We start from the raw sequence: 56,038 nt of genomic DNA, 5'->3' as shown, positions 1-56,038 counted from the left end.
GCGCCCGTCGCGCCCTGCCGTTTCTATAGGGGCGTACTCGACCGTACTCGTTCAATCGTGGATCTTCCGTCCGGAAAGAGGATTTTTGTCCAGCCGTGAAGACCTCGATCGTGAATGAGAGCATCGACGGCGAAGGAAGAACTGCTTGATAGGGGGTTACAGATCGACCACGAGCAGTTTGAACAGCTCTGTAAGATGGTGATCGAGCGTGCAGAGCCAACTCGTGAACTCGAGCTAACACCGTTCCGTGGCGACGGTGGGATCGGTATTCACGCGGTCATCGATCGAGAACTGTTCCACACGCGGCTCGGCGTACAATCAAAACAATATGCTGCTGGTAAGTCTCTCATAACCCTAGTCCGTGGATACAGAATGAAAATATTCTGAATAATCATATTCTAGAATATCATACTCAGGAATACTATATTATCCCCGCGCGTTGAAGCGCGAGGCCTTCTCCGTGAATCTCCGTAAGGAGGTGCGAAGCGAGACATCCCCGAGTGGATCGAGCCATCACAGCACGGTGAAGAGCAAATACTCATGAAACGAAATAAACGGCTACCGCGCAAACGAGTGGGTGGATGCGAGAGCGCGGTCGTGAGTGGCTCCTCGAAACGCTCCCTGGTGTACTCAGAGAGTCCCGTGACTTCGTTTCCGGACTCGTTTTGAACCTCGCTCTCATCGTCGGAGTGATCGTGTTCGAGTGGAGTCTCGTTGAGATCGCTCTCATATATCTCATCGAGATAGCGATCATCGATCTCTTGTTCTTCTCCGTCGCGTTGTTCACGCCACAGCCGGTAGATGACCTCGACGGGGACTCTTGGGTCGGGGAGCCCACTCCACTTCAGCCGGTTGCTCCGATCCCGCCGGTATACTGGCGGAATCTCAGATTCGTCGGGGCCAAGGCTCTCGGTGCTGGTGTCCTTATCTGGGCAGTTACGAGACCCGTGGTTTCCAGTTACGGTTTAGACTCGGGGATTCCCCTCTCGGTCGGACTCGCGATCGCCGGCATCGTTTCGTTTCAACTGACGCGTGTCTGGCGGTACTTCATCGCCAACCGGTCGTATCGAGACAGGTCGCCGGCGGACGCGATGGAGTTCGCGTTCGTTCCAGTCGTCGAGTTGTATCTGCTGTTGTTCTACGTGATCGCTCCCGTCACCGTCGTGCTCGCGGGCATCACGTTCACGATGGATACCGATCTAAATTCACGGGCCGTGTGGTTAGTGTATCTAGTTCCGATAGGGGTACTCAGGGCGTGGATAGGAAGTCTAGACCCTCTGACGGACGATATTGAGATCAGCTTCCATTGATGAGATCGGTTTGTCGAATCTGATGACTGCGTGGGGATCACCCTCCCGCCGAAGGCCGGCCCCGGCTCACTCCGCGTCCGCGACGATCCACGGCTTCGCGTCGGGGTCGTATTCGGCGATCGCGCCGTTGTGGCTGCGCGTCTCGGGTGCGAGGACGTCGACGTGTTTCAGCTGCTGGACGAAGTTGAACAGGACGTTGGTTCGGATCACGTCCGTCCAGACGTCGCGATCGCGATACAGGCGAGCGGTCTCGCCGCGCTCGATCAGCTCCCGAGCGCGGGCCGCGCCGCGGGTCGTACAGAACGCGCCCAAGAAGACGTTCGGGTACTCGCGGACCAGCCGCTCCACGAGATCGAGGAAGTGAACGCGCGGCCCCGCCTTCCGGAGGGCATCGAGCAGCAGCCCGAACTCGGGGTGTCTCACGAACGAGTTCCGAAGCAGGACCGCGAGCGTCGGGTGGACCTCGGTGACCGTGCGTCGACCCACGTCCTCCTTCGTCAGACGCAGGTCGTCGAGGTCCTCGATCCCGTAGCCGCGCAGCACCGTCGCGGCCAGCTCCCCCTGGTCGGTGAGTTCGTGGGGCGATCCCGCCGAGACCAGCCCGAGCGTGCGCGCGCTCGAGACGGCATCGTCGCCGGCGCCGAAGCCGTATTCGTCGGCGATCGCGTCGACGACCTCGTCGCGGGCGAGGGGACCGTACCGGTCGAGCGCGACGACGGGCGCGAAGTAATTGAGCGGCTGCGCGAGGCTCAGCGTCGTGATGTCGCCGCCGAACTCGTTCCCGCGGAGGCGGAGCGACAGCTGCCCCTCGATGTCCGCGACCTCCGCGGTCGACTCCGCGCTCGGCGGCGACTGCCACGCGGTCGCCCCGTCCTCCCTTACTCCGATGACGCCGACGCCCTTCGTGTGGAGCATGTCGGCGTGCGGCCTCACGGCGTCGTCGTCGCCGGCGAGGTACGACACGTGCGCGCCCTGCTGGTAGGTCAGCGCCTGTCCGACTCCCTGCAGGAGGTTCGTCGAGCCCTTCACCTCGATCGCGAACACGCGGTCCGCGTCGGTGAACCCCAGCACGTCGGGATATCTCCCGCGGATCGTGATCCGGTGGCGACGACAACGATCGAGCACGTCCGCGTACGCGTCGCTATGGGCCTCGGGAACGTGGACCAGCGGATCGTAGTTCCGCTCGTCGAGCGCGGTCACCACGCGATCGAACACCGCCGGCTCGTTCATACGGGTCCCAACCTTCCCGCGGATAATAAGCGGTTCTCACGGGGCGCGACCAGGGATCTCCTTCGAGAGCCATCGGACGCTCCTTCACGTCTTCGACACTGCTTGGAACGTCTCCACGTCGACGGAACGGATCACAGTCTCGACGGGGTGGAGTTCGTCGACGACGCGTCCGACCACTTCACGGACGGTTCACTCGAACACTCGGCGGCTACGTCGACCGGAGTTCCTCGGCGTGAGACTCCCAGCGAGCATGCTGACCGTTAGAGAATCGACCAGTTCGGTAGACAGTCCAGAATTGGAAGTGGTGTATCATCTAATCGTTCCGAAAACCATCAACGTGGCTCATCAATGCATAAATTAAAAGGATAGTGTATTGATATGTGACTATGTCACACTCAACCGAAGCTGTCCCTGATACAGGAACGGAGCCGAAATCGTTGCATCCTTTCAGCGGGTTTCTTCTCCCAGGAATTTGCTTTACGAGCGGTTATTGTGTGTGGCTCTTGGATATGGAATCGACACCGAACCCGATTGAATCGTATAAAGAGGTGTGGGTGATTTCCCCCGATGAAGAGGTGACTCTGTATATAGATCCGGTAGAAGCCGCCCCGTACGTCGAACTGTATCACAATTTTGACCGGGTAGTTGGAGCCGACATTACATGGAAGCAGGCTGACGTGAGTGGAATCAAGGCAGAAATGAACGCCGAAGATGGTTCGACACTATCCATTCAAGCAACGCTCGGCTCTTCAACCGGAACGAACCTGTTGAACGCAATAACTACGCTGACGCCACAGCCAGTCCTTCGCACGCCGATCGGGGAATCAATTAGTAATCTCAGCTTTGGGTTACTGATGGATGCGAACGAGTTGAAGGTTGCTGGCTTCACTGATGGGCAAGAACCGTATCGCGTGGAAGCTGAAACGCTGCGAGTGATCACTGAAGCGACTGCCACGTTGAACGAGGAAGACCTCGGGGAAGTTTCACCACCCGACCGTCGTATTGAATTTGGCGACGCGATTGTTCCAAACGAGCCATTCGTTTCGTTCGGGGAGTTGTTTCTACCATTCGCTGCTGAGTAGTGAGCGATTTTTCAAACTGCCCCCCCACGTTAAATACTGCCAAACTGGTATCGAGGCGCACCGCTGGTGTGAGCGGCTGTCTCGTGGTTGCTGCTTGCCCTGTACCGAGCGATTTCCGAGGAGCAACACATGTATGCTAACCGTTCTTCGACACTGTGAAACGTCCACTGCCCTTCTCCACCCCCTCACCAGATCTCTCGGCCATAGCGTTTTGTGCGCTCGGAGAGAAAACCCTCACGTATGCCCGAAGAGACGGTCCACGAGTCCGAACGGTCCCGCAGTCGACAGGCGCTCGCCACCTACTTCCGGCGGATCGCGAAGGCGTTGGGGCGCGGTGAACCCGTCCCCGTCGACGACGCCGGGACGGTCACCGTCGACCCGCCGGCCGAACCGGAGCTGGAGGTGGAGATCGAACGCGAGGGCGACACGGTCAGTCTCGACCTCGAGATGGAGTGGACGGAGGAAGAGGGCGACGTCGACCTCGACGCCGCCACGAGCAAGGCGACGTTCGAGGTGTACGCCGACGCCGCCGACGAGTGGCGCTGGCGGCTCGTCCACGACAACGGCAACGTGATCGCCGACGGGAGCCAGGGGTACGCGGACCGACGGGACGCGGAGAACGGCATCGAGTCGGTGAAGCGAAACGCGCCCGGCGGCCACGTCGTCGACCTGAAAAACGACGAGGAACCGCCCGAGGAGGGCGGCAGCAACGCCACATTTGAGCTGTTCGAGGGGAAGGACGGGAAACGTCGCTGGCGGCTCGTCCACGACAACGGCAACATCATCGCCGACGGCGGCCAGGGGTACGCCTCCAAGCGGAACGCGGTCGGCGGCCTCCGGAGCGTGAAGTCGAACGCGCCGGGCGCGGCGGTCGAGGAAGTCGACGAGTAGCGACGGGTCGGTGCGGAAGGCGGCCGGTCACGGAGCCGAACGGTGTCGTTTAACCCCACGGCCGGCCACCCTCCGCCCATGACGAACGCACTGGAGGTCGAGGACCTTCAGAAGAGCTACGGCGACCTCGACGCGCTGAAGGGGGTGTCGCTGACCGTCCCCGAGGGATCCTTCTTCGGTCTGCTCGGCCCCAACGGCGCCGGAAAGACGACGTTCATCAACATCCTCGTCGGGCTCGTACGCGCCTCCGGCGGCGACGCCCGCGTCTTCGGCCACGACGTGGAGGACGACTACCGCCAGGCGCGCGACCGTATCGGGCTCGCCCCCCAGGAGTTCAACGTCGATCGCTTCTTCCCGATCCACGAGGTGTTGGAACACAAGGCGGGGTACCACGGCGTCCCACACGATGAGGCGGCCGAACGCGCCGAGCGCGCGCTCAAGCAGGTCGGGATCTACGACAAGCGGAACACCCGCTTCGACTGGCTCTCCGGCGGGATGAAACGACGGTTCATGCTGGCGCGGGCGCTCGTCACCGATCCGGACCTCCTGATCCTCGACGAGCCCTCCGCTGGCGTCGACGTCCAGTTGCGCCGCGACCTCTGGGACCTCGTCACGGAGCTCAACGAGCGGGGGACGACCGTGCTCCTCACCACCCACTACATCGAGGAGGCCGAGCGGCTCTGTGACGAGGTCGCCATCCTCGACCGGGGGCGGGTCGTCACCGTCGCCTCCCCGGAGGAGCTGATGGACCGCGGGACGGACCGGGTCGTCGTCACGCTTCGAGACCCGCCGACGTCGACCGCGCCGCTCTCGGCGGTCCTCCCCGGCGACGATCGGATCGAGGACGTGAGCCTCGAGGAGGGACGGCTCGTCGTTACCGCCCGACAGGGCGGGCTGGTCGCGCCCGACCTGGTCCGCGAACTCGACCGTGCCGGCCACGAGATCCTCGACATGGAGATCAAACGCACCTCCCTCGAGGAGGTGTTCGTGGACATGACTCGCCACGACGAGGGGGACGAGGACGGCCGCGACGACGCGGACGGAGGTGCCTCCGATGACGCGCCGCTCGAGACCGCGACGGTCGGCGGCGGGGAGGGGTCACGATGAGCGGCGACGCCGGAGCCGTCGATCTCACCGGCTTCCTCACGCTGACCAAACGGGAGGTCCTGCGGTTCCTGCGGCGGCCGAGCAACACCTTCGCGCCGCCGTTCATCACGAACGTGTTGTACTTCTCCGTGTTCGGCGTCATCCTCGGCGAGCGGGTCGGGACGATCACGGGGGTCCCGTACATCCTCTTCATCCTGCCCGGACTCGTGGTGCTCGGTGCGGTGTCGAACAGCTTCGAGAACGCGTCCTTCTCCATCTTTCACGGTCGGTGGAACGAATACATTCACGAGGTGCTCACCTCGCCGCTGTCGTACGCGGGGATGGTGGGCGCGTACGTCCTCGCGGCGGCGACCCGCGGACTGCTCGTCGGCGGGCTCATCGCCGCGATCGGCTGGGCCATCGTCTCGGCGCTGTTCCGCCCCGTCCCGGTCGAGGAGCCGCTATACCTGGTCGCGTTCATGCTCGTCATCACGCTGCTCTTCGCCAGCCTCGGCGTGATCGGCGGGCTCGCCGCCAGCGACTTCGACGACCTCACCGTGATGAACCAGTTCATCCTCCGACCGCTGGTCTTCTTCGGCGCGGTCTTCTACTCGCTCGAGGACCTCACGCCGCTCCTGCGTGACGTCTCGCTTCTCAACCCGATGGTGTACATGGTCAACGGCGTCCGATACGGCTTCCTCGGCGTCGCCGAGGTCGACCCCCGGATCTCGCTCGTCGTGCTCGCCGGGATGACCGCGGCCGCCGTCGCGATCGACGTGCTGCTGTTCAAGCGCGGCTACGGGCTGACGGACTGACCGCGGGCGGGAGAGCCGGTCGGCATCCCGGACCGCACCGCTTATTCGCCGCGGCTCTCTACCTCGGGCCGGACATGGACGCGCTCCACGCCAAGTACCCGTTCTTCGAGGGGGCCCGCGGCGCCGTCGCCGGGGCGTCGGCGTCGCTGCCGGAGCTCGTCGCCGCCGACGCCCCGGCGGTCGATCGGGCTCGAGAGCGCGTCGAGCGGGCGTTACTCGAGGGCACCGTCGAGCCCGAGGCGGGCGCGTTCGACGGGTCGGCCGTCGACGTCGACGCCCGGAGCGAACTGCTCTCGTATCCGATCGCGCGCATCCTCGTCTCGCTTCTCGACTCCGAGCCCGCCGTCGAGAAGTACGCGGCCGCGGAGGCGTCGACCGCGCTCGACCGGCTCCGAGCGGACCTCGAACGCGACGACGGGCTCAGGTCGACGCCGACCCCGACCGTCGACCTCGACGACGTGCTCGCGGAGTTCGACCTCGACGATGCGGTCCGCGCCGAGCCCGTCCGCGGGAGCCGTGATCCGACCCACTACCGGATCGAAGTCGGCCCGTACCTCCGATTGAGTTCGCCGGCGTGGGGCGACTCGTGGCGGCTCGTCAACCGGGCGCTCGCGGACGGCGCGGTGCGAGTCTCCCGCGAGGAACTGTTGGAGGCGATCGGGGCCGCGATAGAGGCGCGGGTCCGCGAGGGGCTTCCGTTCGAGTTGGAGGCCGGCGAGGGGATCGCGGCGGAGCTGGAATCGCGCGTTTCGGAGCTGAAACGGCTCCTCTCCGAGCGCACCTACGCCGGCCCGATCGACGTCGTCGCGCCCGAACTGTTCCCGCCGTGTATGGAGAACCTGATCGGAAAGGCCGAACGCGGCGTCGAGCTGTCGGGGCCGGAGAGCTTCGCGCTGATGGCGTTTCTCGTCGGGATCGGGATGTCGCCCGACGAGGTGGTCGCGTTCTGTGCGGACACGAGCCTCGACGCCGAGGGGATCCGCTATCAGACGGAGTATCTCGCAGACGACCGCGGGACGCAGTATCCGCCGCCGACCTGCGAGACGCTCTCGAACTACGGGATCTGTCACAACGAGGAGGACCACATGCGCGTCGCCGCCGACCCGCTCTCGTACTACGAGACGCGGGTGGAAGCGGCCGACGACGGAGAGATCGTCGACTGGCGGGAGGAAAACAGGGACGAGAGCGACGACGGGGAAGCCGCCACCGAGGGCGAACCCGTCGAGAAGTGAGTCGGCCCGTCCTCAGGCGTCGGAGTCCTTCGATCGAATGAGGTACGCGCCGACCAGCGCCATCAGCAACACGAATCCGGTGAGGAGCCCGACCAGCGCGATCGCGCCGGACTCGGGAAGCGAGGAGCCGTCGAACGTGACGCCGATGGCGACCAGTCCGGCGACGAACACCGCCGCGGCCAGAAGCGAGACGGTGATCTGTCGACGCAGCTCCGCATCGATTTCCATGCCCCCGGTTCCCGTCGGCACTAAAAAAGGACTTCGATGAGAGGGTCGTGGACGCGACCACGGGGCGGACCGACCCCGGATCGTCGCCGTCAGCCGATCCGGTCAACCGATACGTTAAGCCCCGAGGCGTCGTACGTCCGGCCGAACCGAGACCGTCTCGGCCGCACCATGACTCACAGACGGATCCCACCCACCTCGTTCGGGCCCGACGGAACGTCGACCGGGAGCCGGCACGACGACGAGAGCGAGCACGGGAGCGACGCCGTCGAGGGGGGCGAACGTGACGACGTCGTCGTGGACGACGAGGTCGCCGACGGCCGCTCCGAGCGGGCGAAACGCGAGCCGATGACGGTCCGTCCGCTCCGGGACCGCCGATACGTCGTCGAGACGGAGGGAGGAACCTACGTGGTCGCGCTCGACGCCGGAACGTGTAGCTGTCCCGACCACGAGATCCGCGGCGAGCGGTGTAAACACCTCCGACGGGTCGCCATCGAGGTGACGGAGGGACGGCTCCCCGCACCCGACGAACGGGTCGGCGTCTGTGCGGTCTGCGGCGTCGAGACGTTCGTCCCGCTCACGGCGTCCGGTCCGCGACTGTGTCCCCGCCACGACTTCGAGCGTGGCGACGCCGTCCACGACCGCGAGACCGGGAAGCTCCTCATCGTCACCCGCGTCACGGAACGGCGCGCCGACGAGTACCGGACCGACGAGGGGCGGCCGATCGACGAGTACCCGACGAACGCCGTCTACGGCGCACACGAACCCGTGATCGAGGCGGTGTACGCGGAGTCGCTCGGACCCGCACACGGGATCGACGACGCGCGTCGGTACGGGTTCCCGGCCTCGCGGCTGGTCCCGGTCACGGACGCCGGGCGGGACCGCTGAGGGAGTCACAACACGTCGAGGGCGTCCTCGACCGGCATGTGGCCGTCCCGGACCGCCTCGAGGACCTCCCGGCGCTCCTCGTCGGGGTCGGTCGCGACCTCCGCGAGGGTCACCTTCTCGGTCTCGCCGACGAACTCGGGGAAGTCGGTCCCCTCGGCGAGCGCCGTCTCCTTTTTGACGCGGTAGGAGCCGGCGTCGGTGGTGTACAGGTCGCCCGGGTGGAAGAAGTACCAGTCCTCGCGGTCGAACCGGACCGCGATCCGCGCCTTCGCGCCGAAGTTCCGCGCGAAGAACAACAGCGCCTCCACCTCCTCACCGGAGAGGTAGATCGGGTCGCCGGCGCTGGATTTCGCCTCGATCGCGTAGAAGGTGTCGCCGTCGCCCGCGAGCACGTCCGGGAGCTCCCGCTCCGTCGCGGAGCCGCTCGCCGGCGCGCGCATCACGGCGAACCCCGCCTCGTCCAGCGCGTTGACGAGCTCGCGCTCGCGGCGATCGCCCTTACGGTTCGCCGACACGGTCGCGGTCACCCCGGTGAATCACGTCCGCGGGTAGTCGCGACGGGAGTAAAAGGCCGCCGGGTCGGGATTTATCCGGGTACGTCACGTACCACGAGGTATGATAGCACGCGTACTCGTGGCGATGGACGGATCCGAGGTGGCCGAGCGGGCCCTCAGGTACGCGCTCGACGTCCACGGGGACGCGGAGATCGTGGTCCTCCACGTCACCGGGGAGCCGTCCTCGATGATGGGCGAGGCCACGGGCATGGCGCTCTCCGAGGATCCGGAGGGCGAGATACGCGATCAGGCGGCGGACGTGATCGACCGGGCGAGAGAGATCGCGACCGAGTACGACGACGAGGTCGACATCGAGGTGGCGGTGGGACGGCCCGGGAAACGGATCGTCGAACGGGCCGAGGACTTCGACACGGTGGTCGTGGGGACTCACGACGGGACGCTCGTCGACCGATTGCTCGTCGGGAACGTCGCCCAGACCGTCTTCCGGGGGTCGCCGGTGTCGGTGACGGTCGTTCGATGACGGTCGTTCGACGCCGAGTGGACGACGATCGACCGATCCCGAACACGTTCGCCCGGCGAGACAGGGTCCTGGAAGCCCGAACGTGTCGTATGAGCCAGACCGACACCGGCGGCACCGTGGCCACCGACGACGACCTCCCCGAATTCCTCGAAGAGAGGCATTCGGGGTCGTGGTCGGCGAACCTCGAACTCGATCGGTACGCCGACGACAGGGAACTGCTCGTCGAGCACGCGCTGCTCGCGTTGGAGCGGACGTCCCCGGACCACCACGTGAACCTCGTCACGCATCCCGAACACGGGACTCCGGAGCCGTACCTGGAGGACCCGATCCGCGAGCGGTTCCCCGAGGCGACCGCGACGGTCGTCGACCAGTGCGGGTGTGGCGGCTACGTCTACCGGGTCGAGATGTAGAGGACCGCCGAGTCACTCCACGAACTCGGCGCCGGTGACCTCGAAGCGCGCGCCGCCGTCGGTTCCGTCGACGATCCGGATCTCCCATCCGTGCGCCTCGACGACCTGTTCGACGATGCTGAGCCCGAATCCGGTACCGTTCTCGTCGCTCGAGTATCCCGGATCGAAGACGTCCTCGCGAGCGTCCGGCGCGATGCCGACGCCGTCGTCCTCGACGTAGAAGCCATCGCCGTCGGCGAGTTCGCCGACGGTCACCGTCACGTCCCCGCCGCCGTGCTCGACCGCGTTGCGGATGAGGTTCTCGAACAGCTGCTGGAGGCGTGTACGGTCGGCCCGGACCGTCCGGTCGACGTCGACGCGGAGCCGCGCGCCCGACGGTCGATCCACGTGAATCCAACAGCTCTCAAGCAGATCGGAGAGGTCCGTACACTCGAGCTCGCCGACGCCCTCCCCCTCGCGAGCCAACGTGAGTAGGTCGTCTATCAGGTCGCCCATCCGGTCGTGAGCGCGAATCACCTCGTCGAGGTGCTCGCTGTCGCATTCCTCCTGGACGAGCCGTAACCGTCCTTCGGCGACGGTGAGCGGGTTCCGGAGGTCGTGACTCACCACGTCGGCGAACTCCGCGAGCCGGTCGTTTTGCCGTTTCAGTTCGTCGCGGCTGCGCCGCAGTTTCCGTTCTCGATCGCGCTCGTCCAACGCCGTCTCGGTCGCGGTCGAGAGGATCCGTGCGAGAAATTCGTCGGTCGAATCGAACGCGTTCGGCGTCGACTCGCCGATCGAGATGGTTCCGTGTTCGCCGATCGGCAGGAGCATCAGGCTCCGCAGGCCGGTTCCCTGATCGTGTGCGTCCGAGAGCGCCTCGATGTCGTCGTACACGCGGACCTCGCCCGCCTCGAAGGCCGCCCAGTTGAGGCTGCCGGAGTCGGACGTGTACACCTCGCGTTCCGGGACGACCTCGCTCACGGCGTCGGAGGCGGCCACGGGGACGAGGCCGTTCTCCTCGGGGTCGTAAAGCCGGACCACGGCGACCGAGAACCCGAGGATCTCCTCGGTGGCCTCGATCACCCGGTCGGCGATCCCCTGGTGTGAATCGGCCCGTACGAGGTCCCGGGTCGCGTCGTGGAGTCGCTCGAGTCGATGCTCCCGCGTTCTGAGCGTCTCCTCGCGGGCGACGCGATCGAGCGCCGCCTCGAGGTAGTTCGCGAGGATCTCGACGAGAAGCACGTCCGTCTCTGTGAAGGCGTCCGGTTCGGCCGAGGAGATGATGAAGACGCCGCGGTCGCCGATCGGATACAACACGACGCTCTCGGCGGGCGTCTCCTCGGTCAGCCGGGACGACGAGGAGGCCTCTCCGAGGTGTACCGGCTCCGATTCGCGGAACGCCTCCCAGACGAGGTGTGCTCGGGATCCGGGCGAGGCGTCCCGGTCGTACGCGGGCAGCTCGTCGAACAGTTCGGGGACGCCCTCAGCGAACGCCGACAGCTCGAGCCGCGTGCCGTCCTCGTTCAGGAGGTGCACCCCCGTCAGGGAGGCGCCGATGATCTCGTCGGCCGCCTCCGTCGCCAGCCGCGTCGTCTCCTCGACGGTCCGCGTGTAATTGAGCTGTTGTGTCCGCTCGCGCAGCTCCTGGAGCTTCCGCTCCCGACGCCTGCGGTCGGCGACGTTCCGGCTGCTCACGAGGAAGCGCTTTCGTCCGTTGAGGTCGAGCCGCCTGATGTGAACCCTGACGGGGAACGTCGACCCGTCACGGCGTTCGAACTCGCCTTCCAACTCCAGCCGGTCGTCGACGTCCATCCCCGCCCAGACCGCTCGGGCCTCCTCGGGAGCGAGGTTGCGATCGATATCCCAGACCTTCATCCCGACGAGTTCCGCCTCGTCGTAGCCCGTCTCCGCACACAGTCGAGGGTTCACGTCGAGGATCGTCCCCTCGGCGTCGTGGACGTCGATCATGTCCGGTGAGTTCTCGAAGAGCGCCTCGAGCCGGGTCGTGGTCCGCTCGAGTCGGCGTTCCCGCTCCTTTCGGTCGGTGACGTCGGTGATGAACCCCTCGATCGCCTCGAGAGCGCCGTCGTCGCCGTAGACGGCCCGTCCGCGCTCCCAAAGCCACTTCGTCCGGCCTCCTTTCGTGTGGATCCGGTAGGTGATCTCGAAGGTCCCGTCCGTCTCGAGCGCCTCCTGGACGGCCGCCCAAGCGCGCTCCCGGTCGTCCGGGTGAATGACCTCCTCGCCCCACACCACCTCGTTTCGCTCCAGCGTCCCGGTGGGGTATCCGGTGAGCGACTCCGTTTCCCCCTCGACGGTCTCCATCGGCCACGTCGGTTCGTTCCGACACCGGTAGACCATCCCGGGCAGGTTCTCGATGAGCGTCTCCAGGCGACGGGTTCGTTCGGCCAACAGCTCGTCTGCCCGGGCGGCTTCGACCGCGTTGCGGATCCGGTTCGCGAGGAGCGCGTACTGTTCGGTGCCGGTGCGCTTCTGGAGGTAGTCGGTGACCCCCGCGGAGATCGCCTCGCTCGCGACCTCCTCGCTTCCCTTCCCGGTGAACAGCACGAACGGGAGGTCCGGACGACCCTCGCGGACGGCTCGCAGAAACTCGATCCCGTCGCGGCCGGGCATGTCGTAATCGGAGACGACGCAGTCGATCGAGTCCTCGACGTCTCCCAACGCCCGCAGGCCCGCCTCGGCGTCGTGTTCGGTCCGAACCTCGGTGCGGTCGTCCTCGCGTTCGAGGAACGTCGCGACCATCTCGGCGAGACCCGGGTCGTCGTCGACGTGAAGGACGCGGATCGTCTCGAGGGTCCCGCTCATATACGTGAGACGCTGCCAATGCGTAGTGATAAGTGTTTGTGACGACCGCGACCGGACGTCGTCACGTCGGCCCGTGGGTCGGCGGGGGCTACTGACGGTACCGCTCGGGGACGTAGCGTTCCAGGGTCTCGGGCGCGTACCCGAAGACGACGGGCGCGATCGAGGCGAGCCGCCGCCGAAGCGCGACGTAGGCGACGCCGACGACGAGCGCGGCTGCCGTGACGATCCGGAACGGGCCCTCGAGACCGACGAGAAGCGGGAGCGAGAGCACCGTGAGCAGCGCCAGGTCGCCGGGTGAGCCGTCGTACCGGACCCAGCGTTTCGGTCGCCGCCAGCGGCCGCGGACGTGGTCGTACACCGCTCGATCGGAGGTCTCCTCCCACGGACGGAGTTCGAGGCCGCCGCCGTAGCGGTCCATCCGACAGTGGACGGTCGCCCCGACGAGGAACGCGGCGAGTCCGACGGTCACGGGGAGGGTCGAAACCGCCGCGAGAACGACCGCCGGTGCCGCGAGAAGCGCGTAGACCGTTGGATAGTGAAGGGTTCGTCGATGTCCCGAGTATAGGTCGAGGTCGGGAAAGACGCTCCCGGCGAGCGCGCCGGCGAGCGCCGCGGGTGCGATGTCGGGGGCGAGCGCGGAGAGCGGGGCCGCGATCGCCAGGCCCACCATCGCGTGTGTCGGAAGCATCATGCGTCGTCGAATCGGCGGATGTAGACGGCGACGACGTATATGTTCCACGTTTACTCTCGACTGCGAACTCGATCGGCCCGGCACCCTTGCCGTCCTCGTCGACCACGCGTTCGAGGGTAGCGTGTGCTCCGTCTCCACGTCGGTCGCCCGCCGTCTTTCGAAATCCTTTTGTCTCGATTCGGCCTTGGTCGAAACGCGAGCCGCCTTAGCTCAGACTGGGAGAGCACTCGACTGAAGATCGAGCTGTCCCCCGTTCAAATCGGGGAGGCGGCATACTTCTCGTTGCCGACGATCCGCGAGCGGTGGACATCTCGGGTTGAACGCGTGAATCGTCCCGGAGTTCACGTTCAATCGACGGCGCGACTTCTCCACGAATAACGAGGAGAACGCGTGACGAGACACACCGAGTCGACGAATTCGAGTACTCCTCCGAGGTTCGAACGATCGGCCGAAAGTATTTATCGTCGACCTCGGTATCCAGGAAGAGTCAATGAGACGACGTGATCTCCTCGCCGTGGCGTGCTCTCCATCCCTCGCCGTGGCCGGTTGTACGACCGAACAGGACCGATCGACCGAACAGGACCGGACATGTACGGACGTCTCGATCACCCACGCGTCTGCCGACATCGACTACTGGTGTGACACCGGTTCGGGAATACATGGTGTCGTTCACGTATACACCGAGGACTGCGACGACGAGCTGACTCTCGAGATCGTCAACGAGGGGGAAGTCATCAGAGAATTCGATATCGATCCGAGTCCCCTCGGAACCTCGGAAGTCGAGATCACGACGGACGCCGCTGCCTTCGATTACGAGGGGGCGACGGTCAACGTTCGGGGACCGGACGGCGAGCTCCATGCGGACCGCGAGCTCTCGGTCTCCAGCTATTTGGATAGCCCGGACCTCAGCGTGGCGGCTGCCAGTTTCGAGCCCGAGACGGTCGCCGCCGGCGAACCGGTGACGGTGACGTTCGGCGTGTCGACGTTCGGCGGCGAAGCCGAATTCGAGGCCACCCTGCTGGTCGAGGACGAACCCGTCGAGACCCGCGAGGGATCGATCGACGGCGGGGCGGATTGTGGCGGGTTCAGCGGCCCGGAGTACGAATTCACGCACACGTTCGCCGATCCCGGCGAGTACGATCTGACGGGCGAGATCGTGGTGGAAGGGTCGCCCGGTGCCGGCGACAGGGAACCGATCGGAACCGTGGCAGTTGGGTGAGCGAGGCGAGCGACCGGTCGACGAAGCGATCGCCGGCAGTTTGATTACGCAACCGGAGAAAACGTCCGGTAGAACGGACTGGATCGAGGGGCAAGGTGGCTCGACGAGGCCCGTGAACCGGTCCTCGCGGAGGCCGCGTGTCCCTCGATCGGTGATGACACATGAACCCTCGAACCGCACTCACGTTCGCACGGGCGGCGATCCGCTCCGTACAGTACCTCCTCACCGGACGCGTCCGGTTCCCCAGTGATCGTATCGGTCACGTCCTCGAGACGCCGGACGGCGACTCGTTCGTCGTCTATCGCGAGACGGAACTCGACCGACCCGACCGGGACGTCGCGGACGACGGCGTGATCCTCGTCTTCGAGGTCGACGTGCCGAACCGGGCGAAGGGTGCGGCACTCCGCGAGGTGCTGTTCGACCCCTTCGCGAACGTCGCGACGCCGTTTTTCACGGGAATGCCGGGATTCAGACGGAAACTCTGGCTTGCGGGCGACCGACCCGGCGAGTTCCTCGAACTGTACGAGTGGGCGTCCGCCGAGGACGCGCAGCTGTTCGCCGACGCGTTGGGAACGCTCCTCGACCCCTTCGCCTTCGCGGGACGGGTGTCGTTCGAAGTCGTCGCCGACGACTCCATCGACGAGTACGTCGCCGCCCGAGCGACGACGTGGCGCGACGGGACGACGGGTCCCGACGTGGCGGAGGGTTCGGACGTCGACGCCGACGAACCTCGACGCTCGCGGACGTGGCGTGCGGTCGGCTTCGGTCTGCTGTTCCTGGCGCTCGCCCTCGCGGTCGTCTTCGTCGTGGCACGTCGAACGCGCCAACGGGGACGCTAGCCGTCTCCAGAGAATGGGGGTTTAAGAGCCTTATCCTCGTATCCATGGCCATGGTTGGTAATGTCTGGCTCGCCCGAACCGACTGGTTGTGGGCGGTCATCGGGGGGTTCTACCTGGTGGCGTACCTGTTCTGGTACATCCCGGTCTTACGGGGCCTCCCCGAGAGCGTCGGCAACCCTCCCGCGCCGTACCCCTGGCACTGGCCGCTGGACTTCGCCGCGACCGGGCTGGCCGGCGGCGTCCTGTTGTTCCTGGGCTTCCGACGGGCGGCGGAGCTGACGGCGGACGTCGAGACGACCGCGACCCCCGAGGCTCCCGGAACCGACGGGGCCATCGCGGGAAGATGAGCCGCATCTCTCGCGTCCTGGCCCGGCTTCCGTGGACCCGTCTCCAGCACGGCTTCCAACGTCGGATCCGTCGGCGGTTCTTCCGTCTCGAGGGCGACCCTCCGTATCAGCTCCTCGATTCGGATCGCCAGCACGTCAGGGAAGTGCTCGCCCGGAACCACTTCGCGACGTGGCACGTGATCTCGTACTACTACGTCCACGACGCGTTCGGCGAGGAGGTGCTCAACATGCGGCGTATCGAGTCGCTCGACCGGGAGGGTCGTTTCTGGCAGACTCACGTGCGCGGGTTCTCACACCCGGACGGGTTCGTCGTCTGTCCGCACTTCGAGCTCTGTCCGGTCGAACAGCCCGCCAGCCACCTCGACAAGGTCGGACTCAGCGCCCCCATCGGGATGAAAAAGGCAAAGTCGATCTGGGAGGCGAACGGCGTCGACGTCCTCGAGGAGTCGACGCCGGAGGGATCGACGTCCGGAGCGTCGGAACCGGACTCGTGAACTGCGTCGTGAAGCGCACCTGGTCCGTCCGAAACACCTATCAAACAGCTCATTGTTGACATACGACATGACACGTGGTGGCATCATCCGTCGGGTGCGAACGATCCTCGCGGCGAGCGCGAGCTGGCTTCGCACGGTCGGGCGGCGCGTCCTCGGTCGCACGCGCGGTGACTCCTCGAGCGGGGATCTCCACACACGCGTTACGTTCCGTGCCTGCGTGGACGCCGTGATTCCGACCACGCCGGAGCTGGCGGACGAGCTGGGTCCGGAGCACGTTCCCGGGGGCAACGACGTTGGAGTGGCGGAGTTCCTCGCCCGCTACGTCGCGGATCGAGTTCAGATCGGGATCCCTCACACGCGCCATGACGTGGACGTCGTGAAGCCGATCGCGAACGTCCTCGATTCGGCGGCGCTCAAGCTCATCTCACGGGGAGACAACGAGGACGAGCCCAACGAGGAGCGTCCCGTGGCGTTCTTCGAGGGAACCGACGTCCCCGCCGACCGGATCAGGGACGTCGCCGGACCCTTCGCCAGGCTGTCGCCGCGGGACCGGCTCCGGGCGATCCACGTGCTGGACGAGATCGAGGCGCAGTTCACCCTTCCGGACGGCCGGTTCGTGGAGTTCGACGGCGGGCTGGTCGGTCAGCTCGTCGTCGGGTTTCCGAAGCTGATCTACTACGGCGAGTGGGAAGGGTATCCGGACCCCGAACGCATGCCGTTCGGCCAGGACCATCCGAACGACCCCGCGTCAGTTCAGGGGTGGCGACAGAGCGGGTTCCCCGGGTTCACGAACGGCTACGCGTGTCTACGCGGGTACCTCGGGACGGAGGACGGGACGCTCGGTTCCGAGGACGCGTGGACGACGATCGACGACCGTGACGGGTCGTCAGTCAGCCTGTTCGAGTCGCCCGGCCGGTTTCGGGAGAACGACTACGACACCGACGGCTACGTGGAGCCGTACCCCGAGGGAGGTGTGTGAGATGGTCGACGCCGAGTACGACGCCGTCATCGTGGGGGCAGGCGGGGACGGTCCCGTAGCGGCTTGGAAACTCGCGGAGGCGGGGCTGTCCGTCCTGCTACTGGAGGCCGGGCCGTTCCACGGCAACGAGCAGTGGCCCGACCCACACGGGGATCCGGGCGCCGAGGCGTCCTCCGACGTCGACGACCTGAGCGGCGAGCTGCTCGACGAGCAGTTCACGACTCGCGAGTTCGAGATGGTGAACCGGCTCTTCTTCGGGCCCGCCGACGAGAATCGAGGGATCTGGGCGCGGAAGTTCCCGGGCGACGGCGCGATCCTCCAGTGTGCCGGCGTCGGCGGCACGACGCTTCACTACACCGGCTGTCACCCGCGGGCGTATCCCGCGGCCATCGACGAGCAGGGCCACTGGCCGATCGACTACGCGGACCTGCTACCGTACTACCGGGAAGTGGAGGAGCTGTGCGACGTACAGCCGGCCCCCGTCACCGCCAAGGAGGAGCTGTTCTTCCGGGGTGCGGCGGCCGCGGGGTGGGAGTTCATCGACGAGATGAACGTCACGTCCCCCGGCTACCGACCCCAGCCCAACGCGATCAGACGCCCGGATCGGCGTCTCCACGTCGACGGCGACTACGACGGGGAGTTCACGTATCCGGACGTGACGGGCCACACCCTCGGGCTCGGCGAGATCACCGGCAACCCGCATCCGCGGGGCGCGCCCTTCGAGGAGAAGGCCAAACGCGCGAGCAACGTCACCTTCGTCCCGGCGGCGATGCGGACCGGCAACGTCACCGTCCGCCCGAACGCGTTCGCCGTCGACGTGACGACCGAGACCCCTCTCGGCGACACCCCGACCGCCACGGGCGTGACGTTCCGGGACACCTGGTCGGGAGCGACGACGACCGTCGAGGCGGAGGTGGTCGTCCTCGCGGCCGGTGCCATCGAGACGCCGCGCCTCTGGTTGAACGCCGACCTTCCGGACGAGGAGTGGGTCGGCCGCGGCCTGACCCTCCACTTCGGGGACAACGTGATGGGGCTGTGGGATGCCGACGACTTGGAGGCGACGCTCGGCAAGCCGACGGTCGACCAACACGAGGGACAGAACATCGCGGCCCGGTTCGACTATCCGGGGCTCGGCATGCTCCAGACGGTCGGAACGACGCCGGGTGTCGGTGCGATCCTCGGCTTCGGCGCCAGCGCGTCGGGGTTCGCCTTCCAGCACGACACCGAGGACGCGCCCTGGGACACCATGGGTCGGCTCGCCGGACCGGAGCTCAAGCGACTCCTCTCGGACTACCGCCGGATGCTCCCGGTGCTCGTCGTCAGCGACGACCGCCCCCTGAAACGGAACGGCGTGACCGTCCAGGACGGCGCGGAGGACGAACACGGCCCCATCCCGCTCGTCAACTACACCCCGAGCGAGGCGGACCGCAAGCGACGCGACGAACTGGCGGAGATCGCGGCGGAGATCCTTCGCGAGGCGGGGGCGTCACACGTCCACCGCTCCGATTCCCCGCCGACGGCGCTACACCTCCACAGCACGATGCGGATGGGGAAGGTCGTCGACGAGGCGTGTGAAGCCTACGCGGTCGACCGCCTGTTCGTCGCGGACCACAGCGCCCTCGCCAACGGCGTCGGCGGTCCGAACCCGACCAACACGGGACAGGCGCTGGCGGCTCGGACCGGCGAGAAGATCGTGGACCGATACTTCTGAGTCGTGTCCGAACCGCTCCGGATCCGCCGTTTATCGACTTGAAAGGGTTTTAAGCTCCGCGAGCGGATCGGTCTCGCCATCGCGTTCAAATCCGGGAGGCGACATACCTCTTCTTTCCGCCTCGGGTGCGCAAGCTCGCCACTCGGTGTCGCCAGAAATCGAAAATCTCTGGCTGGCGAACGAGACACATCGTGTCTCGTTAACGCAAAAAGCTAGGTGAAAAAAGCCGGAGCCTCGCTACGCTCGTCGTGGTATAATGTCCGCAGACCGGTAGAAAACATTTATATTAGCCGCGGCAACCGAGATGTCAATGAAGAGACGTGCCCTCCTCGCCGCCCTGTCAGGTTCGCCGCTACTGCTCTCCGCTGGTTGTACCTCGGACGAGACAGACGAGTCGAATACCTCGGACGACTCAGATACCCCGGAAAGTACGGATACTTCGGAAGATCCGGATGCCTCGACGAAGGCTTGCGGTGCTGTGGAGATTACCGAAGCGTCTGTCTCGGTGGAGTATCAGTGTGGCACCGGGGAAGCAAGGATGGGACGTATCGAGGGACAGGTCGAAAACTGCAACGAGGAGCTGACGCTAGAAATCATCGACGATGGTGAGACTGTCGACGAAGTCACGTTCGAGCCGACCGAACAGCGGTTCTCGGTCGGGTTCGGCGAGGGGCCGGGACAGCTACGGTCGATCCCCACACGAGGTGATAAACGCGTGCAGATCCGTGGGCCGGACGGCGAGAGTCGTACCGAGGCGACCCTTGACGTCTCGCACTATCTGGATTCACCGAACCTGGATGTCTGGCGGTCACAGATCGAACGGGAGACGGTGTCAGTCGGTGAACCCGTGACGGTGACGTTCAGTATTGCGACCTTCGGCGGTAGTGCCTCGTTTACCGCCGCCCTCCTGGTCGATGGTGAGGCAGTAGCGACCCGGGACGGGACGGTCGAAGGGGGAGTAGACTGCCAGAACGCAAGCGGCCCGGAATACGAGTTCACACGGACCTTCGACAGTCCTGGGACGTACGAACTGACGGGCCGGATAACGGTTGATGACTCCTCGCAAGGGGGCGATACCCAGGCGATCGGAACGGTGATAGTGACCGAGTGAACGAGCACGTCCCCGGCTCAAATCCGGGAGGCGGCATTCGGATCCTGCGCGCTCACTCCGTATGGATTCTGACGCTGTACTTGGATCCTAACGCAATGAAACGTCGATCGGTTCTCATCGGGCTCGGTGTCGCCGGTGGCATCGGTTGGGTCGGATACGACCGATCTCGATCCGGTCGAGAGGGTCGATTCCACTGGCGACAGATGGCGGTCGACGCTGGCGGAGAACCGGGATCGTTGGTCATATTCACCGAATCGCGAGAACCTGATGGAACGGTGAGCCATACGATTCACAGTGAGTATGCGGACGCATTCGACGACGGCACGCACGTCTCAAACGAACTCCACCGTTCCCTCAAACGCGAGTTCGGTTCCGACGAGCCCTATTACGTGATTCGATATGAAGGCCATGACTGTAACGGAATCCCCGGCGACGAGGGGGGCGATGCTGTCGAAGTATCGTTGGAGGCGTTCAACGACATTCAGATCGGTGATTGTGTTGACAGATTGGTTCGGTTTAGCGAATCCTCTCGCAAATCATTCCCCGGTGACCCGCTTCGCGAACTCGCGAAGCTCCCGGTCGAACCGCTCCGGATCCTCGAGGAACGGCGAGTGGCCGACCCCGTCGTAGATGGAGACCTCGCCGTCGGGTACGAGGTCGGCGTGATGGCGAGCGGCCCGTGGACGGACGATCCGGTCCGCGGACCCGTGAACGAACAGCGCCGGGACGTCCAGTTCGCGGAGGGTATCGGCGTTCGCGCCGGTTCGAGCCTGGAGCGCCTCCCGAACCCGCGGCGGACACCGCGCGTTGTACCCGAGCATGAGGTGGTACTCCCTCGGTGACACCGGTTCGGCGGTACAGATGTCGAGGAACCGGCGGAGGGAATCCACGCTCGCCTCGGCGTCGCGGGTCTCGAGGTCGTCGAGCATCGCGGCGAACTCCTCGCCGGCGATCTCGGCCGCGGCGTCGGTCCCCTTCTCGGTGATCGCCCCCACGAGGACTGCCCCGGCCACGTCGTCGGATCCCTCGACGGCGAGATAGTCGGAGACGACGAGTCCGCCGTACGACCAGCCGACGAGAACCGGATCGTCGGTCGCCAGCTCGTCGATCACGGCGCGAAGGTCGGCGGCCCAGAGCTCCGGGTCGCGATATCGCTCACTGCCGGCGGGCTTCCCCGAATCGCCGTGACCACGGAGGTCCGGCGCGAGGAGGCGGAACTCCTCGGCCAACGTCCCGTCGAACTGCTCGTACCAGCAGAGCCGCGACTGCGAGTAGCCGTGAACGAGCAGGATCGTCGGCGCGTCCGGCGGGCCCGCGGCGTCGACGCGTAGTTCCGTCCCTTCACCGCCGACGACCGTGTGTGACTCCATGCCGATGGATGTGGATACGGGGGTATATACGTTGGCGGCCGACGGTCGAGCCGTCGGCTGCTACCGCCGCCGCAGGACGCGACCGAACAGCAACGGCGCGACGAGCAGGGCGACCGGGACGACGATCCACACCCGCCCCGCGAACACGTCGTACTGTCCGAGCGTCACGGAAACGGGCGTTCCCTCGACGTATCCGACGAGAAACTCGAAGCCGACGGTCAGGGCGACCCAGCAGACGCCGATGATCGCAAGCTCCCGCCGACGGTAGTCGATCGACGTCGACCGGAAGAAGCCGTACGCGACGACGAGGATCGCGGCGACGAGCAGGGCCGTACTGACGACGTGTGCGACGTGCTCGCCGAGCCACGAGACGAGAAGCGTCTCCCTGAATCCGCCGTTGAGGACGGCGATGACCGCCATGAGCACCCAGACGGCGAACGGTCGACCGAGCACGCGGACCCGAATCCGGTCCGTCCGGTCCTCTTCCTCCCGCGTGGCTCGTGAACGCATTCCGATTCCCGTCTCGCTACGCGCTGAAAAAAGCGTGTCGGGGAGAGAACGCGCTCGATGCCGGGAACGCCTACGAGAACCCCTCGATCAGGCCGATTCGACGGCCTCGAGCAGCGCGTCGTAGTCCGGTTCGTTCGTCGGGTCGTCGGCGACCCACTCGTAGGTCACGGTTCCCGCGTCGTCGAGGACGAAGACCGCCCGGTTGGCGATCCCGTAGAGCCCGAGGTCGGCGATGTCCATCGAGAGCCCGTACGCCTCGATCGCGTCGCCGTCCATGTCGCTCACGAGGTCGAACGCGAGGTCGTACTCGTCGGCGAAGGCACCGAGCGAGAACGCGGAGTCGGCGCTGACCCCGAAGAGGGTCGCGCCGGCCGCCTCGAGGTCGTCGTACCGTTCCTGAAGCGCCACCATCTCGTTGCTACACGGCGGCGTGAACGCACCGGGGAAAAAGGCCAGGACGACCGGACCGTCCCCGAGGTGGTCCTCGAGGTCGAACGTCTCGTGGTCTGAACCCCTGTACGTCGCGGTGAACGTCGGTGCGGTGTCGCCGGTCGAGACCATGTCCGATCGAAGGCTCGTCCCGTCCTAAAACCTGTCGCGGTCGTGCGGATGTGCCGGTCCCCGCGGCGTCGATCGAGCCTCCCGGTCGCGCCGTCAGCTGGCCGAACAGTCGCGTTCGATCACGATCTGTCGACCGGGGTCCTCGTACTCGCCGTCGATCGGACTCCGCTGGTACACCTCGTAGACGGTCACCCGATCGACGGGCGCGTCGTGAACCTCCTGGGCTCGTTCGCACACCCAGTCGGCGTAGCTCTCCGCGATCGCCCCGTCGGGTCCGGAGCTATCGACCGCCGACATGAACTTCCGGTGTCGGAAGTTCGGGTACTCGGCGGCCGGGTCCGGCGGTCGGTCGAAGGTGAGCTCCTCGCCGCCGAACGCGTTCGCCATGGACCCGTTCGCGAGGTACGCTCGCGAGGGATACCAGCTGTACGACTCGGTCGGATCGGGCGCGTACAGTCCCCACTTCTGTTGATCGAGGTGGTCGTAGTCGATCTCGTCGGGCACGTCGTAGTCGCCCACGGTGGCCGCGCTGAACACCAGCATCCAGACCAGGACGCAGAAACCCAGCACGGTCAGAAGCGACCGCCCGTACGCGATGGCGTAATCGGACGCCTCCCCGTACCAGCCCTCCCGATCGGGGTCGAGGATCCGCCGCTCGATCGGGGGTCGTCCGAGCGGCCCGAGCGCCGCCGCTGCCGCCGACGGCGACGGGAGTCGCTCGATCCACGCCGAGGGCACGCGACGGGAGAGCACGTCCCAGAAGACGCCCGGCATGAACGGGAGCATCGCCGTCATCAAAAGCAGCGGGAACAGCCCGACCGCCATCGTCAACAGCATCCCGACGAACGCGCTGGCGTACGTGAACGCGGCCACCATCCGGACGCGGCCGACGGTCGCCAACAGGAACAGCGCGGAGCCGGAAAGCAGCGTCACCCAGCCGTAGTTGAGAAGCGTCAGGAGCGTCGGGAAGTCGACGACGACCTTGCCGAGCGCGGTCGTCATCACGTCGTTGTGTAAGGCGATGGAGAGGCCGTCGCCGGCGTACCACTCCTCGCCGGCGTGTTTCGCGATCGCGTTCGAGGTGAACACCACGACCGGCTGGGCGAGAAGCGCCGCGGTCCCGAAGCTCGCGACGGCCGTCCGGGCCGACCCGCGTCGAAGCGCGTCGATCGACCACCGCTCGCCGAGCGGCGTCACGAGCGCGACGGCCAGCAGGACTCGGAACAGCCGATCGCCGCCGTTGAGCACGGCGGGGTTCCGCGCCTGAAGCGAGAACAGGAGCAGCAGGGAGACGACCCCGACCAGCCGCGTCCGGTAGCCGAGGAGGAACGCGACCGCGAACGCGCCCGCGACGACGAACAGCAGCTGTTGGAACCAGAGATCGCCCGAGAGCGCGTGGAGCGACACCCCGGTGTACTGCCCGTAGGTCGCCTCGTAGGCGGCCACCGGATAGACGCCCGCGTCGGTGTAGAACAGCTCGAGGTCCTGCGAGCGATGGAGGAGATCGATCAGGATCACGAGCCCGAGCGCGATCCGGACGGCGGCGAGCGACCGGGTGTCGACCTCGAACCGCTTCCGAACCCGGTCACGGACCGGCGACAGCCGTTCCCACGCGCGTATGAGACCGTTTCCGGCGGACGCGGGAGTCCCTCCGGCGGCTGCGGACGTCTCTCCGTCATCGGAGCCGACCTCGTCGCCGTCGGCGGTCGCTTCGACGCCGTCGTCGCCGACGGCGAACTCTCCCGGGTCGTCGTCACCGACGGCGGACTCTTCGGGGTCGTCGTCGCGGTCATCGCCGGCATCGTCGCCGGACGTGGGGTCTCGTGACGGCATTCGATGTGGATCGGACGAATCGTCGAAGCTCTCGACGGGGCTCCGTCCGACTGGCTGGAGTGTGGCGCAGGCGCTATGTATATTTGTTGGGACCGCAGTCGCGGGATTCCCGCCACGCCAGTCGATCCGCTCGCCTCGCCGCGTCCGAACCCTTTTTCATGCGCCTTCGCCATCCGTTGTCATGGAACTCGAAACGGTGACCGACGCGGTCGAGGACCGACGCGACGAGCTCACCGAGCTCGCCCGCGACATCTGGGAACACCCGCAGACGGCCTTCGAGGAGACGTACGCGGCGGATCGGCTGATCGGCGTCCTCGCGGAGCGCGGCTTCGACGTCGAGGTCGGCGTCGGCGACGTCGAGACCGCCTTCGTCGCCCGGTACGGCGAGGACGACCCGGTCGTCGGCACGATGGGCGAGTTCGACGCGCTTCCCGGCCTCTCACAGCGTGCGAGCGCGACGAAGGACCCGATCGAGGAGGGCGGAAACGGCCACGGCTGCGGCCACAACCTCTTCGGTGTCGGGTCGCTCGGGGCCGCGCTCGCGATCGCCGACGCGATCGACGCCGGCCTCGAGGGCTCGGTCGTTTACGCCGGAACGCCGGCCGAGGAGGCCGGAGCCGGCAAGGTGTACATGGCCCGCGGGGGCGCGTTCGACGACGTCGACGCGATGGTCTCCTGGCATCCGGGGTGGTACAACGCGCCCACGAAGGGGTCGTGTCTGGCGGTCGATGGCTTCGAGGTGACCGTCCACGGCGAGTCCTCGCACGCCGCCGCCTCGCCGGAGGCGGGTCGGAGCGCGCTCGACGGGCTCCAGCTCCTCAACACGGCCGTCGAGTACATGCGCGAGCACGTCCCCGACCCGGTCCGGCTCCACTACGTGATCACCGAGGGCGGCGACGCCGCGAACGTCGTGCCGCCGGAGGCGACGGGCGAGTACCTCGTTCGCGCGCCGAGCCGCGACCTCGTCGAGGAGGTCTCCGCGTGGTTCCGCAGGGCGGCCGAGGGCGCGGCGCTGATGGCGGACGTCGACGTCGAGGTCACCAAGACAAGCGGGATCTACGGCGTCCGGCCGAACGAGACGCTCGGCGACGCCGTCCGCGAGACGATGGACGACCTCGGCTCGTTCTCGGTCGACGACCCGCTCGCCGACGAGCTCAGCGACGCGCTCGGGAACACGTCCGATCAGATCGCGGCGTTGCCCGAGGAGTACCGCGAACGCGCCGCCGAGAACGCCTACTTCACCGAGCCGATCGACGCGCTCGACGCGGGAACGACGGGGTCGTACTCCACCGACTCCGGCGACGTGAGTCAGCTCGTCCCGCTGGGTCGGATGACGACGGCGACGTGGCCCGCCGGGACGGCCCTGCACTCCTGGCAGGCGGTCGCCGCCAGCGGTTCGACCGGAACCGAGGGCATGCTGTACGCCTCGAAGGCGATCGGCGGGACGCTCCTCCGGCTGCTCACCGACCGCGACCTCCTCGCGGAGGCCGTCGCCGAGTTCGAGGAACGCGGCGGCGCCGACGAGTACGAGTCGGCGATGCCGGCCGACGCCGACCCCTACGAGCTGCTCGGCGTCGAGCGTCCCGACTTCGACCCGACCGCGGACGTCGAGCGGGAGGCGGCCGCCGGACCCGCGGACGACGACTGAGATTCTCGCGGAGATCCGTTCGGGCGCCGGCTCGTTCGGGCGCCGGCTCGCTTGGGTGGCTCCGCTCGCCCCCGACTCACTCGCCCACGGTCGCGGCGACGATCCCGACGGTCTGGCCGACGCCGACGACGCCGAGGGCCGCGGCGGTCGTGGTCGGCGAGGGGGCGACCGCGACGCCCCCCGCCCCGACGACACAGCAGGCCGCGCTGACGTCGTAGGCGCGGGCCGCCCGTTCGACCCGCCGGCCGGTGTCCGCCAGTCCGACCGCCGGAAGCAGGATCCACCCGTACAGCGCGATCGAGAGGAGCGGACCCGCGGGGAGCGCGATCGCGCCGTCGAGCGCGAGGAACCCGGCGACCCCCGCGAGCGTCACCGGCGTGCCCGCGAGGATGACGAGCTTCCAGACGCGCAGGGCACCCGATCCCATCTCGTCCCACGATCCGACGAGGAACGCGACGAGCAGGACGCTCATGACGACGTGGGCGACGAACAGCGCGTGCGTGCTGACGGCTCCGAGGACGGCACTCGCGGCCACGAGCCACGCGGCCGGCACCAACAGCGCGGGACCGTTCTCGCGGAGGGTTCGGAACACGACCGCGGGATCGGTCGCGATCGGATATAAACGTCCGCGTCGCCCCCGGCCGCTCGCCCTCGACCTCCCATCCCCGGCGATCGACCGCGTCGGATGCCGGCCGCGAGCCGAACCGACGGGTCAGTCGATTTCGTCCGATAAAACCGCTGAAACGGTCACCGATATCGAAAAACACGACACATACTACAAACGATCGTCGACCGATGGTCGTGTTAACTGTACACTCGCAAGTCTTATGCCGTCAACCGGCGTGTATCTAAATGCAATGGCGACAGGAAAGGTTGATTTCTTCAACGACACTGGCGGCTACGGTTTCATTTCGACTGAGGACGAGGACGACGACGTGTTCTTCCACATGGAGGACGTTGGCGGTCCGGACCTCGAAGAGGGTCAGGAGCTCGAGTTCGACATCGAGTCCTCGCCCAAGGGTCCCCGCGCGACGAACGTCGTTCGGCAGTAAACCGGATACCGAAGCGGGTCGTCCGGCTGACGCCGAACACGGCTCCGACACGCGAAAACGAGTTTCTTTCCCGCGGTGCGGACTCACGTCCGTCGCGGGCTGTTATCGACCGTCGAGCGACGGCGATAGGCGATTCGTCGTGGGGATATCGACGACTTCTCAGACGTGCTGGCCCCAGAGCCCGCGCCCCTTCGTCACCTCGACGTCGCCCTCGACGCGGGTCTGACACGCGAGCCGGACGTCGTGGCTCGGATGGTGCGGCGGGAGCCAGAGCCGGGCCTTCTCCCTGCGACCGGCCTCGCTGACCTCGCCGTCGACCTGGACCGCACAGGAGCCGCACTGTCCCAGCCCGTGACAGTTGAGCGTCCGGGTGGCCCCGTTGTGTACCGGGAGACCGGCCTCCCGCAACACGTCACGCAGGACGTCGCCCTCCTCGCACTCGATCTCCTCGCCTTGGTAGTACACGGTCGGCATGTGTCGTCGTCCCGTACGTGGCCGAGCCTCAAAGGTGCTGGTGTGTCACGGTCGTCGTCGGCCCCGAACCGCTCGCGTCGTGCTCCGAGCGTCGCACGGCGTGCGCCGGGCGTCGGACGCCGACGGGGCGTTTTTTACCCTCGGCACCGCAGGGTGGTGTAATGGGACTCAGGTGTCTGCTCGGGCACGACTTCTCGGAGCCCGAAATAGAGCGCGAGCGCGAGGAGGACGGCGAGGAAGTCGTCACGACCGTCAGGGAGGTGAAGACCTGCGCTCGCTGCGGCGAGACGCAGGTCGTCAGCGAGAACACCGAGGTCACGACGATGAAACAGCTGACCGACCAGGCGACGAGCGGGGAGGCGTCGTCGACCGGGCCGATCGACCCGCCGGAACGGACCGAGCCGACCGGATCGGCGGACGGGCCCGGCGGCACCGGGACAGCCACGGAGCCGTCGCCCGACGCCGCCGGAACGGACCGAAGTCCCGACATCGACTACGGTGGCGCGACTGCCGACGTCGACGTCGGCGGTCCCGACGGGGACGACGCGGAGATACTCGACGAGACGTCCACCGCGGCTGACGTCGACCCGGGAGACTCGGAGTCGCAAGGTCCCGCTCGGACCGACGACGCGCCCGCCGCCGCTGCCGCCGACGAGCACGGAGTCGCGGTGGACGACGAAGGGGCGGAGCTGATCGACGACGGACCGTCCGAGGATGCGGCCGACGGATCGACCGACGATTCCCGGACTCCGTCGGATCCGGTCGATCCATCGGACGTGGACGACGCAGTCGACGCGGACGACGCGCCCGATGGAGTCGACGCGTCCGCGGACTCCGCGGCCGGCTCCGGCGACTTCGCCGGCGACCGCGATCGCGCCGCCGAGGGATCCGGAAACGCCGAGAACGCCGCGGACGACGACGGCGTCATCCTCGACGACGGGGACGACGCGGGGGCCACGGACGACCGCGACCGTGGCGAGTGGCCGGAGGTCGAGGCGGACGACGACGCGACGTTCGAGGGGACGCCCTGGCCCGAACAGCAGGGCGAAGACGAGGGGTTCGACGCCGAGGTCGGCGGCGACGGCGACAGCGGCGTCGAGTTCGGCGGCCTCACGCCCGAGACCGCCCAGCCGACGACGGAGTCCGCGGACGCGGAGTACGTCGAGCCGGCGGGGCGGGCGTCCGGGTCCGCGGGCATCGCCGTCGACGACGAGTCCGACGATGCGGTCGGCGACTCCGGCGAGGAGTCGGGAGCTCTCGGCGATGGATCGACCGGTCCGGGCTCCGGGATCACCCGAGAGGAGGACCCGGCGCTCGAGACCGCGGGATCGCGCGAGACGCCGACGGAGTACTACTGTCCCGAGTGTGGAATGACCGTCGAGTCCGACGGGAGTTCGATGCGAGCTGGCGACATCTGTCCCGAGTGTAAACGCGGCTACGTCGCGGAACGGCCGCGATAGTCGCCCGGTCGGTTCGCCGGGCAGCTCGCTCCGTTCTCCACCGTTTTCGCCGTCTCCTTCCTCGCCGTTTCGAGCCCTGAACCCGCCACGTGACGCCAGTTCTCCGTGACGAAACTGGTTTACGCGCCCCTGTCGAACGGTCGCAGCATGAAGCAGTACAAGATGCGCCGCGGTGAGCATCTCGACGAGCGCATGCCGGACCTCAAAGGCTCCATCGAGGAGTATTTCGGACGGGTCACCGGCACCGAGGAGTACGACGGTCACGAGCTGTACGTGGTGGAAGAGCCCGACAACCCCGTCTTCGAACGGATCGTCGCGGGCGCGGCCGAGTACGGCGGCAAGAAGGACAAGCTCGCGGTCCACTTCGAGGAACGTCCGGCCGAGGACGTCATCGCCGAGGGGAACGCCGACGCCGCCGCCGACGCGGTCGACGCGAAGAACGAGTTCCTGCTCGAGGCCACCGGTCGCGACGCCAAGTCACGGCGCGACTCGCTGAAACGCGAAGTCGAGGACGACGCGCCGGACTACTGAGCTCCCGCTAGCTCCTGGATCTCCTCCCTTCTCGCCGTCGATCGTCGATCGTCGAGCGGTGCGTTCGTTCCGATCATCGCGAACGCGTGTCGTTCGCCCGTCTCGCCGAGTCGCCACTCCCGCTCTCCCCGTCTCCCGCCCGTTTCATCCTGTAATGAATATTAATTCGATATTGAGTTAAAAATCAGTACTCTTAATGCTACGGGCCGCCAACGGGAGGTATGAGCATCGAAACGATCCTGTTAGCGGTCGGTAGCGAGGACGAGAAGCGAACCGAACGACTCGCCGCGGAGGCGACGAGCGTCGCGAAGCCCACCGGGGCCACGGTCGTGCTCGCACACGTGTTCGACGACGACGAGTTCGACGAGGTCCGGTCGAACCTCGGCGTCGACTCGGAAAGCGCGGGCTCGACTCCGGACGCGGTCGCGAAACGCCACACGACCACGCGAACCATCTCCAAGGCGCTCACGGAGGCGGGCGTGGACCACGCCGTCCGCGGCGCGGTCGGCGACCACGCGGACGAGATCGTCGAGCTGGCCGAGGACATCGACGCGGATCGCGTCGTCGTCGGCGGTCGACACCGCTCGCCGACCGGCAAGGCGGTCTTCGGCAGCGTCGCTCAGGAAGTGATCCTCTCCGCGCCGTGTCCCGTGACGTTCGTGCGCGAGGAGCCGACCGAGTCGAAACGCCGCGTCGCACCCTGAGACCCGTCCCGATAGCGCTCTTCTCGTGCGGATACGTCGACGAGAGGCGGCAACGAGCCGGTGACGAGCCCGCGGTGCGCCCCGGCCGTCGCGACACCCGACGGAACCGTCCCGATTAAGTGGTAACGGGAACCTCTTTCCGCCGATGGCTTACTACGTGGGCGTCGACCTCGGCGCGACGAACGTCCGCGCGGTCGTCGGCGACGAGACGGCGACCGTGCTCGGCTCCGACGCGCGCGGGACCCCCCGTGGCCCGACCGGCATCGCCGTCACCGAGGCGGTGTTGAGCGTCGTCCGAAACGCGTGTGCGGAGGCGGACGTCGACCCGGACGAGGTCCTCGCCGCCGGGATCGGCTCCATCGGCCCGCTCGACCTCGCGGCCGGCGTCGTGTTGAACCCGGCGAACCTCCCGGACACCGTCGAGCGGATCCCGCTCGTCGGTCCGGTCTCTCGGCTGCTCGACACCGAGGAGGTTCACCTCCACAACGACACCAACGCGGGCGTGATCGGCGAGCGGTTCCACTCCGAGCGCAATCCCGACGACATGGTGTACCTCACCGTCTCCTCGGGGATCGGCGCCGGCGTCGCCGTCGACGGCAACGTCCTCTCAGGGTGGGACGGCAACGCCGGCGAGGTCGGCCACATGACCGTCGACCCCCACGGGTTCATGACCTGCGGTTGCGGGCTCGACGGCCACTGGGAGGGATACTGCTCAGGCAACAACATCCCGAAGTACGCCCGCGAGCTCCACGAGGAGGACCCGATCGAGACCGCGCTCCCGATCGAGGACCCGGACTTCTCCGCGGTCGACGTCTTCGAGGCGGCCGGAGAGGACGTCTTCGCGGACCACGTGATAGACCAGCTCGCCCACTGGAACGCGATGGGCGTCGCGAACGTGATCCACGCGTACGCGCCCCTCGTCGTCAGCGTCGGCGGCGCGGTCGCGCTCAACAACCCCGAGCGCGTCCTCGATCCGGTGCGCGAGAAGCTCGCGGACATGGTGTTCATCAACGTCCCGGAGATCCGCCTGACCGACCTCGGCGACGACGTCGTCGTCAAGGGGGCGCTCGCGAGCGCGCTCACCGGCGGGACCGGCGACCGCTCCCGCGTCGAGTCGCCCCCCTAGCGGACCGTCTTCGACCGACTACTCCTCGAACTCGTCCCGCTCCGGTGTCGCCTCCGGACCGCGCCCGTCGCCCGTCGCGCCGCCCGTCTCCGTGGCCTGCGTCGCGAGGTACACCTCCCGATAGCGTCGGAGCTTCCGCACCAGGAGATACCCGAAGAAGCCCTGGAAGACGACGACGAAGACGAAGAGCGCCGGCACCTGCGGGAGCCCGGAGACCGAGGAGACGACGACGGTGGCCGGTCCCACGAGCGTGTTGTACAGCGCGTGGATCGTCGCCGCGATCACGAGCCCCTTGATCACGATCGGGCCGCGGTTCTCGGGGTTGAACTTCGCGAGCCCGAGGTAGTATCCCGCGAACGCGGAGTAGACGACGTGGCCGGGGCCCGCGAGCGCGCGGAGCGCGGCGATGCCGTCGCCCGCACCGAGCGCCGCGAGCCCGAGCGAGAGCTCCGTCATGTCGACGTTCCGTGCGATGTACAGCAGGTTCTCGATGACGGCGAAGCCGAGCCCGGCGATCGCGCCGTACACCGCGCCGTCTATCACGGCGTCGAACCGGGCGTCGGTGTAGGCGTACAGCCGCACCGCGAGCAGCTTCACCGTCTCCTCTATCGGGCCGACGACGACGAAGAAGAAGAGCACGAGCCCGAGGAAGCCGAGCGGTTCGAAGAGCGGACGGGCGACGCCGTTGAGGACCGCCGCGAACGTCGCGGTCAACACCGACAACAGGAACGTCGCGACCAGAAGCGAGAGCGGCTCGCCGGTCGTGACGTCCGAGACGTACACGTACGCGGCGAGCCCGAACGCGGGGACCGCGGACAGCGCCAGGAGCGCGGCCATCGTCGGGTCGAAGAGGAGTCCCGCGCCGAACGACCCGAAGATGGTGAGGAGAATGATCCCGGCGAGGAGGACGACGAGTGCCTTCGCCGAGCGAGTGAGGAGCCAGTACAGCGCGACCGAGAGCCCGTCGAGGGAGGTCCGCTCCTCCCACGTGGCGACGTCGTAGAGGTCCCGACCCTCGTCGTCGGCCCGCTGGACGGGGTCCGACCGTGAGTCCATGCCGCCGAGTTCGTCCCGATCCGACTTAATGGGTCGCCGTCGGGAGAACGTTGCCGGCGGCCACGTTCGGAACGGTCCGTCCGGTCGGCTCCCGATTCACCCGAGTCGACACCGGTGATTCAAGCGGTCGGGGCCGAAATCCCTCGACATGGACGCCGATGGACGACGCTGGAACGCGATCGAGACGCGAGCGAACCGGGGTGGGGCGGCGTGAACGCGCGGGTTCGCGGGATCTACGCCACCGCGCTGACGAGACTCCTGCTCGAGGCCGACCACGCCGTCGTCGACGCCTCGCGGCCGATCCGTAGCCGATTCGACGCGACGTTCCCCGCCGCTCCGCCGGACGCGACCGTCTCCACGACCGAGAACCGACAGGGCGTCGGCGTCGCCGGCGATCCGAACGCCGTCGCGACGCTCCGGGACCTGCTCGCCGACGTCGGGATCGACGCCCTCGCGTGGACCGACCCGACGCCGGTCGGGACCGTCCTCGACGGCGAGGTGACGGAGACGCTCGGGGGCGGCGCGGTCGTCGACCTCGCCGTCGGGGCCGCCGACGGAAGCGGGACCGACGCCGACTCCCCGGACGACGGGCTCGAATCGGGCGAATCCGTCGAGGGATACCTCCCATACGACCGCGTCGACGCCCGGATCGAGACCGGCGATCGGGTGCGAACGCAGGTGACGTCGTCGTCCGCGCCCTGGGCGTCGCGTCGACCGGAGCTGGACACGGAGCTGCGGGTCGGGGCGGGACTCGTCACGCTGGAGCCCGGCTCGGGGACCCGCGTCGACGTTCGGAACGACGAGGCGGCCCGCGAGCTGGCGGGGATGACCGACCTCCTCGGGATCGAGCCCCCGGACGGGTGGCGCGCGGTCTGGGGCCCCGCCGCGCTCGACGCCGACATGGACGAACTCGAGGCGGGACTGGAACGCGCCGTTTCCGACGCCGATCGGCTCGTCGAGGCGGTCGGAGCCGCCGACGTTGGCGGTTCCGCGGTCGACGGGATCGGCCTCCTCACGGGATCGTCCGCGATGCGATCCGAACCGCTCGCCCGACCGAACGCCGGCGTGTGGGTCTGGTTCGGTCGCGAGTCGCGCTTCGCGCTCGATTCGGTCCGCCGGGAGGTGACCGCGACGATGCCCGGCCATCACCGGATCAAGGCCGGCTCGGGGTCGGCGTCGGCGGGCGTCGACTTCGCCGAGGCGATCTGTGACCCGGACCCCGACGCCGACTTCCCCTTCGCCGCCGTGTGTGACTCCTTCGGCCCGACCGAGGGTGGCCGGCTCCGGCTCGAACACGGCAAGCCCGACGGCCGGCTGATCACTCTCGGCGAGGGCGACGTGACCGGGATCGACGACGACGGGTCCCTCACCGTCGAGCGGGAGATGACGCCGGGCGGGCGCTACGACGAGCTCGGCACTCGCAGGGAGGCCGGCGACGTCGCGGTGACGAGCCTCAAGGAGGGCCGATGGTGGTATCCCACCACCTACCGCGGCTCCGACGGGACCGTGAAGGGGACCTACGTCAACGTCTGTACACCCGTCGAGGTGTTTCCGGAGGCCGCCCGCTACGTCGACCTCCACGTCGACGTGGTCAAACACGCCGACGGAACGGTCGAGCGCGTCGACGACGACGTCCTCGACGCGTCCGTCGCGACCGGTGATACTTCCGAAGCGCTCGCCGAGAAGGCCCGAGGCGTGGCCTCGGCGCTGGAGAACGCGCTATGACCTCCTCCGACTGAACGGTACCGAGTCCGTTCCCGCCGTCCTCTCGTATGTCGTGGAAACACACGGAGGAAGCCCACGATCTCAGTCGTGGGAGGGGCCCGACCTCAACACTCGGACCAGCCGCACGACTCGCACGTCTTGCAGCCCTCCGAGAAGTAGAGGTTCATCCCGCCGCACTCGGGACACTCGGGCGATTCGCCGGCCGCGATGAGGTCCTGTGTGACGTCGCCGTCGTCGGCTCCCGGACCGGTCAAGGGTCCGGCATCGCCCGGTGATTCGGCCGAACTCCCGCCGGCGACCGCGCCGCCGTCGGTCTGGCTCTGCGGGTCGGCGACGGCGTCCGAGTCCACCGCGTCCGCGGTCGCGTCGTCCGCCTCCGCCGTGTCGCCCTCGACGTCGTCGAGGCTCTGCTGTTGGGGGATCCCCTTGTCGATCTCGTCGTCGAGATAGCGACGGAGCGCGGTACCGATCGCGTCCGGGATCGACTGGATCTGCTCGCCCTTGTCCCAGGCGACCTTCGGGCTCCGGGTGCCCTGGAGCTCGTCGACGATCTCCTCGGGATCGACCCCGGAGCGGAGCGCGGTCGAGATGACCTTCGCGAGCGCCTCCGTGAAGGAGTTGGTGTAGCCGCCGGAGTGGCCGATGTTCGCGAACAACTCGAACGGCCGGCCGTCCTCGTCCTCGTTGATGGTGACGTACAGCTTGCCGTAGCCCGTCTCGACGCGCTGGGTCACGCCCGACAGCGAGTCGGGGCGGGGCCGGGTCTCCGTGTAGTCGACCTCCGGTCGGTCCGCGGACTCGAGAAGCGCCGATATCTCCGTGTCGACGGCCGCCTGGACGTCCTCGTTGTCGAGGAACGCCTCCAGACCGCCGAACACCTCGCGGATCTGCTCGACGATCGTCTCCGCGGCCTCCGACTCGTCGGCGAACTCCGTGTTCTTCGCGCGGGTGGTGAGCACCTGCTTCGAGCGGGTGCCGTCGCGGTAGACGGTGACGCCCTTTCCGCCGTGGTCGTAGATGTAGCGGTACACCTCCTCCATGTCGGCGGCGGTGGCGTCGTTCGGGAAGTTACACGTCTTCGAGATGGCCGAGTCGACGCCCTCCTGACACGCACACTGGACCGCGGCGTGTTCGATCCCCGAGAGGTCGCCGGTGACGACGAACAGCTCGCCGATCGCCGCCGGAACCGTCTCCAGTCCCTCGACGCCGTCGAACTCGTTCGCCGCCATCTGTTCCTGCGCCTCGCGCTTGACGGCGTCGACGTCGACGTCGTTCGCCTCCAGCGTCCGCAGGAAGTAGTCGTCGAACTCGACGAGCATCTCGTCGCCCTGCACGTCGTCGGAGACGTTCTTGTAGAACGCGACGTTGTAGATGGGCTCACAGCCGCCCGTCGTGTTGCCGATCATCGACGTGGTTCCCGTGGGCGCGATCGTCGTCGTGTTGTGGTTGCGGATCGGGAAGCCGTCCGCCCACTCGTCGGCGTCGAGCCCCGTGTGGTGTTCGAACCACTCGCGGTACTCGGTCGGGTCCGCGTACTTCGAGTCGGCCCAGTCGTCGAAGACGCCGCGTTCCTCGGCGAGCTCGTGGGAGGTGCGCTTCGACTCGTGGTTGATGTGCGTCATCAGCTGGCGGGCGATCTCGTTGCCCTCCTCCGAGCCGTACCGGACGCCGAGCTGGACGTACAGCTGGGCGAGGCCCATGACTCCGAGACCGATCTTCCGCATCTCGCGGACCTTCCGCTCGATCTCCTCGACCGGGAAGTCCGACATCGTGACGACGTTCTCCAGGAACCGCGTGCCGTAGGCGATCCGGTCGTCGAACTCCCCGAAGTCGATCGCCTCCTCGAGGAAGGCGTCGACGGCCGCCTCGTGGGAGTCGTACTCGTCGCCGTGCTCCTCGTTCCAGACGCGCCAGTCGGGCGCGTCGAGCGACGCCAGCGTCGAGAGGTTGATGTGGCCGAGATTACACGCCTCGTACTCCTCGAGCGGCTGTTCACCGCAGGGGTTCGTCGCGAGGATCCGGTGGTCCGGGTTCTCCTCCACGTCGAAGGAGTGTTCCTTGTTCACCCGTTCGAGGTAGATGACGCCGGGTTCGCCGTTCTCGTAGGCACCCTCGACGATGTGGTCCCACAGATCGGCGGCCGGGACCGAGAGGACCTCGCCGACCTCGACGTGCTCGCCGAGGTCGAACATCTCGTAGAGCTCCTTCGTCTCCGGGGTGGCGACGTGGGGCTCCTCGGTGCGGGGGTTGGTGAAGGTGAACTCCTCGCCCGCGTACAGCGCCTCCATGAAGTCGTCGGTGACGCCGACGCTGATGTTGAAGTTCGAGAGGTGGCCCTCCACGGCGTTCCGGAGGTGTTCCGGTACCTTTCCGTCCTCGTCGATGAGACCGCGAGCCTCCTCCAAGGCGTCCGAAAAGGAGTTGTGCGTGAAGTCGTCCGGGTCGTTCAGTCGCAGCGTGTGCGCCAGCGAGACGTCCTTGTTCTTCGCGTGGATGAACTGGATGACGTCGGGGTGGGAGACGCGCATGACGCCCATCTGTGCGCCGCGGCGCGCACCGCCCTGGGCGATCGTCTCGCACATCTGGTCGAAGGTCCGCATGAACGTGATCGGTCCCGAGGCGATCCCGCCGGTGGAGCCCACCGCGTCGCCGTAGGGGCGGAGCTTCCAGAACGCGTATCCCATGCCGCCGCCGCTCTGGAAGACTTCTGCCGCCTCCTTGGCGGTCTGATGGATGTCCGTGATGTCGTCGCCCGGAGAGTCGACGAAACACGCCGAGAGCTGCTGTAGCTCGTCGCCGGCGTTCATCAGGGTCGGCGAGTTCGGCATGAAGGAGAGCGATTCCATGCCCTGGCGGAACGTCTCCGCGGTCTCTTCGACGTGTTCCCGGACTCCGTCGGGAAGCTCGGGGACGACCGTCTCGTACGCGAACTTGTTGACGTTGTGCGCCGAGAGCGTCGTCTCCGCCTCGTCGTCGGCGGTGACGCCCGCCCCGAAGACCTCCCCGGCGAGCTCGTCGCGACGCGGGTGGTCGGGCTTGAGCTGGTCGGGCGTGACGGCGATCTCGACGTCCCGCTTTTCGGCCTCGAAGACGGCCTCCGCGAGCGCGACGTTGCGCGCGACGCGGTCGAACAGCTCCTCCTGCTCCTCGGCCGGGTTCCCGTCCGCGTCCTTTCGGAGGTAGCGGGCGGGGAGGATGTTGTGATACGCGTTGGCCGTGAGACGGTCCTCCATCGTCTCGCCGGTGGTGCGTTTGATCGGCAGTTCGAGCTCGTCCGCGGAGACACCGTCGCTGCTCATTCGACGGTCACCCCGCTCGGTTGGTGTGGAATATGGATCATCTGTAGTGTTGGTGTACTGGCGAGGCGGGCCCTTGTACGTTCGGATGTTCGGACCCGATGGGCATCTATATGTCCGATTCGTTATGTAACGTCCGTGCCGCGCGTCTGACGCCGAATTCGGGTACGTCGGAAACGAACGGGGTCCGAGCACATAAGGGTAGTTAGACCGGAGTGAAACTGATGTGAATTCGCCGATATCGAGGTACGTGGACGGTCTCGCATTCGAACAAGAGGGGGGTTGAGAGACGGGTCGTTCGTCGAAAAAACGGACCGATATCGTGTTCGTGGCCGCTCGACGGGTGACGACGTGTCGACACCCACCACGGTACGTATCACGAACGTGTTAATTTCGGCGGTCGGATCGCCGGACGTCGGCCCACAAGCTTATACCCAGGGTCGCCGTGCTCCCGGACATGACCGCTCCGCTCGCCGCGAACGCGATGTCGGTACCGCTTCAGGCCGGGATCCTCGCCAGCCCGATGGGACAGTTGCTCGTCGCGCTGGTGGCCGTCGCGGTCGTGATCGTGCTCGGGAAGTTCGTGTTGAAGCTCGCGTGGCGGCTCGTCACCATCGGGATCGTCGTCGTCGCCGCGCTCTTCCTGCTGTCGACGGCGGGAGTGATCTGAAACCCGAAAAAGCGTTCGTGGTGGAAGCGACGACGGCCTACTGGAACGCGCCGAACTCGGCTTCCGCCGGGTCGTCGACCTCAGAGCGCTGGAACTGCTTTTCGATCTCCTCGTAACGCTCCCGGGTCTCGGGAGTGACGCTCGGGTTCACCTCCTCTAAGGCGTCCTCGAAGTGCTGCATCGTCACCCGGACGTTGCCGACGGACTCGCCGACCTCCTCGCGCGGGACGCTGGCGATGAACTCCCGGGAGGCGTTCATCGACGCCTCGCGGGCCACCGCCTCGAGGTCAGCACCGACGTACCCCTCGGTCTTGCGCGCGATCGCGTCGAGGTCGACGTCGTCCGCGAGCGGCTTCTCGCGGGTGTGGACCTCGAGGATCTTCCGGCGACCCTCCTCGTCGGGGACGGGGACGTGGACGTGCCGGTCGAGCCGACCGGGGCGGAGCAGCGCCGAGTCGATGAGGTCCGGCCGGTTCGTCGTCGCGATGACGACGACGTCCTCCAGCGATTCGAGCCCGTCGAGCTCGGTCAACAGCTGGGAGACGACGCGCTCGCCGACGCCCGAGTCGCTCGTGTTGCCGCCGCGTTCGGTCGCGATCGAGTCGATCTCGTCGAAGAACACGATCGTGGGCGCGTTCTCGCGGGCCTTGCTGAACACCTCGCGGACGCCCTTCTCGGACTCGCCCACGAACTTGTTCAGCAGCTCGGGCCCCTTGATCGAGATGAAGTTCGACTCGCTCTCGTTGGCGACCGCCTTCGCGAGCAGGGTCTTCCCCGTTCCGGGCGGACCGTACATCAGGACGCCCTTCGCGGCCGCCATGTCGAGCTGGTCGAACACCTCGGGGTACTCGAGCGGCCACTGGATCGTCTCGCGGAGCCGCTCTTTGGTGTCCTCGAGTCCGCCGACGTGGTCCCAGGTGACGTCCGGCACCTCGACGAACACCTCACGGAGCGCGGAGGGTTCGATCCCCTTTATCGCCTCCTTGAAGTCGCCCTCGGTGACCTGGATCGAGTTCAACACGTCCGCGTCGATCTCGTCGCTCTCGAGGTCGAGTTGCGGGCGGATCCGACGGAGCGCGTGCATCGCCGACTCCTTCGCCAGCGACTCGAGGTCCGCGCCGACGAAGCCGTGGGTGTTCTCGGCGTACTCGTCGAGGTCGACCCCCTCGGTCAACGGCATGTTCCGGGTGTGGACCTGGAGGATCTCCTTGCGGCCGTCGCGGTCGGGAACGCCGACCTCGATCTCGCGGTCGAACCGGCCGCCCCGCCGGAGCGCGGGGTCGATCGCGTCGACGCGGTTCGTCGCGCCGATCACGACGACCTCGCCGCGCTCCTCCAGCCCGTCCATCAGGCTGAGCAGCTGGGCCACGACGCGGCGCTCCACGTCGCCGCCGGCCTCCTCGCGTTTGGGCGCGATGGAGTCGAGCTCGTCCATGAACACGATCGCGGGGGCCTCCTCGGTGGCCTCCTCGAACACGTCACGGAGCTGCTCCTCGCTCTCGCCGTAGTACTTCGACATGATCTCCGGACCGGAGATCGTGTGGAAGCTCGCGTCGATCTCGTTGGCGACCGCCTTCGCGATCAGGGTCTTCCCCGTCCCCGGCGGGCCGTGGAGCAGGACGCCCTTCGGCGGGTCGATGCCGAGCCGCTTGAACAGCTCGGGGTGGCGCATCGGCAGCTCGATCATCTCGCGGACCTGCTCGAGCTCGTCGTCGAGCCCGCCGATGTCCTCGTAGGTGACGTCCGGTGCGCCGTCGGCGGCCGCGCCCTCCGGCGCGCCCGCGCCGCCGACGATCTCCTCCGCGGGCTTCTCCGAGATCTCGATCTCCGTCGAGTCGGTCACCACGACGGTACCCGACGGCGAGGTGCCCGCGACCTTCAGCGGGACCGCCTGCGACTGTCCGCCCATGAAGCCGAAGCCGAGCGGGAGCCGGACGTTCTGGCCCTCGGTGACGGGCTGGCCGCCGAGCTCGCGGCGGATCAGCGCGTCGATGTTGCCGCGGATCCCGAGCCGCTGGGGCAGCGCGATGGTGATCCGGTCCGCGGGCTCGACGTCGACCTGTTCGATCGTCACGCGGTCGTCGATGCCGACGCTGGCCTCCTGGCGGAGCTTCCCGTCGATGCGGACCACGCCGGTGCCGTCGTCCTCGGGGTACCCCGGCCAGACGCGGGCGATGGCGGCCCCCTCGGAGCCCTCGACGCGGATGAAGTCGCCGCCGGAGAGCCCGAGCTCCTCGGCCGCGACGCGGTCTATCGCCGCGAGTCGGCGGCCGGCGTCCTTCTGTTTCAGCGGTTTGACGGTGAGCTTCATCGGTCGCCCTCGATCGTCAACACGCCGTTCGTCACCGAGACGTGCTCGGCGGTCCCGGGCAGTTCGAACTCCGATTCGGCCGGCTCGCCGTCACCCTCGATCACCACGATCGCCGTGTCGCCGACGGTGTCGACGCTGATCGCCTCGTCGTCGACGCCCACGTCGGCGGCGACGACCCAGCCGTCGTCGTATTCGTACCGGCGAAGAAGCGAACCGTCGCCGACCGATCGGGTCTGTCTGGTAGTCATCCTAACCACAAGTTAGGTACGAAAGTATTTAAACTAATCGGATAAAATCGCATGACGTGAGAATATATGCCGCCGAACGGTAGTATTGCGGTTCGGACCGGTTCCGTCGCCGACGGGAGGCTCGTTTCGGCGGGAGCCTCCCGTTGAACCGGCCCAGTGACCGCGGCCGTTCCCGGTTCGATCGTCCTCGCTCTCTCCGGTTCGATCGTCCGTAGCTTCAATCCCTCGCGCGTACGAGAACTAGGGATAGGACACCATGGACCGGGCCACCCACCACGGCCGCGGCACCGCCTACCGCCGCTTCGACCGCGGCGGCGACGGACCGACCGTCTGTTTCGTCCACGGGAGCGGCGGGAACGCGGCCATCTGGAAGGCACAGGCTCGACTGAGCGACCGCTTCCCCGTCGTGGCGCTCGACCTCGCCGGCCACGGCGAGAGCGACGACGCTGGGACGACCGCGGGAACGGCGACCCTCGACGCCTACGCCGACGACGTCGTCGCCGTGGCGGAGACGGCCGACGCCGACGTGCTCTGTGGCAACTCGCTCGGCGGGGCCGTCGCGCTGTGGGTCGCGCTCGAACGCGACCTCGCACTCGACGGACTCGTTCTCGCGGGCACGGGCGCGAAGCTGGCGGTTGGAGCGGGGCTGTTGGACGCGCTCGCGACCGACTTCGACCGGGCGGTGTCGCTGCTCCACGAGCCCGGCCGGCTGTTTCACGACCCGGGTCCCGAACTCGTCGATCCCTCTCAGGCGGCGATGCGCGCGTGCGGGCGGGAGACGACGGAACGAGACTTCCTGACCTGTCACACCTTCGATGTCAGGGATCGCCTCGACAACATCGAAGTCCCGTCGCTCGCGGTCGCCGGGGAACACGACGAGCTCGCTCCCCCGGCGTACCACGAGTACCTCGCCGATCGGATCCCGAAGGGCGAGTACGCCGAGATCGACGACGTCGCCCACCTCGCGATGCTCGAACGCCCCGCGGCGTTCAACGAGTCGCTCGCGGGGTTCCTCTCGCGACTCTCGGAAAAGTAGAGATCGGTCCGCGGAAGCGGTCGATCACGTTCGGGGAAAACACCCTCGCGCCGGGAAACACTGCCCGGCGCGCGTTTCGGCCGTCAAAGCGGTTCGGGTACGTCTCGACCGTCGATGATCCGGGCGCCTCTCGTTAGTCAGCGCGATGCGGTGCGGTCGTCGGTGCGGTACCGTTCGTCGATGCGATCCCGTTCGTCGGTGCGATGCCTGTCGTCCGAGCGTTTCCGGGTCGTCAACGCGGTTCGGTGCGGTCGTCGGTGCGATACCGGTCGATCTGCCGAGTCGGCGGTATGACGGTCACCAATCGCTTCGGTACTCACCTCGTGGTTCATGTTATCATGCCACAATACATAAGTCTTCGCCGCGCGTTCTCTCACCGGACGGTACGTTTTTGTCTCGATGTGTCCGAGCAACGGATCATGGACAGTGACGCTCCGGATCGACGGTCCGGGGAGACGGATCCGGGAGATTCCGAAGGGATCGGTCCGGAAGACGGCGAGAACTCGTCAACCGAACGGACCGACGGCGAGGACGTCCACGGTCCCGCCGAGCCCGACGTCGACGACCTGCTCGCGAAGCTCGACGCGCTCAGCGACACGGTCGACGATCCTCACGAGCGGGAGAAGGTCAGACAGACCATCTCGCTCGTCGAGCGGATGCCCGGCAGCACGGCGTTCGCGGAGCGGATCACCAAGTACACCTCACGGGACATGGCCGAGTCGTTCGTGGGTGCGGTGCTTTTCGCGCTCCCGCTTCTCGTGGAGGGCGGCGTCTTCGAGATCGCGGCGTGGTTCGCGGCGACGACGGTCGCGGGAGTCCCCGTCCTCCTCTTCGCTCACGTCGGATTCGTCTTCGCCGCGGTCGCCGGTCTCCTCTACTTCGCCGACTTCCGGCAGATCGCGATCCGCCATCCGATATTCGGATTCATTCCACGCCGGTACGCCGGCGTCCTCCTCGTGTCCCTGATCACGTCCGCGGTCATGCTGCTGTTCTGGGGTCGGCTCCACGAGGGCGATCCGACGCCGCTCGAACAGGCGGGTCGGATCGCGGTCGTCTGGGCCGCGGCCGCGTTCGGTGCGGGGCTCGGAGACATCCTCCCCGGCGAATCACAGGGAGAGGACCTCGGGAAGTTCGACCTCGACATCGGCGACGACGACTGACGAGCGGTCGACGGGCACCGATGAGCGATCGGTCGAGGGGATCGGCCGTCCGACCCGGTAGAGACGACGGCGATCCGCCCGCTGCGGCGAGGCGATCGCGCGGCAGAACCCGTCCTTTCCACACCTTTTTCGCCGGGGAAACCGTACGACGTTCCATGTCAGCGCTACGCGACGCGCTTCGGGACCTCCCGGACGCGGTGTTTGCGGATCTGCTCGAGTCCGACGACGGGTACGTCCTGCTCGTCGACCTCCCCGGCGCGACCGCGGGGACCACGGAGGTGCTCTTCGAGGACGGTCGGATCGTCATCGAGGCCCGTCGCGAGAAGTCGACGCCGGAGGGGTTCCGCTACGTCCGGGAGGACCGGCCGCTGTTCCTCGACGCCGAGCTCCCGCTGCCGCCGGACGCCGACGGTGACGACGCCGACGCCGAGATGGACCGCGGCGTCCTCGAGGTGACCCTGCCGAAGCGCGCCGACGCCGACTCCCGCCGGATCCCGATCGAGGGAAGCGACGACGGTGACGACGGCGGTGGTGACGACGGCGACGCCGGTGCGACGACGGACGGAGGAAGGACGGGAACGGACGGGCCGGACGACGCCTGACGGGTGGTCACGCTGGTCAACCTCCGCGCCTACTGGCGCTTCTTCGTCGTGGTTCGGCGGTTCTCGCCGCTGATCCTCGCCTACTGGCGGGACCGCAAGCGGTTCCTGCTGTTCGGGCGGAGCCGAGACGTCGACGCGGCCACCCAACGCGAGCGTGCCGACGTCCTGCTCGACATCCTGCTCACGCTCGGCCCGACGTTCATCAAGCTCGGCCAGCTGCTGTCGACGCGACCGGACGTCCTCCCGCCCGCCTACATCGAGGTGCTCGAGGGGCTCCAGGACGACGTGCCGCCCGCCGACTGGGCGGAGTCGAAGCCGGTGTTGGAAGCGGAGCTCGGCCCCGTCGAGGAGACGTTCGACGACTTCGACACGGAGTCGATAAGCGGGGCCAGCCTCGGGCAGGTGTACACCGCGCGATTCGAGGGGCACGACGTGGCGGTGAAGGTCCGGCGCCCCGGGATCGAGTCGCTCGTCGAGGCCGACCTCCGGGCCATCCGCTGGTCGCTCCCGATCGTCCGGCGGTTCATCGGCGGCGGTCGGGCGTTCTCGATCGAGAACCTCTCCGAGGAGTTCGCGAAGACGATCCGCGAGGAGATGGACTACCGGCGCGAGCGGGAGATGCTCGAGGAGATCAAGGCGAACTTCGTGGACGACGACCGGATCCGGATCCCGGAGGTGTATGAGGCCGCCTCGGGCCCGCGCGTGCTCACGATGGAGTACATCGGGGGGACGAAGATCAGCCGGACCGACGAGCTCGACGCGGCGGGACTCGATCGCACCGCCATCGCGGAGACGCTCCAGGAGGTGTACCTCCAGATGATCATCGACGACGGCGTGTTCCACGCCGACCCGCATCCGGGGAACCTCGCGGTCGACGAGGAGGGGAGGGTGGTCTTCTACGACTTCGGGATGTCCGGACGGGTCGACCCGTTCGTCCAGGAGAAGATCGTCGAGTTCTACGTCGCGGTCGCGAGACAGGACACCGACGCCATCCTCGACACCCTGATCTCGATGGGGACGCTCTCGCCGGAGGTCGACCGCGACGTGATGGGCGAGGTGATGGAGCTCGCCATCGCCGACGCCCGCGGCGAGGAGATCGAACAGTACCGTGTCAACCAGATCATCGAGCAGGTGGAGTCGACCATCTACGAGTTCCCGCTACGGCTCCCCCGCAACCTCGCGTTGGTGCTCCGGGTCGCCACCGTCGTCGAGGGGGTCTGCGTCACGCTCGACCCCGAGTTCGACTTCATCGCGACCGCGACCGACTACCTGGAGGCGGAGGGGTACTACGAGCAGACCGCCCGCGAGATCGCCGAGGACGCCGGCAGACAGCTCCAGCGGACGACGGAGTCGCTCTTCACCGTCCCGCCGAAGGCCGACGCGTTCCTCGACCGGGCGAACCGCGGCGACCTCCACGTCGACGTCACCATCCAGGACGAGTCGCGGGTGCTCGACAAACTGGCGATGCGTATCGCCTACTCCGTGCTGCTCGCGGTCGGCGTCCTCTCGGCGACGATCCTCTACTCGTTCGCCGAGGAGTGGCGGCTCGCCGCGGTCGTCCTCCTGCTCGCGGCCCCGCTCGCGGTCGCGTTGTATCGGTCGTTCCGCAAGAAACGGCGGACGATCCCGGGGAATCCCCAGTTCACCAGACAGGGGATGCGCGAGCGGCGCGACGACTGACGGCGTACGTCGTCGACGCGTCGAGCCGGAGCGTCACCCCCGACAGACCCAGACGTCGCCCCGTTCTTCCACGTCGTAGTCGCGGTCGGTGAGCCACGACCGGAGCGCCTTGGCGTGGTCGCCGACGCCCCTCGATGGATCGCCCTCGGCAGTACCGTCGTGGACCTCGACGACGAGCAACGGCCGGTGGGTCCGGATCGTGGCATCCGCGCCCCGAAGCACCGCCAGCTCGTGGCCCTCGACGTCCACCTTGATCGCGTCGGGCGGGGGGATCGGGTCGCCGAGGGCGGTGGCCGCGTCGTCGCCGGCGACACCCACGAGGTCGTCGATCCGGTACACGGGAACCTCCTCGACGGCGGCGACCCGCGCGCCCCACCGAGTGGCTCGATCGCGGTCGAACGCGGAGCACTTCGAGAACGTCGAGCGATAGAACGGCACCGCTCCGCGCTCGTCGCCGAGGCCGCCCCGTCGGAGGTCGATCCGCTCCGTGAGATCGTTCCGGGTCGCGTTCCGAGCCAGCCGGTCCGCGCTCTCGCCGTTGGGCTCGAACGCGACGACCCGGCGGTCGGTGCCCGCGGCGAGCGGGATCGCGTGCTCGCCGACGTGCGCGCCGACGTCGAGAACGGTCGCGTCGTTCGGGAGCCGATCGAGGACGGCCAGTCCGGGATCGTCGCCGTGGGGGTTCGTCGGCTCGTAGCTCCAGTAGGTTCCCGCGACCGTGCGCTTCGGAGTGGCGATCCCGAGCGCGTACGTCAGGTCCGCGAGCCGGTAGAGCGTCCGGAAGCCGACCCGTTCGAGCCACGCGGGAACGTCGAACATCGCGGGATCAGGCCGTCACGACCTGTATCGGAACGAGCAGGAAACAGAGCGCGCCCGCGCCGAACGTGAGCACGCCGACGGCGACGCGGGGCCAGTCGAGCCGTGCCTCGTCGTCGGGGTTCGCCGGGCCGTTGAAGGCGATGACCAGCGAGAATAGCCCCCAAAACGCCCAGAGACCGACCGATTCGTCGAAACCCAATCCGCGACCGTAGTATAGGTACGCGGCGATCGCGAACAACGCGCCGGGAACGAGCGACGCGATCGTCTCCTGGCGCGGTCCGACCATCGCGCGGACCATGTGGCCCCCGTCGAGCTGGCCGACCGGGAGCAGGTTCAGGAGGGTGAAGAACATCCCGACCCAGCCACCGATGATCACCGGGTGGACCGCCCGGGTGGGATCGTCGTACGAGGTCGGCTGGCCGATCAGGTCGGCGATGAGCGCTAAAAGCGGCGGGTTGTTGAACCGGATCATCGTCCCGGAGCCGGTCGCCAGCTCCGCGGGAACGCGGATCGGGTCGAGCGAGAGCCCGACGGCGGTGACGATCACGGTTGCGACGAGCCCGGCGATCGGGCCCGCCGCACCGACGTCGAAGAGCACCTTCCGGGAGGGCATCCGGCCGCGCATCCGGATGACGGCGCCGAGCGTCCCGAACGGGAAGACGAACGGGATGACGTACGGCAGCGACACGTCGACGCCGTGATATCGCCCCGCGACGTAGTGGCCCAGCTCGTGGGTCATCAACACGCCGAGGACGGCGGCCGTGAACGGCCACGCCCGCAGCATCGAGAGGGGGTTCGCGCGGATCTCGGCGAGCGGGACGTAGTACCAGCCGTACGCGCCGACGAAAAGCGTCGAGAGCACCGTCGCGAGGAAGAGCCCGACGTTCACCCACGGGATCCCGTCGCGACCGTGGCCGAACGGGGTCGCGACGACGACGTGGCCGTCCTCGAGCGTCTCCACGTCGACGTCGTAGCCGGCCTCCCGGAAGGCCGGGACGAGCTTCCGGAGGAGCGTTCGCTCGGGGATGTACGACTCGCCCACGTACCGAACGCGACCGTCCTCGCGGCGGACCTCCTCGACGCGGAAGAACGTCCGGAGCGGGTCGGGACGGGGAACGTCGGCGGTCGCCGACGCCGTCCCGTCCTCGCGTTCTGACATCGTCGATCGTTGACCGTCGTCGAGTATAAACCCCGCGTCACCGGAGTCGGACCGGAGCCGGGGCTACGGGATCGACCGCGAAAGGAAGGCCGCGACGGCGGGGACACGCGAACGAGCGCGTCCGGTTCGTGGTCCTGATTCCGGCTCGGATGGTTCGGGGACCGATCAGGCGGACTCGACGCGCCAGGTGGTCGCGCCCGTGTACGACCACTTCTCGACGGTGAGTTCCGTGGCCGACTCGCTGAGTTTCACCATCAGCGCGCCGATCTCCTTCGGCGAGAGGTCGACGTCGTCCGAGATGAACTTCCCTTTGAAGTACATCTCGCCGTCTTCGGCGCGGTCGAGCAGGTACCGCTTCAGCCGCTCCTCCTTGGAGAGGTCGTCGGTCGTGCCCGCGTTCGTGGAGGGGTTCGCAGTCGCGCTCATGGTACATCCCGTCCATGGCGACGGGGGATGTTATAAAGGGGAGACCGTTGGACGGCCTTCAGGGGGATTCAGCACCTTTCAGGCAGCAAACGAACGCTAAAACGTCTCCAATGACGTTTCATAACAGTTTTAGAGGAGGTTAGAACGTTTATAGATCATTTAGGACCGTTCGATCTGATTCTCGACGATGCGTCTCCTCCGGAGGCCGATCGATCGTCGAGCGCACACTTAGCGGAAGAAATTGCCCATTCGGTGCGAGCGGACGGACCGATCCCGGTCGAGCGCGCGCACCGGAGACGGCGGCACGCCGGGACGGATCGTCCGGAAGTAGGGAGGAATCGACCCGGACCGTCGCGGATCCGTTCGGGAGTACGATGGGGTCGACCCGGGGCGGATCGCCGGCCGGTCGACTCCGAAGGCTCACGACCGTTGGTGAAGCCAGAACTCCTCGGACTCCGTGGTCTCCTTCTTGAAGATCGGGACCTCGTCCTTGAGCCGATCGATCCCGTCCTCGACGGCTCGAAACGCCTCGGCACGGTGGCCCGCCAGGACGACCACGAAGACGATGTCCTCGCCCGCCTCGATCACGCCCGTGCGGTGGTGGAAGGCCACCTCGAAGACGCCGTCCCGGTCGGTCAGATCCGCGCCGATCGCGTCCATGCGCTCGCGGGCGACGCCCTCGTACTTCTCGAAGGCGAGGTGGGTCGTGCGGTCGTCGTCGGGGGAATCGCGCGCACGGACCCGCCCGGTGAACGTCGCGATCGCGCCCGAGCGCTCCGCATCGGCCGACCGCTCGACCCGGTTCACGAGCAGTTCACGGGTGATCCACGGCTCCGCGGCGTCGAGCGCCGCGAGGAGGTCGTCGACGTCGACGTCCGCAGGGGCGTCCCCGCGGGCGACGACGTCCCCGGGCGTGTCGTCCGGGTCCGCGTCGGCCCCGAGGAGGACGGTCGGAAGCCGAAGCCGGGCGTAGCCGACCGCGACGAGGTAGTCGTGGTCGGGTGCCAGCCGGTCGAGGAGCGCGTCGAACCCGTCGACGGTCCCACGGCCCGTCCAGGTGCCGTCCGGAGCGAGCGCGAGGGTCGTGTCGTCGTCGGTTCCGGTCCCCCCGCCGCTTCCGTTCGACTCGTCCCGTCGGACGACGGCGACTCGACCCTCCAGCCGCTCAGCGAGCGTCCCGGCGAGGTCGTCGGCCCCGGGACCGAGTATCGAGATCGGTTGCATGCCCGAACGCGGGCGGCGAGCGGTTTAGGCGTTTCCCGAACCGCTCGCGAGGTCGCCCGGTCAGTCGTACTCGTGGAACCCCTCGCCGGTCTTCTTGCCGAGGTCGCCCGCGGCGACCTTTCGCTTGAGGAGGTACGCCGGCTTGTACCGGTCGCCGAGTTCCTCGTGGAGCGTCTCGCTGGCGTCGAGGACCACGTCGAGCCCGATGTGATCGGCGAGTTCGAGCGGACCCATGGGAACGTTCGTGCCGAGCCGCATGCCGCGGTCGACGTCGTCCCGCGTGGCCACTCCCTCGTCGTACGCGCGGATCCCCTCGTTGATCCACGGCATCAGGATCCGGTTGGTAACGAACCCCGGCTTGTCGTCCGACTCCCACGTCTCCTTGCCCAGATCGGCCGCGAACGCGTGGGCGAACGCGACGGTCGAGTCGTCGGTTCGCTCGCCCACGACGACCTCGACGCCCTCCATCACCGGGACCGGGTTCATGAAGTGGAGGCCGACGACCGCGTCGGCGCGGTCCGTCGCGCTCGCGATCGACGTGACCGAGAGCGTCGACGTGTTGGTGGCGAGGACGGCGTCGTCGTCGGTGACCTCGTCGAGATCGGCGAAGACGTCCCGTTTCACCTCGAGGTCCTCGATCACGGCCTCGACGGCGACGTCGGCGTCCGCGAGCGCCGCGAGATCGGTCGTCCCCTCGATCCGCGCACGGATCGCCGACGGCTCCTCGTCGAGCGTACCCCTCTCCGCGAGCCGCTCGAGGCTCGAGTCGATCCCCTCGAGGCCGCGGTCGACGTACTCGGGCTCGACGTCCCGCATCACCACGTCGTAGCCGGCTGTCGCGGCGACCTGCGCGATGCCGTGGCCCATCGTCCCGGCCCCGACCACGCCCACCGTCTCCACGTCGGATGGCTCGTTCATGGAACCCGCTGGTGCGGGAGCGGGACTAAGTATTGCGGTGTTCGCGGTAACGTCCCGCTCAACGGACGGGAACCGTCGTCGTGACGACGGTCCCCGTGGACCGGTTCGACTCGAAGGTGACCGATCCGTCGATCACCTCCGTACCCCATTTCACGAGCCAGAGACCGAGGCCGCTCGCGTGTCGAAGCGGGGTTTCGGTGCCGGAGTTCAGGACGTCCAGCTCGTACTCGTCGATCCCTGGTCCGTTGTCGATGACTCGGATCCGGGCGCGGTCGTCGTCGACGGCCGCGGTCACGGTGACCCGCCGGTCCTCCCCGTCGTTGTGTATCGCGGCGTTCTCGATCAGGTTGTCCACCACGACGGAGAGCCCCTCGGAGACGGCGGCGTCCTCGTCGGGGTACTCGAGTTCGAACTCGACCGCCGGGTACGCGTCGTGGGCGGCACGGAGGCTCCATTCGAGCAGACCGACGAGCGACGTTCCCTCCCGGTCGTTCACCGTGTCCTCGAACAGATCGATCGCGTCCCGGCCTTTCTCGCTGATCTCCACGATCCGTTCCGTGCGTTGCGTGATCGTCTCGGCCGTCTCTCCGGAGGTTCGTTCGGCGTATCCCTGGATGATGTTGGTCTCGGTGCGGATGTTGTGTCGCAACACCCGATTCAGCACCTTCAGTCGCTGCCGTTGTTGGAGGTACCGCGTCACGTCGTGGAGGGTGAACACGTATCCGAGCGTCTCGCCGTGCCGATCGGTGAGCTCGCTCACGCCCACGTCGTACGACCGCGACGCGGACCCGGTGCCGATCGTCAGGAGTTCACGCTCGCCGTCGGTTCGAAACGGTTCGTTCAGCGGGAGGAGATCGGATCCCGACGCCCCGAGTGCCCGATCCACGTCGAGATCGAGGATCTCGGCGGCCGCCCGGTTCACGTCGACTATCGTGTCGTGTCCGTCGACGACGACGACGCCCTCGTGGATGTGGTCGAACAGGAACTGTCTGGCCCGCCACGCCGGGGCGGGGTTGGCACCGAACATTCTGAACCGGTCGATGGCGCCCAGGTACGCGACGCCGGAGATCGCGAACGCGATCGGCGTCGGGTCGATGCCCACGTTCGGAAACGCCCCCAGGTTGTAGAGGACGTTCGTCGCCCACGGGGTCACGACCCCGACGATAAGCGCCGCGCTCTGTCCGCGGAACGCGGTCGCCCCGCTCGAGAGGAGCCCCAGTATCGGAACGATCCCGAGGACGGCGAGCAGGTAGGTGTATCCGGCGGCCACCGCGTACCAGATCCCCCCCTGTTCGACGAGCACGAACCCGTAGGCGGTGACGCCGGCTTCCCGGACGTAGAGGAGGCCGTGATACTCCTCGGTCAACGCGAGAAGAACCGTGAGCGCCGGAACGACGGACAACAACGCGACGTTTCGTCGGGTGAGGTACGCGTCGCGTCCCGTGTACTCGAGCGCGAACAGGATCCACGCGACGGGGACGATCATGACGCCGATCCAGCCGACCTTCGTCCAGAACACCGCCTCGGGCGCGGCCTCAGTCGAGAGGCTGAAGACGATACACGTCGACCACCACGACTGTCCGATCAACAGCCACACGAGCGGCGTTGCCCCCGGGTTCGGCCGCGCCCGCCAGGCGAGGATCGCCGCGCTGGTCCCGATGGCAACCGAGCCGAACAGGAGGGGGACGGCCATCGAAGTCGGGGGGAACACGTGAGGGCGTAACGAAACCCGGACATATGAATTATCCGGGAGATGTCGAGAAAACAAGGGTGATCGACGGTCCGCGGACGCCGACGGTGAACGGTTTACGAATAAAAAAGGACGAGCCGCGATCGGTCCCGACCGCGGTCAGATCCCCGCCGTGAAGACGAGGACGGCGAACACCACGAGGTGTTTCGCCTCGCCGGCGATGGCGAGCCGGCCCGGTACCGTGTTCCGGCCCACGAACCACGCGAGAACCAACGCGTAGCCGAGGCCGACGAGCATCGCCGCCGCGGCCGCGGTCGTCAGTACCCCGGACGACAGCGCGAGCACGACGAAGGCGATGAGCGACAGGTCGAGTCCGTACAGGATCTGCCGGGTTCGTGCGACCCCGAAGACGACCGGAAGCGTCGAGACGCCGACGGCCTCGTCGGCCTCGACGTCCCGGATGTTGGGGATCTCCGTGTTGACGAACGTATCGACGAGGAAGTACACGAACACCACCGCCGCGAGCGGCGTCACGGGCGCCCCGGCGAACGCGATCGGCAAGCCGACGACGGCGATCGCCCACGCCGAGGCGACGATCGTCGAGTTCACGATCAGGACCCGCTTTAACCGCCTGAAGTAGGACCCGAGCGACGGGAGCCAGTCGGAGGCGTAGAGGATCCAGAAACAGCCGGGAAGCAGGGTGATCGCGAGCGCGAGCGGGCCACCGGTCAGCGAGAGAGCGATCGCGAGACCGTACGTGACCGCGGTGAGGACCGACAGGAGCGTGCGGTGGCGCGTCACGAACGCGCTCCGTTCCGGACTCGATATCTCGTCGTCGGCCGCGTCGGCGATCCGATCGCCGACGTACACCGCGAAGGTGACCAGACCGACGACGATCGGGGCGGGATTCAGCGGCAACGACAACACCAGGTGTACCGTCAGGACCTCGATCATCGCGATGAACACGAGGTACGTCGAACTATACGTCAGGACGTCTCTGAACCGATACCCGGCATCGACGACCGATGCGGGCACCTCGGCGTGCCACGGAGCGACCGCGTCCGTGGACACCGGGGGTTCGTTCGTTTTGCTAGCCATGGGTTCGGCGGCGACCTCCGGACGGCCGATCCGTGGCGATCGCCGGATCGATCGTCGGCCCGTGAGATCCTCAAAGCAAGGGTCGAGACGACCGGGTGAACCCGGGTGCCGGCCCGGATCGCGGGCGGTCGCGTCCTCGATGCGATATTTACTACCTCAATAGTTAGTTATTCACACCCTATCGGAGGAGAGGCCTCATCTCCGGAGAACACGGCCGTTTCGCGGTCGAGGGATCCTCGAGCGACCATAGCCCTTTTTGGTAGCGCAACTGGAATTACCCACCGATGCTTCCTCACGCCGCCGACGAGATCTCACGGGACGGAAAGTCACTGATCCTCGCGTACGACCACGGCCTCGAACACGGGCCGGTGGACTTCGAGCCGAATCCGGCGACGGCCGACCCCGAGCGGCTGTTCGAGCTGGCGACCCACGAGGCGGTGACGGCGCTGGCCGTACAGAAGGGGATCGCCGAGGCGTACTACCCGGACTACGAGGACGACGTGAACCTGCTGTTGAAGCTCAACGGTACCTCGAACCTGTGGCGAGGCGAGCCGAACAGCGCGGTCAACTGCTCGGCCGAGTACGCCGCCGAGCTGGGTGCCGACGCGGTCGGATTCACCGTCTACGGCGGCTCGAACCACGAGGTCGAGATGGCGGAGGAGTTCCGCGAGGCACAGGAGGGGGCCCGCGAACACGACATGGGCGTCGTCATGTGGTCGTACCCGCGCGGACAGGGGCTGCGTAACGACGGGAGTCCCGAGGTGATCTCCTACGGGGCGCGGCTCGGACTCGAGCTCGGTGCGGACCTGGTGAAGGTGAAGTATCCGGGCTCCGCCGAGGCGATGGGCGATGCCGTGGAGATGGCCGGCCCGACGCAGGTGGTGATGTCCGGCGGGACGATGCGCGACGACGAGGCGTTCCTCCGGAACGTCGCGGACGCCATCGACGCCGGCGCGACGGGGCTCGCCGTCGGCCGAAACGTCTTCCAGCGCGACGACCCCGAGCGCATCCTCGACGCCCTCGAGGCCGTGGTTTTCCAGGAGGTCGACCCGGCGGAGGCGCTGGCCATCGCCGAGAGCGACGACTGATGACCGACCCCGATCCGATCGTCGAGGCGGTCTTCGACGCGGTCGCGGCGACGGCCCCGGAGATCCGCGACGCGCTTCCCGGCCGGCGCGTCGAGAGCGGGACGGAGAACCCCTCCGGCGAGACGGTGCTGGCCGGAGATATGTACGCGGACGAGCTGCTCGCCGAGGCGCTGGGAGCGGTCGATGGCGTCGGTTCCTTCGTCAGCGAGGAACGCCCCGAGGCGGTCGACGTCGGCGGTGCGGTCGGCGAGGGCGCGTACGCGGTCGCGATCGACCCCCTCGACGGCTCCTCGAACCTGCGGTCGAACAACGCGATGGGGACCGTCGTCGGCATCTACGACGCTCCCCTGCCGGCGTCCGGACGAACCCTCGTCGCCGCCGGCTACGTCCTCTACGGCCCGATCACGACGATGGTCGTCGCGGACGAGCGGGGCGTCCGCGAGGAAGTCGTCGAACGCGACGGCGACGGCGACGATCCCGGCGTGACCCGGTCGGTCGTCGATGACGACCTGACGCTGCCCGACCAGCCGACCGTCTACGGCTTCGGCGGGCGGGTGCCGGACTGGCCGGACGCGTTCCGGGAGTACGCCCGAGAGATCGAGAACGAACTCAAACTCCGGTACGGGGGCGCGATGGTCGGCGACGTGAACCAGGTGGTGACCTACGGCGGGGTGTTCGCCTATCCCGCCCTGGTCGACGCCCCCGACGGGAAGCTCCGGCTCTCCTTCGAGGCGAACCCGATCGCGTACATCGTCGAGTCGATGGGCGGGGCTTCCTCGGACGGCTCCGGCTCGATCCTCGACGTCGAGCCCGACGGGCTCCACGACCGCGTCCCCCTCCACGTCGGCAACGAGGAGCTCGTCGACCGGCTCGAGAGCGCGCTCGACGAATAGGAACGGGACGGAACGGTTTTAGGGGCCTTTGTTGCGGTGGCGTGCGCCTGCGAGCGCCCGAATGGGCGCGAGCAGTCCGCGCGAGGGACGCGACGAGTGAAACGAGTCGCGAGGCTGGGGAGGCGTGAGGTGCAGGGCTGTGCGGTCGGGTGGGGTTCAAAGGGGCAGCCGCGAGGGCGAAGCACACCGACGTAAGGACCGCAGGAGCGAACGAAGTGAGCGACGAGGACCACAACGAGGTGCGCGAGCCGTCGCGGCTGGGGCTTTGGAGGTGTTCACCACACCAGCAACTCCGTACCGCCGAGCGACTGGGATCGTGGCGGTATTGTCCGGACCGGCAGCCGATGTACGACCGGACCTCCGGGACGGCAGGTCGTCCTCACAGACGCCCGCTCAACCGTGTCGGATCGGATCAGATCTTCATTACTACCACGGCAGCGACGACGAGGACTCCGATATGTGTTGCGTTGACCAGCCCGTTCGTCTCCGTCCGTCCCACGATCACCGGCAGGATATCCAGATACGGTGCCCACGAAGGCGCTCCTGCGTACGGCGCGAGGAAGTTCCACGCCGCCAGCAGTGCCAACCCCACCACGGCGTACCGGATACCGTTGCGGACGTGTCGAGCGGGTCCGACGCCGGTGCTCATGTGTTCGCCTTTGCGTGCGCCGGGAAAAAAGTAGGTTAGTCAGGGAGTCTGTAGAACTCACACGCCTGGGAGGACACACGTTCACAGTAGCGCAGTATCTTTGCTACGGGGAAGACCGAGCGCCTGGAATCCTGCGAGTGATAATCACGCTAGCAACGACGGAGAACCGAACGATTCGAACGTCGGACACGGAAGCGGATTCACACCGACCTACGCTCGCTCACTCCGGCGGTTTCGACATCGCGTTCCCGGAAGCCGAGGGGTCGTACCCGACCCGCTCGCGGGCGTGCTCGATGTCGAACCACGAGTTCGGGTTGTCGCTGATCCCGTAGAACACCTCGAACGCCCCGCCCGCGAGGGTGTTCGGGTTCAGGTCGTCCACGTCCCGTCCGCCGTCGCCACCACGTTCAGCACCCCTATCGAGCCCGTCCCGGAGACACGCGTCCACCAGCCCCGCGCAGTCGCGCCGCGAGAGCCACGTACACCGCATCCGCGCGACCGCCTCCGCGTAGGCCTCGTCGCCCCGCTCGCAGTCGCCGCGAGCGACCGCGCGCTCGGCGTCGCCGAACGGGTGGTCGTGGGTCGGGTCGCGCACGGAGCCGATCCGGAGCGCGTAAC

At 67.3% G+C, this 56,038-nt stretch carries 55 protein-coding genes and 1 tRNA gene (1 of these 56 running past the window's edge); 32 read left to right on the top strand and 24 right to left on the bottom strand.

Annotation, left to right across the window (positions count from 1 at the left end):
- Nucleotides 1–114 precede the first annotated feature (114 nt).
- Together OKW78_RS10210 and OKW78_RS10205 are read left to right on the top strand one after the other, a co-directional pair.
- On the top strand, nt 115–387 hold the full coding sequence (locus OKW78_RS10210; RefSeq protein WP_281195059.1) for a restriction endonuclease: 273 nt from the start codon (nt 115–117) through the stop codon (nt 385–387).
- 194 nt (nt 388–581) lie between these two features.
- The gene (locus OKW78_RS10205; protein WP_281195058.1) at nt 582–1,310 is read left to right on the top strand and encodes a hypothetical protein; all 729 of its coding nucleotides are present in this window, start codon (nt 582–584) and stop codon (nt 1,308–1,310) included.
- Nucleotides 1,311–1,376: 66 nt separating this feature from the next.
- Here the strand turns inward: OKW78_RS10205 and OKW78_RS10200 are convergent, their stop codons facing one another.
- Entirely contained in the window at nt 1,377–2,540 is a 1,164-nt protein-coding gene (locus OKW78_RS10200) for a hypothetical protein (RefSeq protein ID WP_281195057.1), read from the bottom strand.
- Nucleotides 2,541–2,926: 386 nt separating this feature from the next.
- Here OKW78_RS10200 and OKW78_RS10195 point away from each other — a divergent pair, with 386 nt between their 5' ends.
- From OKW78_RS10195 to OKW78_RS10175, 5 genes are all read left to right on the top strand, one after another.
- A complete protein-coding gene (locus tag OKW78_RS10195) occupies nt 2,927–3,622 on the top strand; it encodes a hypothetical protein (protein WP_281195056.1) in 696 nt (231 codons plus the stop codon).
- Between the two features lie 240 nt (nt 3,623–3,862).
- Nucleotides 3,863–4,513 (top strand): HVO_2922 family protein, encoded by a 651-nt coding sequence (locus OKW78_RS10190; RefSeq protein ID WP_281195055.1) that lies wholly within the window; start codon nt 3,863–3,865, stop codon nt 4,511–4,513.
- Between the two features lie 78 nt (nt 4,514–4,591).
- Complete coding sequence (locus OKW78_RS10185; RefSeq protein ID WP_281195054.1) at nt 4,592–5,620, top strand: ABC transporter ATP-binding protein; 1,029 nt, start codon at nt 4,592–4,594, stop codon at nt 5,618–5,620.
- On the top strand, nt 5,617–6,414 hold the full coding sequence (locus OKW78_RS10180) for an ABC transporter permease (protein ID WP_281195053.1): 798 nt from the start codon (nt 5,617–5,619) through the stop codon (nt 6,412–6,414). Before OKW78_RS10185 ends, OKW78_RS10180 begins: the two co-directional genes overlap by 4 nt.
- Nucleotides 6,415–6,488: 74 nt before the next feature.
- Nucleotides 6,489–7,646, top strand: coding sequence for a DNA primase large subunit PriL (locus OKW78_RS10175; RefSeq protein ID WP_281195052.1), 1,158 nt, complete (start codon nt 6,489–6,491; stop codon nt 7,644–7,646).
- A 12-nt stretch (nt 7,647–7,658) separates the two neighbouring features.
- On the opposite strand, the gene OKW78_RS10170 is transcribed toward OKW78_RS10175, so the two are convergent.
- On the bottom strand, nt 7,659–7,874 hold the full coding sequence (locus tag OKW78_RS10170) for a hypothetical protein (RefSeq protein WP_281195051.1): 216 nt from the start codon (nt 7,872–7,874) through the stop codon (nt 7,659–7,661).
- Nucleotides 7,875–8,042: 168 nt separating this feature from the next.
- Here OKW78_RS10170 and OKW78_RS10165 point away from each other — a divergent pair, with 168 nt between their 5' ends.
- A complete protein-coding gene (locus OKW78_RS10165) occupies nt 8,043–8,759 on the top strand; it encodes an SWIM zinc finger family protein (RefSeq protein ID WP_281195050.1) in 717 nt (238 codons plus the stop codon).
- A gap of 5 nt (nt 8,760–8,764) precedes the next feature.
- Here the strand turns inward: OKW78_RS10165 and hjc are convergent, their stop codons facing one another.
- The gene (gene hjc / locus OKW78_RS10160) at nt 8,765–9,286 is read right to left on the bottom strand and encodes a Holliday junction resolvase Hjc (RefSeq protein WP_321169329.1); all 522 of its coding nucleotides are present in this window, start codon (nt 9,284–9,286) and stop codon (nt 8,765–8,767) included.
- Nucleotides 9,287–9,374: 88 nt separating this feature from the next.
- On the opposite strand from hjc, the gene OKW78_RS10155 reads away from it, so the two are divergent.
- Nucleotides 9,375–9,794, top strand: coding sequence for a universal stress protein (locus OKW78_RS10155; protein ID WP_281195048.1), 420 nt, complete (start codon nt 9,375–9,377; stop codon nt 9,792–9,794).
- 89 nt (nt 9,795–9,883) lie between these two features.
- Entirely contained in the window at nt 9,884–10,204 is a 321-nt protein-coding gene (locus OKW78_RS10150) for a CGCGG family rSAM-modified RiPP protein (RefSeq protein WP_281195047.1), read from the top strand.
- A gap of 12 nt (nt 10,205–10,216) precedes the next feature.
- On the opposite strand, the gene OKW78_RS10145 is transcribed toward OKW78_RS10150, so the two are convergent.
- Both OKW78_RS10145 and OKW78_RS10140 read right to left on the bottom strand, forming a co-directional pair.
- Nucleotides 10,217–13,012 (bottom strand): PAS domain S-box protein, encoded by a 2,796-nt coding sequence (locus tag OKW78_RS10145; RefSeq protein ID WP_281195046.1) that lies wholly within the window; start codon nt 13,010–13,012, stop codon nt 10,217–10,219.
- Between the two features lie 88 nt (nt 13,013–13,100).
- Complete coding sequence (locus tag OKW78_RS10140) at nt 13,101–13,703, bottom strand: metal-dependent hydrolase (RefSeq protein WP_281195045.1); 603 nt, start codon at nt 13,701–13,703, stop codon at nt 13,101–13,103.
- A 199-nt stretch (nt 13,704–13,902) separates the two neighbouring features.
- Between OKW78_RS10140 and OKW78_RS10135 the strand changes: the two genes are divergently transcribed.
- The 8 genes from OKW78_RS10135 (at nt 13,903) to OKW78_RS10100 (ending at nt 20,403) form a co-directional block, all read left to right on the top strand.
- Nucleotides 13,903–13,976 (top strand) — tRNA-Phe (locus OKW78_RS10135).
- A 217-nt stretch (nt 13,977–14,193) separates the two neighbouring features.
- Nucleotides 14,194–14,922 carry a hypothetical protein gene (locus OKW78_RS10130; protein ID WP_281195044.1) on the top strand — a complete coding sequence of 243 codons (729 nt, stop codon included), beginning with the start codon at nt 14,194–14,196 and terminating at the stop codon, nt 14,920–14,922.
- Nucleotides 14,923–15,083: 161 nt separating this feature from the next.
- Nucleotides 15,084–15,761, top strand: a complete 678-nt coding sequence (locus OKW78_RS10125) for a hypothetical protein (protein ID WP_281195043.1) — start codon at nt 15,084–15,086, stop codon at nt 15,759–15,761.
- A 50-nt stretch (nt 15,762–15,811) separates the two neighbouring features.
- Entirely contained in the window at nt 15,812–16,108 is a 297-nt protein-coding gene (locus OKW78_RS10120; RefSeq protein ID WP_281195042.1) for a hypothetical protein, read from the top strand.
- Complete coding sequence (locus tag OKW78_RS10115) at nt 16,105–16,602, top strand: hypothetical protein (protein WP_281195041.1); 498 nt, start codon at nt 16,105–16,107, stop codon at nt 16,600–16,602. The genes OKW78_RS10120 and OKW78_RS10115 overlap by 4 nt, the downstream gene beginning before the upstream one ends.
- A 67-nt stretch (nt 16,603–16,669) precedes the next feature.
- Nucleotides 16,670–17,581: a hypothetical protein gene (locus OKW78_RS10110; protein WP_281195040.1), complete on the top strand. Its 912-nt coding sequence runs from the start codon at nt 16,670–16,672 to the stop codon at nt 17,579–17,581.
- 1 nt (nt 17,582) lies between these two features.
- A complete protein-coding gene (locus OKW78_RS10105; RefSeq protein ID WP_281195039.1) occupies nt 17,583–19,292 on the top strand; it encodes a GMC oxidoreductase in 1,710 nt (569 codons plus the stop codon).
- A 310-nt stretch (nt 19,293–19,602) separates the two neighbouring features.
- Nucleotides 19,603–20,403, top strand: coding sequence for a hypothetical protein (locus OKW78_RS10100; RefSeq protein WP_281195038.1), 801 nt, complete (start codon nt 19,603–19,605; stop codon nt 20,401–20,403).
- Between the two features lie 536 nt (nt 20,404–20,939).
- Here the strand turns inward: OKW78_RS10100 and OKW78_RS10095 are convergent.
- From OKW78_RS10095 to OKW78_RS10080, 4 genes are all read right to left on the bottom strand, one after another.
- Nucleotides 20,940–21,773: an alpha/beta fold hydrolase gene (locus OKW78_RS10095; RefSeq protein WP_281195037.1), complete on the bottom strand. Its 834-nt coding sequence runs from the start codon at nt 21,771–21,773 to the stop codon at nt 20,940–20,942.
- A gap of 60 nt (nt 21,774–21,833) precedes the next feature.
- Nucleotides 21,834–22,283, bottom strand: coding sequence for a hypothetical protein (locus OKW78_RS10090; protein WP_281195036.1), 450 nt, complete (start codon nt 22,281–22,283; stop codon nt 21,834–21,836).
- 87 nt (nt 22,284–22,370) lie between these two features.
- Complete coding sequence (locus OKW78_RS10085; protein WP_281195035.1) at nt 22,371–22,844, bottom strand: redoxin domain-containing protein; 474 nt, start codon at nt 22,842–22,844, stop codon at nt 22,371–22,373.
- Between the two features lie 93 nt (nt 22,845–22,937).
- Nucleotides 22,938–24,677, bottom strand: coding sequence for an HTTM domain-containing protein (locus OKW78_RS10080; protein ID WP_281195034.1), 1,740 nt, complete (start codon nt 24,675–24,677; stop codon nt 22,938–22,940).
- Between the two features lie 181 nt (nt 24,678–24,858).
- Between OKW78_RS10080 and OKW78_RS10075 the strand changes: the two genes are divergently transcribed.
- On the top strand, nt 24,859–26,325 hold the full coding sequence (locus tag OKW78_RS10075) for an amidohydrolase (protein ID WP_281195033.1): 1,467 nt from the start codon (nt 24,859–24,861) through the stop codon (nt 26,323–26,325).
- A gap of 76 nt (nt 26,326–26,401) precedes the next feature.
- Here OKW78_RS10075 and OKW78_RS10070 read toward each other — a convergent pair whose 3' ends face one another.
- Nucleotides 26,402–26,917: a hypothetical protein gene (locus OKW78_RS10070; RefSeq protein WP_281195032.1), complete on the bottom strand. Its 516-nt coding sequence runs from the start codon at nt 26,915–26,917 to the stop codon at nt 26,402–26,404.
- Between the two features lie 265 nt (nt 26,918–27,182).
- Between OKW78_RS10070 and OKW78_RS10065 the strand changes: the two genes are divergently transcribed.
- Entirely contained in the window at nt 27,183–27,377 is a 195-nt protein-coding gene (locus tag OKW78_RS10065; RefSeq protein ID WP_023499165.1) for a cold-shock protein, read from the top strand.
- 159 nt (nt 27,378–27,536) lie between these two features.
- Here the strand turns inward: OKW78_RS10065 and OKW78_RS10060 are convergent, their stop codons facing one another.
- Complete coding sequence (locus OKW78_RS10060) at nt 27,537–27,851, bottom strand: 2Fe-2S iron-sulfur cluster binding domain-containing protein (RefSeq protein WP_281195031.1); 315 nt, start codon at nt 27,849–27,851, stop codon at nt 27,537–27,539.
- 161 nt (nt 27,852–28,012) lie between these two features.
- Between OKW78_RS10060 and OKW78_RS10055 the strand changes: the two genes are divergently transcribed.
- The 4 genes from OKW78_RS10055 to OKW78_RS10040 all read left to right on the top strand — a co-directional run bounded on the left by OKW78_RS10055 (nt 28,013) and on the right by OKW78_RS10040 (nt 31,672).
- Nucleotides 28,013–29,311 carry a hypothetical protein gene (locus tag OKW78_RS10055; RefSeq protein WP_281195030.1) on the top strand — a complete coding sequence of 433 codons (1,299 nt, stop codon included), beginning with the start codon at nt 28,013–28,015 and terminating at the stop codon, nt 29,309–29,311.
- 147 nt (nt 29,312–29,458) lie between these two features.
- Nucleotides 29,459–29,842: a DUF5611 family protein gene (locus tag OKW78_RS10050; RefSeq protein ID WP_281195029.1), complete on the top strand. Its 384-nt coding sequence runs from the start codon at nt 29,459–29,461 to the stop codon at nt 29,840–29,842.
- A 221-nt stretch (nt 29,843–30,063) separates the two neighbouring features.
- Nucleotides 30,064–30,546 carry a universal stress protein gene (locus tag OKW78_RS10045; RefSeq protein WP_281195028.1) on the top strand — a complete coding sequence of 161 codons (483 nt, stop codon included), beginning with the start codon at nt 30,064–30,066 and terminating at the stop codon, nt 30,544–30,546.
- Between the two features lie 145 nt (nt 30,547–30,691).
- Nucleotides 30,692–31,672, top strand: coding sequence for an ROK family protein (locus OKW78_RS10040; RefSeq protein ID WP_281195027.1), 981 nt, complete (start codon nt 30,692–30,694; stop codon nt 31,670–31,672).
- An 18-nt stretch (nt 31,673–31,690) separates the two neighbouring features.
- Here the strand turns inward: OKW78_RS10040 and OKW78_RS10035 are convergent, their stop codons facing one another.
- The gene (locus OKW78_RS10035) at nt 31,691–32,728 is read right to left on the bottom strand and encodes a PrsW family intramembrane metalloprotease (protein WP_281195026.1); all 1,038 of its coding nucleotides are present in this window, start codon (nt 32,726–32,728) and stop codon (nt 31,691–31,693) included.
- A gap of 210 nt (nt 32,729–32,938) precedes the next feature.
- Here OKW78_RS10035 and OKW78_RS10030 point away from each other — a divergent pair, with 210 nt between their 5' ends.
- Entirely contained in the window at nt 32,939–34,453 is a 1,515-nt protein-coding gene (locus tag OKW78_RS10030) for a DUF402 domain-containing protein (protein ID WP_281195025.1), read from the top strand.
- A 104-nt stretch (nt 34,454–34,557) separates the two neighbouring features.
- On the opposite strand, the gene OKW78_RS10025 is transcribed toward OKW78_RS10030, so the two are convergent.
- Nucleotides 34,558–37,752, bottom strand: coding sequence for an adenosylcobalamin-dependent ribonucleoside-diphosphate reductase (locus OKW78_RS10025; protein ID WP_281195024.1), 3,195 nt, complete (start codon nt 37,750–37,752; stop codon nt 34,558–34,560).
- Nucleotides 37,753–38,179: 427 nt separating this feature from the next.
- Between OKW78_RS10025 and OKW78_RS10020 the strand changes: the two genes are divergently transcribed.
- Nucleotides 38,180–38,419 carry a hypothetical protein gene (locus tag OKW78_RS10020; protein ID WP_281195210.1) on the top strand — a complete coding sequence of 80 codons (240 nt, stop codon included), beginning with the start codon at nt 38,180–38,182 and terminating at the stop codon, nt 38,417–38,419.
- A gap of 37 nt (nt 38,420–38,456) precedes the next feature.
- Here the strand turns inward: OKW78_RS10020 and OKW78_RS10015 are convergent, their stop codons facing one another.
- Together OKW78_RS10015 and OKW78_RS10010 are read right to left on the bottom strand one after the other, a co-directional pair.
- Nucleotides 38,457–40,730, bottom strand: coding sequence for a CDC48 family AAA ATPase (locus OKW78_RS10015; protein ID WP_281195023.1), 2,274 nt, complete (start codon nt 40,728–40,730; stop codon nt 38,457–38,459).
- Entirely contained in the window at nt 40,727–40,978 is a 252-nt protein-coding gene (locus tag OKW78_RS10010; RefSeq protein WP_281195022.1) for an Hsp20/alpha crystallin family protein, read from the bottom strand. The genes OKW78_RS10015 and OKW78_RS10010 overlap by 4 nt, the downstream gene beginning before the upstream one ends.
- A gap of 256 nt (nt 40,979–41,234) precedes the next feature.
- Here OKW78_RS10010 and OKW78_RS10005 point away from each other — a divergent pair, with 256 nt between their 5' ends.
- The 4 genes from OKW78_RS10005 to OKW78_RS09990 all read left to right on the top strand — a co-directional run bounded on the left by OKW78_RS10005 (nt 41,235) and on the right by OKW78_RS09990 (nt 45,456).
- A complete protein-coding gene (locus OKW78_RS10005; RefSeq protein ID WP_281195021.1) occupies nt 41,235–42,014 on the top strand; it encodes an alpha/beta fold hydrolase in 780 nt (259 codons plus the stop codon).
- Nucleotides 42,015–42,430: 416 nt separating this feature from the next.
- Nucleotides 42,431–43,174, top strand: coding sequence for a DUF2391 family protein (locus OKW78_RS10000; RefSeq protein WP_281195209.1), 744 nt, complete (start codon nt 42,431–42,433; stop codon nt 43,172–43,174).
- A gap of 155 nt (nt 43,175–43,329) precedes the next feature.
- Nucleotides 43,330–43,776: an Hsp20/alpha crystallin family protein gene (locus tag OKW78_RS09995; RefSeq protein ID WP_281195020.1), complete on the top strand. Its 447-nt coding sequence runs from the start codon at nt 43,330–43,332 to the stop codon at nt 43,774–43,776.
- A gap of 3 nt (nt 43,777–43,779) precedes the next feature.
- A complete protein-coding gene (locus OKW78_RS09990; protein WP_281195019.1) occupies nt 43,780–45,456 on the top strand; it encodes an AarF/ABC1/UbiB kinase family protein in 1,677 nt (558 codons plus the stop codon).
- A 33-nt stretch (nt 45,457–45,489) separates the two neighbouring features.
- Here the strand turns inward: OKW78_RS09990 and OKW78_RS09985 are convergent, their stop codons facing one another.
- The 7 genes from OKW78_RS09985 to OKW78_RS09955 all read right to left on the bottom strand — a co-directional run bounded on the left by OKW78_RS09985 (nt 45,490) and on the right by OKW78_RS09955 (nt 52,790).
- Nucleotides 45,490–46,275 carry an FkbM family methyltransferase gene (locus OKW78_RS09985; RefSeq protein WP_281195018.1) on the bottom strand — a complete coding sequence of 262 codons (786 nt, stop codon included), beginning with the start codon at nt 46,273–46,275 and terminating at the stop codon, nt 45,490–45,492.
- Between the two features lie 7 nt (nt 46,276–46,282).
- Nucleotides 46,283–47,434, bottom strand: a complete 1,152-nt coding sequence (locus tag OKW78_RS09980; RefSeq protein WP_281195017.1) for a site-2 protease family protein — start codon at nt 47,432–47,434, stop codon at nt 46,283–46,285.
- Nucleotides 47,435–47,599: 165 nt separating this feature from the next.
- Complete coding sequence (locus OKW78_RS09975; RefSeq protein ID WP_112077467.1) at nt 47,600–47,860, bottom strand: hypothetical protein; 261 nt, start codon at nt 47,858–47,860, stop codon at nt 47,600–47,602.
- Nucleotides 47,861–48,280: 420 nt separating this feature from the next.
- Nucleotides 48,281–49,084, bottom strand: coding sequence for a molybdopterin synthase (locus OKW78_RS09970; RefSeq protein WP_281195016.1), 804 nt, complete (start codon nt 49,082–49,084; stop codon nt 48,281–48,283).
- 60 nt (nt 49,085–49,144) lie between these two features.
- Nucleotides 49,145–50,002 (bottom strand): 3-hydroxyacyl-CoA dehydrogenase family protein, encoded by an 858-nt coding sequence (locus OKW78_RS09965; RefSeq protein ID WP_281195015.1) that lies wholly within the window; start codon nt 50,000–50,002, stop codon nt 49,145–49,147.
- 58 nt (nt 50,003–50,060) lie between these two features.
- Nucleotides 50,061–51,713, bottom strand: coding sequence for a histidine kinase N-terminal 7TM domain-containing protein (locus OKW78_RS09960; RefSeq protein WP_281195014.1), 1,653 nt, complete (start codon nt 51,711–51,713; stop codon nt 50,061–50,063).
- Nucleotides 51,714–51,851: 138 nt separating this feature from the next.
- Nucleotides 51,852–52,790 (bottom strand): UbiA family prenyltransferase, encoded by a 939-nt coding sequence (locus OKW78_RS09955; RefSeq protein ID WP_281195013.1) that lies wholly within the window; start codon nt 52,788–52,790, stop codon nt 51,852–51,854.
- Between the two features lie 284 nt (nt 52,791–53,074).
- On the opposite strand from OKW78_RS09955, the gene OKW78_RS09950 reads away from it, so the two are divergent.
- Together OKW78_RS09950 and OKW78_RS09945 are read left to right on the top strand one after the other, a co-directional pair.
- Nucleotides 53,075–53,878, top strand: coding sequence for a class I fructose-bisphosphate aldolase (locus tag OKW78_RS09950; RefSeq protein WP_281195012.1), 804 nt, complete (start codon nt 53,075–53,077; stop codon nt 53,876–53,878).
- Nucleotides 53,878–54,771 carry a class 1 fructose-bisphosphatase gene (locus OKW78_RS09945; protein ID WP_281195011.1) on the top strand — a complete coding sequence of 298 codons (894 nt, stop codon included), beginning with the start codon at nt 53,878–53,880 and terminating at the stop codon, nt 54,769–54,771. Before OKW78_RS09950 ends, OKW78_RS09945 begins: the two co-directional genes overlap by 1 nt.
- A gap of 412 nt (nt 54,772–55,183) precedes the next feature.
- Here the strand turns inward: OKW78_RS09945 and OKW78_RS09940 are convergent, their stop codons facing one another.
- Together OKW78_RS09940 and OKW78_RS09935 are read right to left on the bottom strand one after the other, a co-directional pair.
- Complete coding sequence (locus tag OKW78_RS09940) at nt 55,184–55,420, bottom strand: hypothetical protein (RefSeq protein ID WP_122106657.1); 237 nt, start codon at nt 55,418–55,420, stop codon at nt 55,184–55,186.
- 220 nt (nt 55,421–55,640) lie between these two features.
- On the bottom strand, nt 55,641–56,038 hold the final stretch of the coding sequence (locus OKW78_RS09935) for an NAD(P)-dependent oxidoreductase (RefSeq protein WP_281195010.1). The gene runs 631 nt beyond the window's last position; 398 of the gene's 1,029 nt are visible here — the last part of the coding sequence; its start codon lies off the right edge, out of view; its stop codon occupies nt 55,641–55,643.

This window comes from Halorubrum sp. F4 (assembly GCF_027257195.1).
In the GTDB taxonomy this organism is placed as follows: domain Archaea; phylum Halobacteriota; class Halobacteria; order Halobacteriales; family Haloferacaceae; genus Halorubrum.
This window is presented reverse-complemented; position numbering and strand designations above follow the sequence as displayed.

Bases quoted from the DNA above. Each gene is read 5' to 3' on its own strand.
- OKW78_RS10205 (WP_281195058.1), top strand. From the start codon at position 582: ATGCGAGAGCGCGGTCGTGAGTGGCTCCTCGAAACGCTCCCTGGTGTA.
- OKW78_RS09950 (WP_281195012.1), top strand. From the start codon at position 53,075: ATGCTTCCTCACGCCGCCGACGAGATCTCACGGGACGGAAAGTCACTG.
- OKW78_RS10180 (WP_281195053.1), top strand. From the start codon at position 5,617: ATGAGCGGCGACGCCGGAGCCGTCGATCTCACCGGCTTCCTCACGCTG.
- OKW78_RS10110 (WP_281195040.1), top strand. From the start codon at position 16,670: ATGACACGTGGTGGCATCATCCGTCGGGTGCGAACGATCCTCGCGGCG.
- OKW78_RS09970 (WP_281195016.1), bottom strand. From the start codon at position 49,084: ATGCAACCGATCTCGATACTCGGTCCCGGGGCCGACGACCTCGCCGGG.
- OKW78_RS10125 (WP_281195043.1), top strand. From the start codon at position 15,084: ATGAACCCTCGAACCGCACTCACGTTCGCACGGGCGGCGATCCGCTCC.
- OKW78_RS10165 (WP_281195050.1), top strand. From the start codon at position 8,043: ATGACTCACAGACGGATCCCACCCACCTCGTTCGGGCCCGACGGAACG.
- OKW78_RS10195 (WP_281195056.1), top strand. From the start codon at position 2,927: ATGTCACACTCAACCGAAGCTGTCCCTGATACAGGAACGGAGCCGAAA.
- OKW78_RS10150 (WP_281195047.1), top strand. From the start codon at position 9,884: ATGAGCCAGACCGACACCGGCGGCACCGTGGCCACCGACGACGACCTC.
- OKW78_RS09985 (WP_281195018.1), bottom strand. From the start codon at position 46,275: ATGTTCGACGTTCCCGCGTGGCTCGAACGGGTCGGCTTCCGGACGCTC.
- OKW78_RS10210 (WP_281195059.1), top strand. From the start codon at position 115: ATGAGAGCATCGACGGCGAAGGAAGAACTGCTTGATAGGGGGTTACAG.
- OKW78_RS10045 (WP_281195028.1), top strand. From the start codon at position 30,064: ATGAGCATCGAAACGATCCTGTTAGCGGTCGGTAGCGAGGACGAGAAG.
- OKW78_RS10060 (WP_281195031.1), bottom strand. From the start codon at position 27,851: ATGCCGACCGTGTACTACCAAGGCGAGGAGATCGAGTGCGAGGAGGGC.
- OKW78_RS10010 (WP_281195022.1), bottom strand. From the start codon at position 40,978: ATGACTACCAGACAGACCCGATCGGTCGGCGACGGTTCGCTTCTTCGC.
- OKW78_RS10100 (WP_281195038.1), top strand. From the start codon at position 19,603: ATGAAGAGACGTGCCCTCCTCGCCGCCCTGTCAGGTTCGCCGCTACTG.
- OKW78_RS10105 (WP_281195039.1), top strand. From the start codon at position 17,583: ATGGTCGACGCCGAGTACGACGCCGTCATCGTGGGGGCAGGCGGGGAC.
- OKW78_RS10005 (WP_281195021.1), top strand. From the start codon at position 41,235: ATGGACCGGGCCACCCACCACGGCCGCGGCACCGCCTACCGCCGCTTC.
- OKW78_RS10175 (WP_281195052.1), top strand. From the start codon at position 6,489: ATGGACGCGCTCCACGCCAAGTACCCGTTCTTCGAGGGGGCCCGCGGC.
- OKW78_RS09975 (WP_112077467.1), bottom strand. From the start codon at position 47,860: ATGAGCGCGACTGCGAACCCCTCCACGAACGCGGGCACGACCGACGAC.
- OKW78_RS10120 (WP_281195042.1), top strand. From the start codon at position 15,812: ATGGTTGGTAATGTCTGGCTCGCCCGAACCGACTGGTTGTGGGCGGTC.
- OKW78_RS10170 (WP_281195051.1), bottom strand. From the start codon at position 7,874: ATGGAAATCGATGCGGAGCTGCGTCGACAGATCACCGTCTCGCTTCTG.
- OKW78_RS10130 (WP_281195044.1), top strand. From the start codon at position 14,194: ATGAGACGACGTGATCTCCTCGCCGTGGCGTGCTCTCCATCCCTCGCC.
- OKW78_RS10050 (WP_281195029.1), top strand. From the start codon at position 29,459: ATGAAGCAGTACAAGATGCGCCGCGGTGAGCATCTCGACGAGCGCATG.
- OKW78_RS10055 (WP_281195030.1), top strand. From the start codon at position 28,013: ATGGGACTCAGGTGTCTGCTCGGGCACGACTTCTCGGAGCCCGAAATA.
- OKW78_RS09955 (WP_281195013.1), bottom strand. From the start codon at position 52,790: ATGGCTAGCAAAACGAACGAACCCCCGGTGTCCACGGACGCGGTCGCT.
- OKW78_RS10090 (WP_281195036.1), bottom strand. From the start codon at position 22,283: ATGCGTTCACGAGCCACGCGGGAGGAAGAGGACCGGACGGACCGGATT.
- OKW78_RS10085 (WP_281195035.1), bottom strand. From the start codon at position 22,844: ATGGTCTCGACCGGCGACACCGCACCGACGTTCACCGCGACGTACAGG.
- OKW78_RS10095 (WP_281195037.1), bottom strand. From the start codon at position 21,773: ATGGAGTCACACACGGTCGTCGGCGGTGAAGGGACGGAACTACGCGTC.
- OKW78_RS10185 (WP_281195054.1), top strand. From the start codon at position 4,592: ATGACGAACGCACTGGAGGTCGAGGACCTTCAGAAGAGCTACGGCGAC.
- OKW78_RS10015 (WP_281195023.1), bottom strand. From the start codon at position 40,730: ATGAAGCTCACCGTCAAACCGCTGAAACAGAAGGACGCCGGCCGCCGA.
- OKW78_RS10190 (WP_281195055.1), top strand. From the start codon at position 3,863: ATGCCCGAAGAGACGGTCCACGAGTCCGAACGGTCCCGCAGTCGACAG.
- OKW78_RS10145 (WP_281195046.1), bottom strand. From the start codon at position 13,012: ATGAGCGGGACCCTCGAGACGATCCGCGTCCTTCACGTCGACGACGAC.
- OKW78_RS09945 (WP_281195011.1), top strand. From the start codon at position 53,878: ATGACCGACCCCGATCCGATCGTCGAGGCGGTCTTCGACGCGGTCGCG.
- OKW78_RS10155 (WP_281195048.1), top strand. From the start codon at position 9,375: ATGATAGCACGCGTACTCGTGGCGATGGACGGATCCGAGGTGGCCGAG.
- OKW78_RS09980 (WP_281195017.1), bottom strand. From the start codon at position 47,434: ATGTCAGAACGCGAGGACGGGACGGCGTCGGCGACCGCCGACGTTCCC.
- OKW78_RS09940 (WP_122106657.1), bottom strand. From the start codon at position 55,420: ATGAGCACCGGCGTCGGACCCGCTCGACACGTCCGCAACGGTATCCGG.
- OKW78_RS10025 (WP_281195024.1), bottom strand. From the start codon at position 37,752: ATGAGCAGCGACGGTGTCTCCGCGGACGAGCTCGAACTGCCGATCAAA.
- OKW78_RS10040 (WP_281195027.1), top strand. From the start codon at position 30,692: ATGGCTTACTACGTGGGCGTCGACCTCGGCGCGACGAACGTCCGCGCG.
- OKW78_RS09995 (WP_281195020.1), top strand. From the start codon at position 43,330: ATGTCAGCGCTACGCGACGCGCTTCGGGACCTCCCGGACGCGGTGTTT.
- OKW78_RS10140 (WP_281195045.1), bottom strand. From the start codon at position 13,703: ATGATGCTTCCGACACACGCGATGGTGGGCCTGGCGATCGCGGCCCCG.
- OKW78_RS10200 (WP_281195057.1), bottom strand. From the start codon at position 2,540: ATGAACGAGCCGGCGGTGTTCGATCGCGTGGTGACCGCGCTCGACGAG.
- OKW78_RS09965 (WP_281195015.1), bottom strand. From the start codon at position 50,002: ATGAACGAGCCATCCGACGTGGAGACGGTGGGCGTGGTCGGGGCCGGG.
- OKW78_RS10115 (WP_281195041.1), top strand. From the start codon at position 16,105: ATGAGCCGCATCTCTCGCGTCCTGGCCCGGCTTCCGTGGACCCGTCTC.
- OKW78_RS10035 (WP_281195026.1), bottom strand. From the start codon at position 32,728: ATGGACTCACGGTCGGACCCCGTCCAGCGGGCCGACGACGAGGGTCGG.
- OKW78_RS10065 (WP_023499165.1), top strand. From the start codon at position 27,183: ATGGCGACAGGAAAGGTTGATTTCTTCAACGACACTGGCGGCTACGGT.
- OKW78_RS10080 (WP_281195034.1), bottom strand. From the start codon at position 24,677: ATGCCGTCACGAGACCCCACGTCCGGCGACGATGCCGGCGATGACCGC.
- OKW78_RS10075 (WP_281195033.1), top strand. From the start codon at position 24,859: ATGGAACTCGAAACGGTGACCGACGCGGTCGAGGACCGACGCGACGAG.